This is a genomic window from Streptomyces venezuelae ATCC 10712, from assembly GCF_008639165.1.
GTDB classification, from domain to species: domain Bacteria; phylum Actinomycetota; class Actinomycetes; order Streptomycetales; family Streptomycetaceae; genus Streptomyces; species Streptomyces venezuelae.
Genome location: NZ_CP029197.1, coordinates 3,461,249 through 3,518,695, shown reverse-complemented (window position 1 = coordinate 3,518,695; position 57,447 = coordinate 3,461,249). Strand labels below are relative to the sequence as shown.

The following is a 57,447-nucleotide window of genomic DNA, read 5'->3' as shown; positions in this document are numbered from 1 at the left end:
GTCCAGCCCGACGCTGTACCGACGTCGTGGAACTGCCACAGCTCAGGGGTGAGGCGCGCCACGTGGCTCGCGACCCGCTTCTCGTCGTCCTCGTCGGAGAAGTGCGCGCCCAGCGTGCAGCAGCCGTCGTCGGCGCGGCCCGCCTGGATGCCCTGGCAGCCGCTGCCGAAGATGCACGTCCAGCGCGAGGTCAGCCAGGTCAGGTCGCAGCGGAAGACCTGCTCCTCGTCCGCGGGGTCCGGGAACTCGACCCACGCGCGCGCGAAGTCCAGGCCCTTCTCGTCCGGCTCCACGTTCTTGCCCCGCTTCTTGGCACTCTTCACTGGACCGTCTTTGCCCGGTTTCGCCTTTTTCGTCTTTGGCACAGTTCCAAGCGTATGCGGGTGGGCGCAGTAGCGTTCCGCCCATGAGACTCGGAGTCCTCGACGTCGGTTCGAACACAGCGCACTTCCTGGTGGTGGACGCCCATCCCGGCGCCCGGCCGCTGCCCGCCCACTCCCACAAGGCGGAGCTCCGGCTCGCCGAACTGCTCGACGAGCGGGGCGCCATCGCCCCCCACGGCGTCGAGCGGCTCATCGCGACCGTCCGGGACGCGCTGCTGGCCGCCGAGGACAAGGGCTGCGAGGAGGTCCTGCCGTTCGCGACCTCCGCGGTCCGCGAGGCCAGCAACGCCGACGCCGTCCTCGCGCGCGTGAAGGACGAGACCGGCGTCGACCTCCAGGTCCTCACCGGCGAGGAGGAGGCCCGGCTGACCTTCCTCGCCGCCCGCCGCTGGTTCGGCTGGTCCGCGGGCAAGCTCCTCCTCCTCGACATCGGCGGCGGCTCCCTCGAAGTCGCGTACGGCATCGACGAGGACCCGGACACGGCGGTCTCCCTGCCGCTCGGCGCGGGCCGGCTCACCGCCGGCTGGCTGCCCGGCGACCCGGCGGACAGCGCCGACGTCAAGGCGCTCCGCCGCCATGTGCGCGCGCAGATCGCCCGCACGGTCGGCGAGTTCAGCCGCTCCGGCCGCCCCGACCACGTCGTGGCCACCTCGAAGACCTTCAAGCAGCTGGCGAGGATCGCCGGCGCCCCCGGCTCGGGGGAGGGCCTCTACGTCCAGCGCATCCTGACCCGCAGGGCCCTGGAGGAGTGGGTGCCGCGCCTGGCCGGCATGACGGTCCCCGAGCGCGCCGCCCTGCCGGGCGTCTCGGAGGGCCGCGCCGGACAGCTCCTCGCGGGCGCGATGGTCGCGGAGGGCGCGATGGACCTCCTCGGCGTGGAGGAGCTGGAGATCTGCCCCTGGGCCCTGCGCGAGGGCGTCATCCTGCGCCGCCTGGACCACCTGCCGACGAAGTAGTACGCGCGGGAGGCCTGCCCCACGCACGCGTACGGCGGCCGCCGACCCCGGCCACGCGCGCGTACGACAGCCGCCGACCCCGCCCCCGCGCGCGTACGGCAGCCGAGCCCGCCCACGCACGCGTACGGCAGCCGCCCCCCAGCCCACCCCCCAGCGTGACCGGAACCACCCCCCGGCCCCCCGGCCCGCCCCGTACCCTGTCTCCGTGGCAGAACCAGTGGTGCGCATCCCGGATGCGAAGGTCGCCCTGTCGACGGCCTCGGTCTATCCGGAGTCGACGGCGACGGCCTTCGAGATCGCCGCGCGCCTCGGGTACGACGGCGTCGAGGTCATGGTGTGGACCGACCCGGTCAGCCAGGACATCGAGGCGTTGCGCCGGCTCTCCGACTACCACCAGGTCCCGATCCTGGCCGTACACGCCCCCTGCCTCCTCATCACCCAGCGCGTCTGGTCCACCGACCCGTGGGTCAAGCTCCAGCGCGCCCAGGCCGCCGCCGAGCGGCTGGGCGCCTCGACCGTCGTCGTGCACCCGCCGTTCCGCTGGCAGCGCCAGTACGCCAAGGACTTCGTCACCGGCATCTGGCGGATGGCGGACGAGACCGACGTCCGCTTCGCCGTCGAGAACATGTACCCGTGGCGGTACAAGGACCGCGAGATGCTCGCGTACGCCCCCGAGTGGGACGTCACCAAGGACGACTACCGGCACTTCACCGTCGACCTCTCGCACACCGCGACCGCCCGTACCGACGCCCTCGCGATGATCGACCGCATGGGCGACCGCCTCGGCCACGTCCACCTCGCCGACGGCAAGGGTTCCGCCAAGGACGAGCACCTGGTCCCGGGACGCGGCACCCAGCCCTGCGCCGAGCTCCTGGAGCGGCTCGCGCGCACCGGCTTCGACGGCCACGTCGTCATCGAGGTCAACACCCGCCGCGCGATGTCAGCGGCCGAACGCGAGGCCGACCTCGCGGAGGCCCTGGCCTTCACCCGGCTCCACCTCGCCTCGGCGGCCGGCCGGCCGTCCCGGGTGCCGCGACCGTGACCGGACCGGCCCCGCGCCGGCGCGGCCGCCCGTCCCGTACCGAGGAGGAGACCGGACCGGGCGCGCGCGAACGCATCCTGGAGGCGGCCCGCGCCCAGTTCGCCGAGCGGGGCTACGACAAGACCTCGGTGCGCGGCATCGGCAAGGCCGCGGGGGTCGACCCGGCCCTCGTGCACCACTACTTCGGCACCAAGGACGAGGTCTTCGCGGCCGCGATCGAGGTCTCCTTCGAGCCCGCGGCGGTCGTCCCGGCGATCGTCGGCGGCCCGCGCGACAGCATCGGGGAGCGCCTCGCGCGGTTCTTCATCGGCGTCTGGGAGAACCCGGCCAGCCGCGCCCCGCTGCTCGCGATCGTCCGCTCGGCGCTCACCCACGAGGCCGCGGCCAAGGTGCTGCGGACCTTCGTGCTGCGGCGGCTCCTGGAGCGGATCGCGGCCGAGCTCGACGTACCGGACCCGAAGTTCCGGGCGGAGCTGGCGGCCTCGCACATGATCGGGATCGCGATCCTGCGGTATGTGATCCAGGTCGAGCCGATGGCCTCGGCCGACCCGGAGAGGATCGTGGAGATGGTGGCCCCCACCCTCCAGCGGTACCTCACGGAGGCCTGAGGCCCGCCGGGCGACCGCTGACCGAAAGCTGAACAGACCGTCCGCCATCCGGACGAGCTGTCCAGATCTTGGAGCACCGGCGTACGCTCGAAGACAAGCACACCCATCACGAGGAGCGAGCGACGATGCCCGAGCTGAGGTCCCGCACAGTCACCCACGGCCGCAACATGGCGGGCGCACGCGCCCTTATGCGCGCCTCCGGTGTACCCGGCGCGGACATCGGCCGGAAGCCGATCATCGCCGTCGCCAACTCCTTCACGGAGTTCGTCCCGGGCCACACCCACCTCCAGCCCGTCGGCCGGATCGTCTCCGAGGCCATCACGGCCGCCGGGGCCATCCCCCGCGAGTTCAACACGATCGCCGTCGACGACGGCATCGCGATGGGCCACGGCGGCATGCTCTACTCGCTGCCCTCCCGCGACCTGATCGCCGACAGCGTGGAGTACATGGTCGAGGCGCACTGCGCCGACGCCCTCATCTGCATCTCCAACTGCGACAAGATCACCCCCGGCATGCTGATGGCGGCCCTGCGCCTCAACATCCCGACGGTCTTCGTCTCCGGCGGCCCCATGGAGTCCGGCCGAGCCACCCTCGTCGACGGCACCGTCCGCACGCTCGACCTGGTCGACGCGATCTCCGACGCCGTGAACCCGAACATCTCGGACGAGGACATCGCCCGGATCGAGGAGAACGCCTGCCCGACCTGCGGCTCCTGTTCCGGCATGTTCACCGCCAACTCGATGAACTGTCTGACCGAGGCCATCGGCCTCTCCCTCCCCGGCAACGGCTCGCTGCTCGCCACCCACACCGCCCGCAAGGGCCTGTACGAGGCCGCCGCGCGCACCGTCGTCGACATCACCCGGCGCTACTACGACGAGGACGACGACTCCGTCCTGCCGCGCTCGATCGCGACCCGCGCCGCCTTCGAGAACGCCATGGCCCTCGACATCGCCATGGGCGGCTCGACCAACACGATCCTGCACCTGCTCGCCGCCGCCCAGGAGGCCGAGCTCGACTACGGCCTGTCCGACATGGACGAGGTCTCGCGCCGGGTGCCCTGCCTGGCCAAGGTCGCCCCGAACGTCGCCAAGGACCGCACGTACTACATGGAGGACGTGCACCGGGCGGGCGGCATCCCCGCCATCCTCGGCGAGCTCTACCGCGCAGGCCTCCTCAACGAGGACGTCCACGCCGTCCACTCCCGCTCCATCAAGGAGTGGCTGGGCACCTGGGACGTCCGCGGCGGCTCCCCGTCCGAGGAGTCCGTCGAGCTGTGGCACGCGGCCCCCGGCTGCGTCCGCTCGGCGACCGCCTTCTCGCAGTCCGAGCGCTGGGCGGCGCTCGACGTGGACGCGGCCGGCGGCTGCATCCGCGACGCGGCCCACGCCTACTCGAAGGACGGCGGCCTCGCGGTCCTGCGCGGCAACCTGGCGGTCGACGGCTGCGTCGTGAAGACGGCCGGCGTCGACGAGTCGATCTGGACCTTCGAGGGCCCGGCCGTCGTCTGCGAGTCGCAGGACGAGGCCGTCGAGAAGATCCTCAACAAGCAGATCACGGACGGCGACGTGGTCGTCATCCGGTACGAGGGCCCGCGCGGCGGCCCCGGCATGCAGGAGATGCTCTACCCGACCTCGTTCCTCAAGGGCCGGGGCCTGGGCAAGACCTGCGCCCTGGTCACCGACGGACGCTTCTCGGGCGGCACGTCGGGCCTGTCCATCGGTCACGCCTCGCCTGAGGCGGCCTCGGGCGGCACGATCGCGCTCGTCGAGGACGGCGACCGGATCCGCATCGACATCCCGAGCCGCTCGATCGAGCTCCTCGTCGACGAGGCGACCCTGGCGGCCCGCCGCGAGGCGCTGGGCGGCGTGTACCAGCCGAAGAACCGTCAGCGGAAGGTGTCGGCCGCCCTGCGCGCGTACGCGGCGATGGCGACCAGCGCCGACAAGGGCGCGGTCCGCGACGTGACGAAGCTGGGCTGAGCCCGGCGCCGCGGGCGCCGGGTACGACGAGGGGAGCGGGCGCCGAGCCCGCTCCCCTCGTCGTTTCTCAGGCGTGGTTCACCAGGACGCCGGGTCGCGCGCGTCCACCGCGAAGACCGACCCGTCGGGCGCCGTCCCGAACACCCGGTCCCCGGCGACCAGCGGCGGGGGCACCAGCGGCGCGTAGTCGAGCCGGCCGTTGAGCAGCCGCGGCCGGGTCTGGCCGACCAGCGCCCCGCGTACGGTGTCGACGGCGAGCAGCCGCCCGTCCTGGACGGAGAAGTACAGCCGGTCGCCGGGTCCGACGACCGGTGTCGACACGTTCCCTGCGCCCGTCTCCAGCTCCCACAGCACCCGCCCCTTCGGCGCCGCCGTGTCGAAGGCGGTGAGGTGCCCGTCCGCGTCGAGGACGTGGGCGACCGAGCCGTGCACGGCGACGCCCCGGACGTCGATCCGGTGGGGGAGGGGGAGCCGTCGTACGGACCCGCCGGCCGGGTCCAGCAGGACCAGTGCGTCGTACAGCGAGGCCTGGTAGAGGGAGCCGAGGACCAGGGCCCCGTCGCTCGTGCGGCCCAGCGGTTCGAGCGCGCCCCGCAGGTTCCGCTGCCGTACCACCTCGCCGGTCCGCGCGCGGAACTCGCCCACGCGCGTGTGCGTCCCGTCGGCCGAGGTCTCGGAGACCGCGAGCAGACCCGACACGGAGTCGTACGGCCCCGGGCGCGGGACGTCGAAACCGCTCAGGCCGTGCCGCCACAGCTCCTTGCCGCTCTGTCCGTCGACGGCCCGGACGCCGCCCTGTCCGTCGGTCAGGACGACCGCCGAACCGGCCGGGCGGAACGACTCGGGCAGCTTCGACGAGGTGCTCCAGGCGGGGGCGCCCCGCTCGGCCGTGTACGCCCGCAGCGGGCCGGTGGGGGCGGCCGCGCCGACCAGACCGCCGGTGCCGCGTGCTCCGCCCGTCAGGACGAAGGGCGCGAGCGGGGACTCGGCCTTCACGGGCGCGTCGAGCGACCAGAGGACCTTCCCCGTCACGGGGTCGAGCCGCGCGAGGCCGACGCCCCGGGCCGCGCAGTACAGCGCGCCCTCGCCGTGGGCGCACGCGGGCGCGGCCGTGGGGCCGTGCTTCTGCAGCGTGGTCTCCCAGCCGGCGAAGGCGGTGGCCACCTCGCCGGGGCGGGCCGGCGGCTCGGTTCCGCCGCGGGCCGGCGGGCTCATCGCCGCGTAGATCCCGGCTCCGGCCAGCGCGACCGCGGCGGCGACCGCGATCGTCAGACGCGGCCGGAGACGCCCGCCGCGCAGCGGCCGCGCCCGGCGCGGCGGTACGGGGGCGGTGGCCCGTACGGGGGTGTCCGCGTCCCACGCGGGGGAGGGACCCGGCTCACCCCGGCCGCCGCGCGAGCCGGTCTCGCCGTACGCGCCGTCCTCGCCGTCCGGCAGGGAGGGCCGGCGCCGCTGCGCCGGTATGAACGCCTCCGCCGCGTACGAGGGAGGCAGCAGCGCCGCCATGATCTGGGCGGGACTCGGCCGCTCGGCCGGGTCCTTGGCGAGGCAGCGCGCGACGAGCGGCGCCAGCTCCGCCGGCACCCCGGTCAGGTCCGGCTCGTCGTGCACGACCTGGTACGCCACGATGTACGGGCTGTCGGAGTCGAACGGCCCGTGCCCGGTCGCCGCGTGCACGAGCACGGACCCCAGCGCGAACACGTCCGCCGCGGGCCCGACCTCCCGCGGCCGCTGGAACTGCTCGGGCGCCATGAACGGCGGCGAGCCGATCAGCTTGCCGGTCTCCGTGTGCAGGTCGCTGTCGACGGGCCGGGAGATGCCGAAGTCGATGACCTTGGGGCCGGTGTCGGTGAGCAGGACGTTGCTGGGCTTGAGGTCGCGGTGCACGACCCCGGCGCGGTGGATGTCCCGCAGCGCCTCGGCGAGCCCGGCGGTGAGCCTGCGCAGTTCGGCCGGGGCGAGCGGCCCGTTCCGCTTCACCTGGTCGGCGAGGGTGGGGCCGGGGACGTAGAGCGTGGCCATCCAGGGGCGTACGGCATCGGGGTCGGCGTCCACGACCGGCGCGGTGAAGGCCCCGCTGACCCGCCGCGCGGCCGCGACCTCCTGGCGGAAACGCGCCCTGAACTCGGGGTCCTCCGCATACCGTGCGTGTACGACCTTGACCGCGAGCCGAAGCCCCGAGGCGGAGGCCGCGAGGTGCACGACTCCCATGCCGCCGGCGCCCAGGCATGCCTGGAGACGGTAGTCGCCCGCGTACTCGGGCCCCTCCGCTTCCCGGTCGGCACCGGTACCGCGCAACGGTGGCATCGCCCACCCCCGTGTGTGTCCCCGTCACCCCGCGCGCACCTGCGCGGCCCGACGGAGCCTAGTCCATGGCCCCCTCGAAGTCGGCGGAGCTTGCTAGCCTGCGCGTCGCGGAGAGTGAAACTCGGCGGAGCGCTTTTGCGCCAAGGGGGAGGACACCATGAGCACGGACGAGAACACGACGACGGCCACGGCCACGACGGCGGGGGAGACGGTGGCGGCGATGGCGAGCACGGCCACCCGCTACGCGGTCGCGCCCGGCTACCGGGTGAACGTGCGCTCGGGACCGAGCACCCAGTACCCGGTCGTCCGGTCGCTGCCGCTCGGCGCCACGGTGGCGATCTCCTGCCAGAAGTACGGCGAGTGGATCACCGGCCCGTACGGCACCACCAAGATCTGGGACAACATCGCGCCGGGCGAGTACGTCTCCGACGCGTACGTGCGCACGGGCAGCGACGGCCTCGTCGCACCGCGCTGCGCCTGAGGCCGGCCTCCGCCGCCCCGGGGATAATCGACCTCGTGAGCGACGAAGAGCAGACCCCCAGCCCGACCGGCGGCCCGACCGGCGGGACTCCCGCGGGGCCCCAGCCCGAGGAGGTCCGCTTCTTCGGCACCACCTGGGTCGACCACAGCGGCAACTACACCCTGCGCCGCGTCGGCCTGGCCGCCGGCTCGCTCGCCGCCGCCGTCGCGGCCTGCTTCGTGCTGCGCTTCGCCTACGAGGGCCTGCAGATCGCGGCCGTCGGCGGCATCGTCAACATGCTGGTCGTCATCATGTTCGCGGTCTGCAGCGCCATCGCCTTCCGCAAGACCTGGGAGGGCTACCTCCGCAGGCCGGCCGACCCGGCCCGCGAGGAGTCCCTGCGCAGCCTCAAGATGATCGGCTTCATCGGGGCGCTCCTCGCCTACTGCGCCCGCTGCTTCGTCGAGGCGCCCGGCGAGAAGCTCCGCCGCGCCGAGTACGAGACGGCCCGCGCCCAGTTCGAGAAGCGCCGCGGCGCCCGCACGGGCAACCCGGCGGCCCGCAAGAAGCCCAAGCGCAAGTAGCCCAAGCGCAAGTAGCCCGGCGCCACCGCCAAGCCCCCTCGACGACTCGTCGAGGGGGCTTTCGCGTTCCCTCTCCACCTCCACGCAGCCGACCGGATGCTTGACGGCCGGTACCGCCGGGAGCACTATTCATCGCATGATGAATTACCCGCCGGGTGAGGCCACCGCCAAGGCGGCCCCCCACCCCCGCACGACGACCGACGCGGCCATCACCGCCCGCGACCTCACCGTCGTCCGCGGCGACCGCACCGTCCTGCACGGCCTCGACTTCACCGTCACGGCCGGCCGCATCACCGGACTCCTCGGCCCCTCCGGCTGCGGCAAGTCCACCCTCATGCGCGCGATCGTCGGCACCCAGGCCAAGGTCGACGGCACCCTCCACGTCCTCGGCCGCCCCGCCGGCGACCCCACCCTCCGCTCCCGCATCGGATACGTCACCCAGGCGCCCTCCGTCTACGACGACCTCACCGTCCGCCAGAACCTCGACTACTTCGCCGCCGTCCTCCTCCCCGGCCGCGCCCACCGCGAAGAACGCCGCACCGCCGTCGACCGCGCCATCGACGACGTCGACCTCGCCTCACACGCCGACCACCTCGCCGGCCGGCTCTCCGGCGGCCAGCGCAGCCGCGTCTCCCTCGCCGTCGCCCTCCTCGGCACCCCCGAACTCCTCGTCCTCGACGAACCCACCGTCGGACTCGACCCCGTCCTCCGCCGCGACCTGTGGAACCTCTTCCACCAGATCGCCGCCGACCGCGGCACCACCCTCCTCGTCTCCTCCCACGTGATGGACGAGGCCGAACGCTGCCACCGGCTCCTCCTCATGCGCGAGGGCGAGATCCTCGCCGACGACACCCCCGAGGCCCTGCGCCGACGCAACGACACCGCCACCGTCGAAGAGGCCTTCCTCCACCTCGTCGACGCCGCAGCCGCCCGAACCGCCCAAGCCGCCCAAGCCACCCAAGCCGCCCGAGCCGCCCACGAGGAGCCCCGGCCATGAGCCCCGCCCGCACCCTCGCCACCGCCGCCCGCGTCCTGCGCCAACTGCGCCACGACCCGCGCTCGATCGCCCTGATGCTCCTCGTGCCCTGCGTCATGCTCTTCCTGCTGCGCTACGTCTTCGACGGCAGCCCGGGCACCTTCGACAACATCGGAGCCTCCCTGCTCGGCATCTTCCCGCTCATCACGATGTTCCTGGTCACCTCCATCGCCACCCTGCGCGAACGCACCTCCGGCACCCTGGAACGCCTCCTCGCCATGCCCCTGGGCAAGTCCGACCTCATCGCCGGCTACGCCCTCGCCTTCGGGCTCCTCGCCGTCGTCCAGTCCACCCTGGCCACCGGCCTCGCCGTCTGGTTCCTCGGCCTCGACGTCATCGGCTCCCCCTGGCTCCTCCTCCTGGTCGCCCTCCTCGACGCCCTCCTCGGCACCGCCCTCGGCCTCTTCGTCTCCGCCTTCGCCGCCTCCGAGTTCCAGGCCGTCCAGTTCATGCCGGCCGTGATCTTCCCCCAACTGCTGCTCTGCGGCCTCTTCACCCCACGCGACCACATGGCCCCCGCCCTCGAAGCGATCTCCGACGTCCTGCCCATGTCGTACGCCGTCGACGGCATGAACCAGGTCCTCCGCCACCCCGACATCCCCGGCGACTTCGTCCGCGACGCCCTCGTCGTCGCAGGCTGCGCCCTCCTCGTCCTCGGCCTCGGCGCCGCCACCCTCCGCCGCCGCACCGCGTGACCGCCCCTCGGACACCCGCACACCGCCCACCCCGCCGGTGCGAGGATGACGACACGTACCCCCCTCCGGCGAGGTGAACAGAGCCATGACCCAGACCGTCGCAGTCCTCGGCACCGGCAAGATCGGTGAAGCGCTCCTCAGCGGCATGATCCGCGCCGGTTGGCGCCCCGCGAACCTCCTGGTCACCGCCCGCCGCGCCGAGCGCGCCGAGGAACTCCGCACCCGCTACGGCGTCGAGACCGTCACCAACGCCGAGGCCGCCAAGCGCGCCGACACCCTCATCCTGGCCGTCAAGCCCCAGGACATGGGCCGCCTCCTCGACGAACTCGCCCCGCACGTCACCGCCGACCGCCTGGTCATCAGCGCCGCCGCCGGCATCCCCACCTCCTTCATCGAGGACCGCCTCACCACCGGCACCCCCGTCGTCCGCGTCATGCCCAACACCCCCGTCCTCGTCGACGAAGGCATGTCCGTCATCTCCGCCGGCAGCCACGCCACCCCCGCCCACCTCGCCCACACCGAGGAGATCTTCGGCGGCGTCGGCAAGACCCTCCGCGTCCCCGAGTCCCAGCAGGACGCCGCCACCGCCCTCTCCGGCTCCGGCCCCGCGTACTTCTACTTCCTCGTCGAGGCCATGACCGACGCCGGCATCCTCCTCGGCCTCCCCCGCGCCCAGGCCCACGACCTCATCGTCCAGGCCGCGATCGGCGCCGCCGTGATGCTCCGCGACAGCGGCGAACACCCGGTCAAGCTCCGCGAGGCCGTCACCTCCCCGGCCGGCACCACCATCAGCGCCATCCGCGAACTCGAGAACCACGGCGTCAGGGCCGCCCTCATCGCCGCCCTGGAAGCCGCCCGCGACCGCAGCCGCGAACTCGCCTCCGGCAACAGCTGACCCCAGGACCCCGACGCCCGACCCGCCCCGCCGGGGTCACCGGACCCCGGCGGACACCCCCGCCACCACGTCCGCCGTCGACACGACCTCGGCGAACCGCCCCCCGTGCAGGGACACGGCCGTCGCCTGCGCCAGCTCATCGGCGCTCCGCGACCACCCGAACGGCCCCTCCAGGTCGAAGGTGTGCATCGCGTCCAGCGGGAACAGCACCTCGTACCCGAGGTTCCCGGCCATCCGGGCCGTCGTCTCGTTGCACATGTTCGTCTGGATCCCGACGATCACGATCTGCGCGATGTCCTGCCCCGTCAGCCACCCGTCGAGCGACGGCTCCCCGTAGAACGCCGAGTTCACGCTCTTCGTCACCAGCAGCTCCGGCCCGGCACCCTTCCCGCGCCGCTCCTCGACGAAGTCCTTGAACGCGTTCCCCGCGTACCCCGCCCGCAGCGGCGAACGCGAGCCCGCCGGCGAGTCGTGCCGCACGAAGACGACCGGCCGCCCCGTCTCCTGCCACAGGTCGATCAGAGCCGCGATGTTCTCCTCGGCGGCCGGATTGTTCCGCTTCCCCCAGTACTCCTCCTCGAAGCCCTTCTGCACGTCGATGACAACCAGCGCTGCGTTCTGTGCGATCTCCATACTCACGATGCTGCCCCCGGGACGAGCCCTCTCCCAGAGGGACGAATGACAGCGATCGATGATTTACTGCCACACGTGCCCGCCGCGTCCCCGACCCCCGCACCCCGCCCCCAACGGATCGCCCTCCTCTCCTTCCCCGGCATCCGCGCCTTCGACATCTCCGTCATCACCGAGGTCTGGGGCAGCGACCGCACCCTCCGCGGCGTCCCGCCCTTCGACCTCCGCAGAGCGGCCGCCGATCCCCACACCCCCATCCCGCTCCGCGGCGGTCTCAGCCTCACCCCCGACCGCCCGCTCAGCTGGCTCGACGACCTCACCCCCGACGACCTGGTCCTCGTCCCCGGCATCGAGGACCCCGACGCCGACCTCCCGACCCCCGTCCTCGACGCGCTCCGCCGCGCCCACACCGCGGGCATCCCCGTCGCCTCGCTCTGCGCCGGCGCCTTCGTCCTCGCCCGCGCCGGACTCCTCGACGGCCGCCGCGCCGTCACCCACTGGCACCTCGCCGCAACCCTCGCCGCCCGCCACCCCGCGATCCAGGTCGAACCAGACGCCCTGTTCGTCGAGGACACCGGCGTCTGGACCTCCGCCGGCACCGCAGCCGGCATCGACCTTTGCCTCCACCTCGTCCGCACCGCCCACGGCGCCGAGGCCGCGGCCGCCATCGCCCGCGCGATGGTCACCGCCCCCTTCCGCACCGGCACCCAGGCCCAGTTCATCGAACACCCCACCCCCCGCGCCGACCGCGACGCCGACGCCCTGGCCGACGTCCGCGCCCACGCCCTCGCCCACCTCGACGAGCCCCACACCGTCGCGACCCTCGCCGCCCGCGCGGGCATGTCACCCCGCTCCTTCGCCCGCCACTTCCAGGCCACCACCGGAACCACCCCCCTGCACTGGCTCATCACCCAGCGCGTCGCCGCCGCCCAGAAACTCCTCGAACTCACCGACCACCCCCTCCCCGAGGTGGCCCGCCGCGCGGGCTTCGGCAGCGAGGTCACAATGCGCCAGCACTTCGCCTCGCACCTCGCCACCAGCCCGCGCGACTACCGCAACGCCTTCCGTCACCCGGCGGGCAACAGCCCGATCGCGCGATAGGCCCGGTCCACCAAAGGCCGCGCCGTCTCCCGGGCCCGCCGGGCCCCGTCCCGTAGCACCAGATCCACCTGACCGGGGTCCGCCGCGAGCTCGGCATGCCGCTCCCGCACGGGCCTCAGCAGCTCCACCACCGCGTCCGCCGTGTCCTTCTTCAACGATCCGTACGTCTCATATACACCGGCCAGCGCCTCGGGGTTCCCACCCGTCGCGGCCGCCAGCAGATCGAGCAGATTCGCGACCCCCGGCCCGGCCTCCCGGTCGTACTCCACGTCCCGCCCGCTGTCCGTCACGGCCCGCATGATCTTCCGCCGCACGGTGTCCGCGTCGTCGAGCAGATAGACGATCCCGGCCCCGTTCTCGTGCGACTTCCCCATCTTCGACGTGGGGTCCTGCAGGTCCATGACCCGCGCCGCCACCTCGGGCCGCGTCGCCCGCGGCACCGTGAAGGTGTGCCCGTACCGCTGGTTGAACCGCACCGCCAGATCCCGGGTCAACTCCACGTGCTGCGTCTGGTCCTCACCCACCGGCACCTCGTCGGCCCCGTACGCCAGGATGTCCGCCGCCATCAGCACCGGATACGTCAGCAGCGACAGCCGCACCCCCTGCCCGGCCGCCTGCGCCCGGACGCTCTTCTCCTTGTACTGGATCATCCGCCGCAGCTCGCCGTCCGTGGCCGTGCACTCCAGCAGGTACGACAGCCGCGCGTGCTCGTCCACATGACTCTGTACGAACAGGGTGCACAGCTCCGGATCGAGCCCGGCGGCCATCAGCAGCGTGGCCGCCTGCCGGCTGAGCCGCCGCACCCGCGCCGGATCGTGCTCCACGGTCAGCGCGTGCAGGTCCACGACGCTGAACAGCGCGTCCGCCCGGTGCTGATCGACCTCGACCCACCGCCGTACGGCCCCGAGGTAGTTGCCCAGCGTCAGGTGCCCGGTCGGCTTGACCCCGCTGAAGATCCTCTTCATCGCGTTCGTTCTCCCTCTTCTCCTGGGCGCCGACCCGACGGCCGCCTCCCGGAGGGGGATACGCGAACGGCCGCCGAGGCGGCGGCCGCTTGCTGCATGCGCGAGTGGTGGGCCGCCGTCAGGCGGCCCACCACTGGGTGGTGAGCGCACGCGTAGTCATGCCCAGAGACTACGCCCGAGGAGCAGGGTTGACACGGGATTGACGGATCCGTAAGGTTCTCCGAGTTGTCCGACGTGAGCACCGACCCCGGTCGGCCCCGGACAGCCATCCCGCAAGATCCACAGAAGCCGATGGTGCTTTGCCGCGCCATTCTGCTTTCCGTGCGTTTTTGCGAAATGAGGAATCCGCGTTCGAAGTTCGGACGCAGCCGCCCGATTAGCGTCGGAGGCAGGGAATCCGCTAAAGTCTCACTCGTCGGAACGGCCCAACAGCCGGAAAGACAACTCCCGCTGACTGGGAATCAGACGCCGAAAGGATCTGATAGAGTCGGAAACGCAAGACCGAAGGGAAGCCCGGAGGAAAGCCCGAGAGGGTGAGTACAAAGGAAGCGTCCGTTCCTTGAGAACTCAACAGCGTGCCAAAAATCAACGCCAGATTAGTTGATACCCCGTCCATCTTCGGATGGCGAGGTTCCTTTGAAAGTCCTGCCGGCCCTTGTGGCGGGTAGGCGACATACACAGCGAGGACGCTGTGGACAGTCGGCCTTATTCCGGCCTGACTGTCCCGCTCAACGCGAGTGTCACCCGATTACGGGTAAACATTCACGGAGAGTTTGATCCTGGCTCAGGACGAACGCTGGCGGCGTGCTTAACACATGCAAGTCGAACGATGAAGCCCTTCGGGGTGGATTAGTGGCGAACGGGTGAGTAACACGTGGGCAATCTGCCCTTCACTCTGGGACAAGCCCTGGAAACGGGGTCTAATACCGGATAACACCGGCTTCCGCATGGGAGCTGGTTGAAAGCTCCGGCGGTGAAGGATGAGCCCGCGGCCTATCAGCTTGTTGGTGGGGTAATGGCCTACCAAGGCGACGACGGGTAGCCGGCCTGAGAGGGCGACCGGCCACACTGGGACTGAGACACGGCCCAGACTCCTACGGGAGGCAGCAGTGGGGAATATTGCACAATGGGCGAAAGCCTGATGCAGCGACGCCGCGTGAGGGATGACGGCCTTCGGGTTGTAAACCTCTTTCAGCAGGGAAGAAGCGAAAGTGACGGTACCTGCAGAAGAAGCGCCGGCTAACTACGTGCCAGCAGCCGCGGTAATACGTAGGGCGCAAGCGTTGTCCGGAATTATTGGGCGTAAAGAGCTCGTAGGCGGCTTGTCACGTCGGGTGTGAAAGCCCGGGGCTTAACCCCGGGTCTGCATCCGATACGGGCAGGCTAGAGTGTGGTAGGGGAGATCGGAATTCCTGGTGTAGCGGTGAAATGCGCAGATATCAGGAGGAACACCGGTGGCGAAGGCGGATCTCTGGGCCATTACTGACGCTGAGGAGCGAAAGCGTGGGGAGCGAACAGGATTAGATACCCTGGTAGTCCACGCCGTAAACGTTGGGAACTAGGTGTTGGCGACATTCCACGTCGTCGGTGCCGCAGCTAACGCATTAAGTTCCCCGCCTGGGGAGTACGGCCGCAAGGCTAAAACTCAAAGGAATTGACGGGGGCCCGCACAAGCAGCGGAGCATGTGGCTTAATTCGACGCAACGCGAAGAACCTTACCAAGGCTTGACATATACCGGAAAGCATTAGAGATAGTGCCCCCCTTGTGGTCGGTATACAGGTGGTGCATGGCTGTCGTCAGCTCGTGTCGTGAGATGTTGGGTTAAGTCCCGCAACGAGCGCAACCCTTGTCCTGTGTTGCCAGCATGCCCTTCGGGGTGATGGGGACTCACAGGAGACCGCCGGGGTCAACTCGGAGGAAGGTGGGGACGACGTCAAGTCATCATGCCCCTTATGTCTTGGGCTGCACACGTGCTACAATGGCCGGTACAAAGAGCTGCGATGCCGTGAGGCGGAGCGAATCTCAAAAAGCCGGTCTCAGTTCGGATTGGGGTCTGCAACTCGACCCCATGAAGTCGGAGTTGCTAGTAATCGCAGATCAGCATTGCTGCGGTGAATACGTTCCCGGGCCTTGTACACACCGCCCGTCACGTCACGAAAGTCGGTAACACCCGAAGCCGGTGGCCCAACCCCTTGTGGGAGGGAGCTGTCGAAGGTGGGACTGGCGATTGGGACGAAGTCGTAACAAGGTAGCCGTACCGGAAGGTGCGGCTGGATCACCTCCTTTCTAAGGAGCACAGTACCGATTGCAGGCAAACGTTCTGCACGGTCAGCTCATGGGTGGAACGTTGATTAGTTGGCACAGTCTCTCTCCGAGAAACCGTTAGTACTGCTTCGGCGTGGAAAACGGGCTTCGAGGAACGGACTGTGCTTGGCACGTTGTTGGGTGTCTGAGGGTACGGCCGTAAGGTTTGTATCTTCGCGATGCCGGCCCCAGTGAACTTGATTCGTTTGGATCAGGGTGATGGGTGGCTGGTCGTTGCTTGAGAACTACACAGTGGACGCGAGCATCTGTGGCCAAGTTTTTAAGGGCGCACGGTGGATGCCTTGGCACCAGGAACCGATGAAGGACGTGGGAGGCCACGATAGTCCCCGGGGAGCCGTCAACCAGGCTTTGATCCGGGGGTTTCCGAATGGGGAAACCCGGCAGTCGTCATGGGCTGTCACCCATGCCTGAACACATAGGGCATGTGGAGGGAACGAGGGGAAGTGAAACATCTCAGTACCCTCAGGAAGAGAAAACAACCGTGATTCCGGGAGTAGTGGCGAGCGAAACCGGATGAGGCCAAACCGTATGCGTGTGATACCCGGCAGGGGTTGCGCATGCGGGGTTGTGGGATCTCTCTTCTGTCGTCTGCCGGCGACAGGACGAGTCAGAAACCGTTGATGTAGGCGAAGGACATGCGAAAGGTCCGGCGTAGAGGGTAAGACCCCCGTAGCTGAAACATTGACGGCTCGTTTGAGAGACACCCAAGTAGCACGGGGCCCGAGAAATCCCGTGTGAATCTGGCGGGACCACCCGCTAAGCCTAAATATTCCCTGGTGACCGATAGCGGATAGTACCGTGAGGGAATGGTGAAAAGTACCGCGGGAGCGGAGTGAAATAGTACCTGAAACCGTGTGCCTACAAGCCGTGGGAGCGTCGCTCATTGGGTTTACCCAATGGGTCGTGACTGCGTGCCTTTTGAAGAATGAGCCTGCGAGTTTGCGGTGCGTTGCGAGGTTAACCCGTGTGGGGAAGCCGTAGCGAAAGCGAGTCCGAATAGGGCGATTCAGTAGCGCGCTCAAGACCCGAAGCGGAGTGATCTAGCCATGGGCAGGTTGAAGCGGAGGTAAGACTTCGTGGAGGACCGAACCCACCAGGGTTGAAAACCTGGGGGATGACCTGTGGTTAGGGGTGAAAGGCCAATCAAACTCCGTGATAGCTGGTTCTCCCCGAAATGCATTTAGGTGCAGCGTCGTGTGTTTCTTGCCGGAGGTAGAGCACTGGATAGGCGATGGGCCCTACCGGGTTACTGACCTTAGCCAAACTCCGAATGCCGGTAAGTGAGAGCACGGCAGTGAGACTGTGGGGGATAAGCTCCATGGTCGAGAGGGAAACAGCCCAGAGCATCGACTAAGGCCCCTAAGCGTACGCTAAGTGGGAAAGGATGTGGAGTCGCAGAGACAACCAGGAGGTTGGCTTAGAAGCAGCCACCCTTGAAAGAGTGCGTAATAGCTCACTGGTCAAGTGATTCCGCGCCGACAATGTAGCGGGGCTCAAGCGTACCGCCGAAGTCGTGTCATTGCAGCAATAAGCCCCAACGGGTGCTGTGATGGGTAGGGGAGCGTCGTGTGCCGGGTGAAGCAGCCGCGGAAGCGAGTTGTGGACGGTTCACGAGTGAGAATGCAGGCATGAGTAGCGATACACACGTGAGAAACGTGTGCGCCGATTGACTAAGGGTTCCTGGGTCAAGCTGATCTGCCCAGGGTAAGTCGGGACCTAAGGCGAGGCCGACAGGCGTAGTCGATGGACAACCGGTTGATATTCCGGTACCCGCTTTGAAACGCCCAATATCGAGCCCATTAATGCTAAGGCCGTGAAGCCGTTCCGGACCCTTCGGGGAAAGGAAAGTGGTGGAGCCGCTGACCCAAGGTGGTAGTAGGTAAGCGATGGGGTGACGCAGGAAGGTAGTCCAGCCCGGGCGGTGGTTGTCCCGGGGTAAGGGTGTAGGCCGTGTGATAGGCAAATCCGTCACACGTTAAGGCTGAGACCTGATGCCGAGCCGATTGTGGTGAAGTGGATGATCCTATGCTGTCGAGAAAAGCCTCTAGCGAGTTTCATGGCGGCCCGTACCCTAAACCGACTCAGGTGGTCAGGTAGAGAATACCGAGGCGTTCGGGTGAACTATGGTTAAGGAACTCGGCAAAATGCCCCCGTAACTTCGGGAGAAGGGGGGCCACGCCTGGTGATGGAGTTTTCCTCCTGAGCTGGGGGTGGCCGCAGAGACCAGCGAGAAGCGACTGTTTACTAAAAACACAGGTCCGTGCGAAGCCGTAAGGCGATGTATACGGACTGACGCCTGCCCGGTGCTGGAACGTTAAGGGGACCGGTTAGCTCTGTTTCGACAGGGCGAAGCTGAGAACTTAAGCGCCAGTAAACGGCGGTGGTAACTATAACCATCCTAAGGTAGCGAAATTCCTTGTCGGGTAAGTTCCGACCTGCACGAATGGCGTAACGACTTCTCGACTGTCTCAACCATAGGCCCGGTGAAATTGCACTACGAGTAAAGATGCTCGTTTCGCGCAGCAGGACGGAAAGACCCCGGGACCTTTACTACAGTTTGATATTGGTGTTCGGTTCGGCTTGTGTAGGATAGGTGGGAGACTTTGAAGCCGTGACGCCAGTCATGGTGGAGTCGCCGTTGAAATACCACTCTGGTCGTGCTGGATGTCTAACCTCGGTCCGTGATCCGGATCAGGGACAGTGTCTGATGGGTAGTTTAACTGGGGCGGTTGCCTCCCAAAGGGTAACGGAGGCGCCCAAAGGTTCCCTCAGCCTGGTTGGCAATCAGGTGTTGAGTGTAAGTGCACAAGGGAGCTTGACTGTGAGACCGACGGGTCGAGCAGGGACGAAAGTCGGGACTAGTGATCCGGCGGTGGCTTGTGGAAGCGCCGTCGCTCAACGGATAAAAGGTACCCCGGGGATAACAGGCTGATCTTCCCCAAGAGTCCATATCGACGGGATGGTTTGGCACCTCGATGTCGGCTCGTCGCATCCTGGGGCTGGAGTCGGTCCCAAGGGTTGGGCTGTTCGCCCATTAAAGCGGTACGCGAGCTGGGTTTAGAACGTCGTGAGACAGTTCGGTCCCTATCCGCTGTGCGCGTAGGAATATTGAGAAGGGCTGTCCCTAGTACGAGAGGACCGGGACGGACGAACCTCTGGTGTGCCAGTTGTCCTGCCAAGGGCATGGCTGGTTGGCTACGTTCGGGAGGGATAACCGCTGAAAGCATCTAAGCGGGAAGCCTGCTTCGAGATGAGTATTCCCACCTCCTTGAGAGGGTAAGGCTCCCAGTAGACGACTGGGTTGATAGGCCGGATGTGGAAGCCCAGTAATGGGTGGAGCTGACCGGTACTAATAGGCCGAGGGCTTGTCCTCAGTTGCTCGCGTCCACTGTGTTAGTTCTGAAGTAACGAACTCCCTTTTCCGGTTGAGTTCAACTTCATAGAGTTTCGGTGGTCATAGCGTTAGGGAAACGCCCGGTTACATTCCGAACCCGGAAGCTAAGCCTTTCAGCGCCGATGGTACTGCAGGGGGGACCCTGTGGGAGAGTAGGACGCCGCCGAACAATCATTGTGGGAAAGCCCCGCACCTCATGGTGCGGGGCTTTTCTGCGTTCTGGGGCCGGGCCGGGCCTCCTGGGCGCCGGCCGAAGTGGCAATCCGACCCCCAGACATCTGATAGAGTCGGAGACGCAGGAAGGGACCAGCGCGAAAGCAACGGAACCGGAAAGCATCGAGGAAATCAGAGCGAAAAAGTCTGATAGAGTCGGAACCGCCGGAAGGGCCCGGAGCGAAAGCGAACGGGACTGGAAAGCACCGAGGAAATCGGATCGGAAAGATCTGATAGAGTCGGAAACGCAAGACCGAAGGGAAGCCCGGAGGAAAGCCCGAGAGGGTGAGTACAAAGGAAGCGTCCGTTCCTTGAGAACTCAACAGCGTGCCAAAAATCAACGCCAGATTAGTTGATACCCCGTCCATCTTCGGATGGCGAGGTTCCTTTGAAAGTCCTGCCGGCCCTTGTGGCGGGTAGGCAACATACACAGCGAGGACGCTGTGGATAGTCGGCCCTATTCCGGCCTGACTGTCCCGCTCAACGCGAGTGTCACCCGATTACGGGTAAACATTCACGGAGAGTTTGATCCTGGCTCAGGACGAACGCTGGCGGCGTGCTTAACACATGCAAGTCGAACGATGAAGCCCTTCGGGGTGGATTAGTGGCGAACGGGTGAGTAACACGTGGGCAATCTGCCCTTCACTCTGGGACAAGCCCTGGAAACGGGGTCTAATACCGGATAACACCGGCTTCCGCATGGGGGCTGGTTGAAAGCTCCGGCGGTGAAGGATGAGCCCGCGGCCTATCAGCTTGTTGGTGGGGTAATGGCCTACCAAGGCGACGACGGGTAGCCGGCCTGAGAGGGCGACCGGCCACACTGGGACTGAGACACGGCCCAGACTCCTACGGGAGGCAGCAGTGGGGAATATTGCACAATGGGCGAAAGCCTGATGCAGCGACGCCGCGTGAGGGATGACGGCCTTCGGGTTGTAAACCTCTTTCAGCAGGGAAGAAGCGAAAGTGACGGTACCTGCAGAAGAAGCGCCGGCTAACTACGTGCCAGCAGCCGCGGTAATACGTAGGGCGCAAGCGTTGTCCGGAATTATTGGGCGTAAAGAGCTCGTAGGCGGCTTGTCACGTCGGGTGTGAAAGCCCGGGGCTTAACCCCGGGTCTGCATCCGATACGGGCAGGCTAGAGTGTGGTAGGGGAGATCGGAATTCCTGGTGTAGCGGTGAAATGCGCAGATATCAGGAGGAACACCGGTGGCGAAGGCGGATCTCTGGGCCATTACTGACGCTGAGGAGCGAAAGCGTGGGGAGCGAACAGGATTAGATACCCTGGTAGTCCACGCCGTAAACGTTGGGAACTAGGTGTTGGCGACATTCCACGTCGTCGGTGCCGCAGCTAACGCATTAAGTTCCCCGCCTGGGGAGTACGGCCGCAAGGCTAAAACTCAAAGGAATTGACGGGGGCCCGCACAAGCAGCGGAGCATGTGGCTTAATTCGACGCAACGCGAAGAACCTTACCAAGGCTTGACATATACCGGAAAGCATTAGAGATAGTGCCCCCCTTGTGGTCGGTATACAGGTGGTGCATGGCTGTCGTCAGCTCGTGTCGTGAGATGTTGGGTTAAGTCCCGCAACGAGCGCAACCCTTGTCCTGTGTTGCCAGCATGCCCTTCGGGGTGATGGGGACTCACAGGAGACCGCCGGGGTCAACTCGGAGGAAGGTGGGGACGACGTCAAGTCATCATGCCCCTTATGTCTTGGGCTGCACACGTGCTACAATGGCCGGTACAAAGAGCTGCGATGCCGTGAGGCGGAGCGAATCTCAAAAAGCCGGTCTCAGTTCGGATTGGGGTCTGCAACTCGACCCCATGAAGTCGGAGTTGCTAGTAATCGCAGATCAGCATTGCTGCGGTGAATACGTTCCCGGGCCTTGTACACACCGCCCGTCACGTCACGAAAGTCGGTAACACCCGAAGCCGGTGGCCCAACCCCTTGTGGGAGGGAGCTGTCGAAGGTGGGACTGGCGATTGGGACGAAGTCGTAACAAGGTAGCCGTACCGGAAGGTGCGGCTGGATCACCTCCTTTCTAAGGAGCACAGTACCGATTGCAGGCAAACGTTCTGCACGGTCAGCTCATGGGTGGAACGTTGATTAGTTGGCACAGTCTCTCTCCGAGAAACCGTTAGTACTGCTTCGGCGTGGAAAACGGGCTTCGAGGAACGGACTGTGCTTGGCACGTTGTTGGGTGTCTGAGGGTACGGCCGTAAGGTTTGTATCTTCGCGATGCCGGCCCCAGTGCACTCATCTGCTTGTCGGATGGGGTGATGGGTGGCTGGTCGTTGCTTGAGAACTACACAGTGGACGCGAGCATCTGTGGCCAAGTTTTTAAGGGCGCACGGTGGATGCCTTGGCACCAGGAACCGATGAAGGACGTGGGAGGCCACGATAGTCCCCGGGGAGCCGTCAACCAGGCTTTGATCCGGGGGTTTCCGAATGGGGAAACCCGGCAGTCGTCATGGGCTGTCACCCATGCCTGAACACATAGGGCATGTGGAGGGAACGAGGGGAAGTGAAACATCTCAGTACCCTCAGGAAGAGAAAACAACCGTGATTCCGGGAGTAGTGGCGAGCGAAACCGGATGAGGCCAAACCGTATGCGTGTGATACCCGGCAGGGGTTGCGCATGCGGGGTTGTGGGATCTCTCTTTCACAGTCTGCCGGCTGTGAGACGAGTCAGAAACCGTTGATGTAGGCGAAGGACATGCGAAAGGTCCGGCGTAGAGGGTAAGACCCCCGTAGCTGAAACATTGACGGCTCGTTTGAGAGACACCCAAGTAGCACGGGGCCCGAGAAATCCCGTGTGAATCTGGCGGGACCACCCGCTAAGCCTAAATATTCCCTGGTGACCGATAGCGGATAGTACCGTGAGGGAATGGTGAAAAGTACCGCGGGAGCGGAGTGAAATAGTACCTGAAACCGTGTGCCTACAAGCCGTGGGAGCGTCGCTCATTGGGTTTACCCAATGGGTCGTGACTGCGTGCCTTTTGAAGAATGAGCCTGCGAGTTTGCGGTGCGTTGCGAGGTTAACCCGTGTGGGGAAGCCGTAGCGAAAGCGAGTCCGAATAGGGCGATTCAGTAGCGCGCTCAAGACCCGAAGCGGAGTGATCTAGCCATGGGCAGGTTGAAGCGGAGGTAAGACTTCGTGGAGGACCGAACCCACCAGGGTTGAAAACCTGGGGGATGACCTGTGGTTAGGGGTGAAAGGCCAATCAAACTCCGTGATAGCTGGTTCTCCCCGAAATGCATTTAGGTGCAGCGTCGTGTGTTTCTTGCCGGAGGTAGAGCACTGGATAGGCGATGGGCCCTACCGGGTTACTGACCTTAGCCAAACTCCGAATGCCGGTAAGTGAGAGCACGGCAGTGAGACTGTGGGGGATAAGCTCCATGGTCGAGAGGGAAACAGCCCAGAGCATCGACTAAGGCCCCTAAGCGTACGCTAAGTGGGAAAGGATGTGGAGTCGCAGAGACAACCAGGAGGTTGGCTTAGAAGCAGCCACCCTTGAAAGAGTGCGTAATAGCTCACTGGTCAAGTGATTCCGCGCCGACAATGTAGCGGGGCTCAAGCGTACCGCCGAAGTCGTGTCATTGCAGCAATAAGCCCCAACGGGTGCTGTGATGGGTAGGGGAGCGTCGTGTGCCGGGTGAAGCAGCCGCGGAAGCGAGTTGTGGACGGTTCACGAGTGAGAATGCAGGCATGAGTAGCGATACACACGTGAGAAACGTGTGCGCCGATTGACTAAGGGTTCCTGGGTCAAGCTGATCTGCCCAGGGTAAGTCGGGACCTAAGGCGAGGCCGACAGGCGTAGTCGATGGACAACCGGTTGATATTCCGGTACCCGCTTTGAAACGCCCAATATCGAATCAGGCGATGCTAAGTCCGTGAAGCCGTTCCGGACCCTTCGGGGAAAGGAAAGTGGTGGAGCCGACGAACCAGACTTGTAGTAGGTAAGCGATGGGGTGACGCAGGAAGGTAGTCCAGCCCGGGCGGTGGTTGTCCCGGGGTAAGGGTGTAGGCCGTGTGATAGGCAAATCCGTCACACGTTAAGGCTGAGACCTGATGCCGAGCCGATTGTGGTGAAGTGGATGATCCTATGCTGTCGAGAAAAGCCTCTAGCGAGTTTCATGGCGGCCCGTACCCTAAACCGACTCAGGTGGTCAGGTAGAGAATACCGAGGCGTTCGGGTGAACTATGGTTAAGGAACTCGGCAAAATGCCCCCGTAACTTCGGGAGAAGGGGGGCCACGCCTGGTGATGGAGTTTTCCTCCTGAGCTGGGGGTGGCCGCAGAGACCAGCGAGAAGCGACTGTTTACTAAAAACACAGGTCCGTGCGAAGCCGTAAGGCGATGTATACGGACTGACGCCTGCCCGGTGCTGGAACGTTAAGGGGACCGGTTAGCTCTGTTTCGACAGGGCGAAGCTGAGAACTTAAGCGCCAGTAAACGGCGGTGGTAACTATAACCATCCTAAGGTAGCGAAATTCCTTGTCGGGTAAGTTCCGACCTGCACGAATGGCGTAACGACTTCTCGACTGTCTCAACCATAGGCCCGGTGAAATTGCACTACGAGTAAAGATGCTCGTTTCGCGCAGCAGGACGGAAAGACCCCGGGACCTTTACTACAGTTTGATATTGGTGTTCGGTTCGGCTTGTGTAGGATAGGTGGGAGACTTTGAAGCCGTGACGCCAGTCATGGTGGAGTCGCCGTTGAAATACCACTCTGGTCGTGCTGGATGTCTAACCTCGGTCCGTGATCCGGATCAGGGACAGTGTCTGATGGGTAGTTTAACTGGGGCGGTTGCCTCCCAAAGGGTAACGGAGGCGCCCAAAGGTTCCCTCAGCCTGGTTGGCAATCAGGTGTTGAGTGTAAGTGCACAAGGGAGCTTGACTGTGAGACCGACGGGTCGAGCAGGGACGAAAGTCGGGACTAGTGATCCGGCGGTGGCTTGTGGAAGCGCCGTCGCTCAACGGATAAAAGGTACCCCGGGGATAACAGGCTGATCTTCCCCAAGAGTCCATATCGACGGGATGGTTTGGCACCTCGATGTCGGCTCGTCGCATCCTGGGGCTGGAGTCGGTCCCAAGGGTTGGGCTGTTCGCCCATTAAAGCGGTACGCGAGCTGGGTTTAGAACGTCGTGAGACAGTTCGGTCCCTATCCGCTGTGCGCGTAGGAATATTGAGAAGGGCTGTCCCTAGTACGAGAGGACCGGGACGGACGAACCTCTGGTGTGCCAGTTGTCCTGCCAAGGGCATGGCTGGTTGGCTACGTTCGGGAGGGATAACCGCTGAAAGCATCTAAGCGGGAAGCCTGCTTCGAGATGAGTATTCCCACCTCCTTGAGAGGGTAAGGCTCCCAGTAGACGACTGGGTTGATAGGCCGGATGTGGAAGCCCAGTAATGGGTGGAGCTGACCGGTACTAATAGGCCGAGGGCTTGTCCTCAGTTGCTCGCGTCCACTGTGTTAGTTCTGAAGTAACGAACTCCCATTTTCCGGTTGAGTTCAACTTCATAGAGTTTCGGTGGTCATAGCGTTAGGGAAACGCCCGGTTACATTCCGAACCCGGAAGCTAAGCCTTTCAGCGCCGATGGTACTGCAGGGGGGACCCTGTGGGAGAGTAGGACGCCGCCGAACAATTTTTAGCCTCAACCCCTGGACCTGGTCCGGGGGTTGAGGCATTTTTGCGTTCAGGGGCTCGTAGTGTGATGGGTATGCGCTATGACCTAATTGTTTTCGACAACGACGGTGTCCTCGTGGACAGCGAGCCGATTTCCAACACGTTGTTGGCCGGCTATCTGACGGAGCTCGGGCACCCCACCACGTACGAGGAGTCCGTGCGTGACTTCATGGGGTCCGCCATGCACCGGATTCATGAGCTCGTCGAGGAGCGGAGCGGGCAGCGGCTGCCGGTGGACTTCGACGAGACGTTCCACGCGCGGGTCTTCGCGGCCTTCCAGGCCGAGCTGGAGGCGGTGGCCGGGGCTCGGGACGTGCTCAAGCGGCTGGCCGAGGCCGGAGTTCCGTACTGTGTGGCCTCCTCGGGGAGCCACGAGCGGATCCGGGTGGGGCACCGCAGGACCGGGCTCGACGTGTGGTTCCCGGACGAGATCGTGTTCAGTGCCGAGGACGTCGGCCGGGGCAAGCCGGCGCCCGATCTGTTTCTGCACGCCGCCGCGCGGATGGGGGTTGCGCCCGAGCGGTGTGTGGTGGTCGAGGACAGCCGGCTCGGCGTCCAGGCGGCGCTCGCGGCCGGGATGGACGTGTACGGGTTCACGGCGATGACGCCGGAGTCGAAGCTGGCGGGCGCCAAGGGGTTCTTCGGGGCGATGGAGGACCTGCCCGCGATTTTGGGACTGTGATCCATCTACCCCCGGGTAGGTTCCGGCCGTACGCTGTGCCGCCATGACGGATGCGCGGTTGCGGCGTGGGCGGGGATCCCTGGCGGTCAGTTTCTTCGTGCAGGGGGTCACCTTCGCCCTGCTCGTGACTCGAATACCGGCCATCCAGGACCGGTACGGGATCTCGGACGGGCTGCTGCCCGCGTTCCTGGCCGCCGTGCCGATCCTGGCCGGTGTGGCCAGTGTGGTGACCGAGAAGGTCGTGGCCCGGGTGGGGCCGGCGGTGGTGCTGCGCTGGGCCCAGCCGTTCGTGCTGCTGGCGCTGCTCGCCGTGGGGATGGGGGACGCGCTGTGGCAGGCGGCGCTCGCCCTGGGGCTCTTCGGGCTCGCGGTCGGTGCGCTCGACGCCTCCATGAACATGCTGGGGGTGAGCCTCCAGCGGGCGTACGGGCGGAGCATCATGCTCGGCTTCCACGCCTCGTACAGCTTCGGGGGGATCGCGGGGGCCTCGCTGGCCTGGGTGGGGGCGCACTGGCACCTCTCGCTGTTCGTGTCCTATCTGCCGGTGGTGGCGGTGCTGCTGCCCGTCGCGTTCGTGGGGAGCCGTTGGTACGTGGCCGGCGGCGCCGGGCCCGTCGCGGAGGAGACGGGCGAGAACAAGGGGAGTGGCGTCGCCTTCAAGTTGCTGCTGCCGCTGTGTCTGGTGATGAGCTTCGCGTACATCGGTGATTCCACCGTCTCCAACTGGAGCGCCAAGTACCTCCAGGACGTGCTGGGCAGCTCGGAGGAGCTGGCGACCGTGCCGTACAACGCGTACATGGTGACGACGCTGCTCGGGCGGGCGGTCGGGGACTTCGGGGTGCGGCGGTTCGGGGCCGGGACGGTCGTGCGGGCGGGTGCCGTGCTCGCGGCGCTGGGGTTCGCGTGCGTGGCGGTGGCTCCGGGGGCCTGGGCGGGGATCGCCGGGTTCACGGTGCTGGGTCTCGGGCTGAGCGTGATCGTGCCGCAGACGTTCGCGGCGGCGGGGCGGCTGTTCCCGGGGGCGAGTGACGCCGCGGTGGCGCGGCTCAACGTCTTCAACTACGTCGGGTTCCTGGTGGGGTCTCCGCTGGTGGGGGCGCTCGGGGACGCGTGGAGCTATCGGGGGGCGATGCTCGTGCCGATGGTGCTGGTCCTGGTGACGGTGGTGTATGCCACGTCGTTCGGTTCGCGAGAGGCCCGATACGGTGGCGGGCATGAGCGGCCGCGCACTGTTGATGTGGGATGAAGCTGTCACGCAGTACGACTTCGGGTCCGAGCATCCGATGGATCCGGTACGGCTCGCGCTGACGATGTCGCTGGTGCGGGCCTACGGGCTCGACCGGGCCGTGGACGTGGTCGCGGCGAAGCCGGCCGGGGACTCGACGCTGCGCCTGGTCCACCGCGAGGACTACGTGGCCGCGGTGCGGGCGGCGTCGGCGGATCCGCGGCACGCGGACCAGGCGTACGGTCTCGGCACGGTCGACGATCCGGCGTTCGCCGGGATGCACGAGGCGTCGGCGCTGATCGCCGGGCAGTCGGTGGGCGCGGCGGAGGCCGTCTGGCGCGGGGAGGCCGAGCACGCGGTGAACTTCGCGGGCGGCCTGCACCACGCGATGCCGGGGTCCGCCTCGGGGTTCTGTGTGTACAACGACGCCTCCCTGGCGATCGCCCGGCTGTTGGAGCTGGGCGCCGAGCGGGTCGCGTACGTGGATGTGGACGTGCATCACGGGGACGGGGTGCAGGCGGCGTTCTGGGAGGACCCCCGGGTGCTGACCGTGTCGCTCCACGAGCATCCGCGGACGCTGTTCCCGCAGACGGGGTGGCCGGAGGAGACCGGGGCGGTCGGCGCGGGCGAGGGCGGGGCCGTGAACGTGGCGCTGCCGGCCGGGACGGGGGACGCGGGATGGCTGCGGGCCTTCCACGCGGTGGTGCCGGAGCTGCTCGCGGACTTCCGGCCGCAGGTGCTGGTGACCCAGCACGGGGCGGACACCCATTTCGAGGATCCGCTGGCTCATCTGGCGGTGTCGCTCGACGCACAGCGGGCGGTGCAGGAGGCCTGTCACGAGCTGGCGCACGAGTACGCCGGGGGGCGCTGGCTGGCCCTGGGCGGGGGTGGGTACGCGGTGGTGGACGTCGTACCGCGGTCGTGGACGCATCTGGTCGGGATCGCGGCGCACGCTCCGGTCGATCCGGAGTCGGTGATCCCGTCGTCGTGGCGGGACGAGGTGTACGCGCGGACCCGGCAGTTGGGGCCGGCGCGGATGACGGACGGCCGGTGGCCGGTGGACTTCCGGGACTGGTCCGCGGGGTACGACCCGGCGGACCGGCTGGACCAGGCGGTGCTCGCGACGCGGAAGGCGGCGTTCCCGCTGCGGGGGCTGCTGGCCTGACCCCCGGGGGCGTACCCGTAGAACGTTCTGGTGGGTGTTACGCCGACTGTGCGGTGTCCGGGGGGTTCGGGCTCCGCGGCGGGGGTGTTCCGGGAGCATCGGAGGGTGTTGAGTACCGGGGCGCTGCGGGCGCATCTGTTGGCGGCGGGGTTGGCGGGAACGGTGGCGACCTCGCGGGAGGAGAACCTGCGGAGCTATCGGCTCTTCGCGGCGCGTGATCCGCGGGTGCTGCTGGGGCTCGATCCCGCGTGGGGGTGGGGCGAGGCGGATCTGTTGCGGCTGATGGCCGACAAGTGCGGGGTGTCGGGGGATCCGACGCATCGGACGGGGCCCGACGTGATCGATCCCGAGCGGACGTTGAGGGGGCTCGACGCCTTCGCCGCGCGGTTGGCTGCGGCGGCCGCGCGGCGGGTTCCGGTGCTCCTCGGGACGGGTCATCCGCACCGTCTGCTCGGTTTCTACGTCGCGCTCGCAGACGCCTTGTCGGCGGCGGGATGTCTCGTTCTCACCCCGGCGCAGGGGCGATGTGTCGACATAACGACCCGGTTCGGCGTACGCACGTACCTCATCGACTACGTCAGGGGGGTCGCACTGGTGCGAGAGCCGGGGCCGTCGGGGGGAGGGCGCGAGCCGGGGGCGCACTCCCACTCCCCGCTGCCGGTTAGGGCTGCTCTGGAGAGCGCGGCGGAGGGTGGCGGGCCGCTGCCGGAGCTGGTGGTCGGCGACCACGGATGGGTCTGCGGTGCAGGTCAGCTGGGTATCGAGGCCATCGGTCTGGCCGATACGGATGACCCGGCGCTGTTCGTCGGAGAGGCGGAGGGACAGGTGTCGGTGGCCGTTCCGCTTGACGACGGCGTGCGCTCCTCCTCCTACGTTCCACTGACGCGCTATGTACTCAATCGAGCGTGTCTGTCACGGTAAACGGCCGATGGCAGCTCCTCTTCCCCACTCGTATCACCCGCCCCTAGGCTGGAGCGTGAGCGCTCGGCGACGAAGAGTCACCGGAGGGGAAGCCGGTGGGCGTCGCGGCGGAAGGTACAGGTGGGTCATGGCTGCTGGCGAACGACCTCTCAACGAGGTCAAGTTTCTGACCGTGGCGGAAGTCGCCTCGGTGATGCGCGTCTCCAAGATGACCGTGTACCGCTTGGTGCACAGCGGTCATCTGCCGGCGATCCGGGTGGGCAGGTCCTTCCGGGTGCCGGAACAGGCGGTTCACGAGTACCTGAGGGAGTCCTTCGTGGGGGTGGGGACCGCGTAGCGCGAGCGCGGCGACAACGCCGGGAAAGCTCCGTATGTCCCTCGGATTACAAGCGCGGTGCTCGGGACGGTAGGCTAGGCCGACGTAGGTCGTGTGGGCCCAGACGCCCCGCACCGATCCCCGCCGGGAGGCTGGGATGTTCCGAGAAGTGAGCGAGGGTAGTCGTGGGCTCTGTTATCAAGAAGCGGCGTAAGCGGATGGCCAAGAAGAAGCACCGCAAGCTGCTCAAGCGCACGCGCGTTCAGCGTCGCAACAAGAAGTAAGGCGACAGCTGCTTCGCAGCGTTCTGTGCGTCAGACGTGGCCCTTCACCGTTCGCGGTGGAGGGCCACGTTTGTTTGCGCGTTGTTTGCGCGGAAATCCCGAGGCGCTACGGTGGCGACCAACGGAAGACGACGGAAGGCGCTGATCTTGGGCAAGGTCGTGCTCGTCACCGGTGCCGCCCGGCATCTGGGGGGCCGCTTCGTGCGGCGGATCCAGCGGGACCCGGAAGTGGAGCGGGTGATCGCGGTGGACGCGGTCGACCCGGCGCACCAGCTCGGCGCCGCCGAATTCGTCCGGGCGGACATCCGCCGCCCGGAGATCGCCAAGATCCTCGCCGAGCACGACGTCGACACCGTGGTCCATCTGGACGTCACCGGCACCGCGATCGGGGGCGGCGGCCGTACGTCGGTCAAGGAGACCAACGTCATCGGCACCATGCAGCTCCTCGGAGCCTGCCAGAAGTCGCCGCGGATCAGCCGGCTCGTGATCAAGTCCAGTACCAGCGTCTACGGCTCAGCGCCCCGCGACCCGGCCGTCTTCACCGAGACGACGCCCGCGAAGTCGCTGCCCAGTGGAGGCTTCGCCAAGGACGCCGTCGAGGTCGAGGGGTACGTGCGGGGCTTCGCCCGGCGCCGGCCGGACGTGGCGGTGTGCGTGCTGCGGTTCGCGAACATCCTCGGGCCCCGCATCGACTCTCCGCTCACCGAGTACCTGGCGCTGCCCGTCCTGCCGACCGTCCTCGGCTACGACCCGCGGCTGCAGTTCGTCCACGAGGACGACGTCGTCGACGTGCTGCGCCTGGCGGCGCACGAACCCCGCAGGGCCACCCTGAACAGCGGCACGTTCAACGTGGCCGGGGACGGGGTGCTGCTGCTGTCCCAGTGCGCGCGGCGGCTCGGACGGCCGACCGTGCCGGTGCTGCTGCCGGCGGTCACCTGGGTGGGGACGGCGCTGCGGACCGTCGGGATCACCGACTTCGCTCCCGAGCAGATCCGGCTGCTGACCCACGGCCGGGTCGTGTCGACCGTCCAGACGCGCGAACTCCTCGGGTTCTCGCCGCGCTACACGACGGCAGAGGCGTTCGCCGACTTCGCGCGGCACCGGGGGCCGGGGCTGTTGCCGCCGGAGATGCTCGCCGGGGCCGTGGACCGGATCGCGGAGCGGCTCGGTGCGCCGACCGCGCGGCCGGCCGGTTCCGTACCGCCGGCGCATCCCGTATCCGTGCACCCCGTTCACTCTGTTCACGACGGCGCCTGAGGAGACCGGACAGCGATGGCGGACGCCAAGGTCATTCCGTTCGACGACGACCGGTCGCGCGCCCGGCGACGGCCCCCCGGCCGCGCCGACGGCGAGGCGGCGGCCGTACGGGCCCTTCCCGGGCCGCAGCAGGGCCCTCAGGGGCCTCAGGGGCCCGAGGAGGTCCCTGGGGGAGGCCGGGAGGCCGGTGCGGACGACGCGGCCGGGGAGGCTTCCGGTGGTGACGCCGGGGTCGAGGCCGGGGCCGGTGCGGCGGCAGGGGGCTGGGAGCGGCGGCTCGCGGGCGGGCTCGCGTTCCTGCGGCGCCGGATCACCGGCGACTACGAGGTCGACGAGTTCGGTTACGACGAGGAGCTCACCGACCAGGTCCTGATGTCGCTGCTCCGCCCGCTGTACGAGAAGTACTTCCGGGTCGAGGTGAAGGGCGTCGAGAACATCCCCGCCGAGGGCGGGGCGCTGATCGTCGCCAACCACTCCGGGACCCTGCCGCTGGACGGGCTGATGATGCAGGTCGCCGTCCACGACCACCACCCGGCCGGGCGGCATCTGCGGCTGCTCGCCGCCGACCTGGTCTTCGTGCTGCCGGTCGTGAACGAGCTGGCGCGCAAGGCCGGGCACACGCTGGCGTGCGCCGAGGACGCGGAGCGGCTGCTGCGCGCCGGGGAGATCGTCGGGGTGATGCCGGAGGGGTTCAAGGGGATCGGGAAGCCGTTCGGCGAGCGGTACAAGCTGCAGCGGTTCGGGCGGGGCGGCTTCGTCTCGACGGCGCTGCGCGCCGGGGTGCCGATCGTGCCCTGCTCGATCGTCGGGGCCGAGGAGATATACCCGATGGTCGGCAACGCCAAGACGCTTGCGCGGCTGCTCGGCATCCCGTACTTCCCGCTCACGCCGACCTTCCCCTGGCTGGGGCCGTTGGGCGCGCTGCCGCTGCCGACGAAGTGGACGATCCAGTTCGGTGAACCGATCCCGACGGACTCGTTCGCGCCGGAGGCGGCGGAGGACCCGATGCTGATGTTCAACCTGACGGACCAGGTACGGGAGCAGATCCAGCACACGCTGTACAAGTTGCTGGTGCAGCGGCGGTCGGTGTTCTTCTGACGGGCCGCTCACGGCAGAAGAAGGGGCGCCCCCCGTCCGTGGGGGCGCCCCTTCTTCTTGTCAGCGAGCGTCCTCGCTGTCGATGCCGAGGCCTGGAAGCAGGCCCGGCAGGAGTGGCGGAATGGTCACGTCCGGCACCTCGGGTGGCTTCGGGCCGTCCAGCGGGGCCGTCGGCGCGCCGCTCGGGGAGGGCTTGAGCAGTCCGCCGGCGCTGCCGCCGAGGAGACCGTCGTCCTCCGGAGAGTCGGTGCTGCCGTCCGAGCTCGGACCGGTGCCCGTGGCCGGGCCGGACGGGTGGGGCTGCGCGGAGTGGCTGCCGGCGGGCGGGGCCTCGTGCGGGGACGCCGGACGCTGGGTGTCCGTGCCCTGGGGGTCCCTCGACGTGCTGGGCCGGCCGCTGGGGGTCTCCGTGCTGATCGCGCCCTTCTCGGGGGTGCGGGGGAGCACCGACTGGAGCGGCTCGACCTCCTCGTCCATGGCGTCGAAGACGTGCGTCACCTCGCTGCCGACGTCCGCGAGCTGCACGGGGAGCCGGTCGCGGAGGCCGTTCCAGGTGTCCCGGTGGGCCTGGGCGAAGGAGTTGAGCCGGGCCATCGGGGCGATCTCGCCGTCCCGCTCGTACGCCTGGCGGAGCAGACGGTGTCCCTCGGTGGCGTCGTGCTTCATGCCGCCGAGGACCCGGCGGATCTCGCTGAGCGACTCGTGGTCGAGGTCGCCGGAGCGGCCGCGCTCCATGAGGCGGCGGGCCTCGCTGAGACGGGTGGACGCCTGGTCGAGGTAGATGCCGCCGCGGTCCGCGTCGTCGTCCGCCATGCCCAGCTTGATGTCCTCCATGCCTCGCTTGAGCCCGTAGAGCGAGTCACCGGGAAGCGCGTCGGAGCTGGCCGCCGCCACTCCGCCGAAGGCGCCCGCGGCCACACCGACCGTGAGGCCGCCGGCGGCGAGACCCTTGGTCCAGCGGGAGCGGGGGCGCAGCTTCCGCAGCGGGGAGGCCCGGTGGGCACCCTTGGCGCCTGCGGTCCGCTGCTCCGGGACCGTCGGCGCCGCGGCCGCGCTGCCCTCCATCAGCATCGCTTCCATGGCGGCGACGAGCTGGGCTCGCTGCACCACCTTGACCTCGGGGTCCAGCTGTGGCTTCGGCAAGTCGCCGAGACCGCTCGCCAGGGCCAACAGCTTTCCCTGCTCGGCAGGTTCGGCCGTGGTCTCGGTTTGTTCGGCCGCCGCGCCCTCGGACTCCCGGTCCTCCAGGGCCTGGGCGAAGGCGTTCGCCCGCCGGTGCGCCGATACGTTCGCGATCACTGGCGGCACCTCCTCTCGTCATGACGGTCGACTCCCCGGGGTGTCCGGAAGGTTGCACACCTTGAGCGCATCCACACGAAAGAGTGAGTGGCTGCGGACATGGCGTGTCCACAGGGAGCCTGCATCCCGCACAACGAGCGGCGCGGCACTTGGGTTACGCGCGAAAGATGATCGGAACAGTACGTCATCGAGGCGTCACCGACTGCGAGTTGGGCGGGGGTCGTGGGGATGTGGGGGGAGGTGCGGTGGTGCGGGCGGGGACCGGTCCACGGGGGCGCGTGTGGGGGGCGCGGACCGGTCAGCGGGCGTCGTCCGGAAGGAGGCGGGCCAGGGTGCGGACGGCCCGGTACTGGAGGGTCTTGATCGCTCCCTCGTTCTTCCCCATGACCCGGGCGGTCTCGGCGACCGAGAGGCCCTGGAGGAAGCGCAGGGTCACGCACTCCTGCTGCTGGGGGTTGAGGCGGCGGACCGCGTCGAGGAGCGCGGCGTTGGAGAGGGACTCCAGGACGGAGTCCTCCGGGCTGCGCTCGACCTCGTTGGCGTCGAGCATCTCGCCGGTGGTGACTTCGAGGCGGAACCGGCTGGACTTGAAGTGGTCGGCGACCAGGTTCCTGGCGATGGTGACGAGCCAGGCGCCGAAGTCGCGGCCCTGCCAGGTGAAGGTGGAGATCCGGCGCAGGGCGCGCAGGAACGTCTCACTGGTGAGGTCCTCCGCCGTCGCCTTGCCGCCGACGCGGTAGTAGATGTAGCGGTAGACGGTGTCGCTGTACTGGTCGTACAGGCGGCCGAAGGCCTCGGCCTCGCCCGCCTGGGCGCGCTCGACCAGGTCCATCATGCGGGCGCTGTCGCTGTCGGCGGTGGGGCGGCGTGCGGTGGTCGAGGTACCGGAGCGGGCACCGCGTCTGCCCACGGCGGCGCTGCCGTCGGCCAGGGCATAGCAAGGGCCGGCGGGTGCCGGGGCGGCGAAGGCGAAGGCGGGGACAGGGCCGGCGTACGCGGTGGGGACGAAGCCGCGCAAGTGGTCGAGGACCGTTGCGCGCAGCGTAGCCAGGCCCGAGGTGTCAACCCCGACGTGTGGGTACACGGGACTCCCAGAGGCAGAGCTTCCATCACGTGCAGTGCGGGACCGTTCACCCGTCGTGGCGACGTGAGGGGTCCTTTGTGCGTCTGAGGAGAATAACGCTTCGTACAGGCAGCGCTACACCCAGTTGCCTAAATCACCGGTTCCGTCGGTTCTGTTACTGCTTGCAGTCGGATCAAGGCACGTTTGGTGACCAGTTGTTGATCGCTTTGCTTCCGAGTGTGACTGCGTGCGCGTTGCGTTGTGCTCAAGTGGCGGACCGGTGAGTGATCGGGGCCGCTGCGGGGTAAGGAGCCCCGAATGCCTGGGAGTCGACCTGTGCGGTGCTGTTCGACCACGGACGGGTGAGGGCCGACGGTCCGGGGTTGTCGCAGATGATCGCAGCCGAAACGTATTTGCAGGCGGGTCCGGCACGCCGGAAAAAAGGGCGGTGCGCCCCCCGGGTCAGCGGTGCGCCCCCGGGTCAGTGGCGGCGGCGGTGCAGGGCGACCGCGGCCGCCGTGCCGCCGGCCAGGGCCCCCAGGCCCGCGGCGGCGGGGATGCCGACCTTGGCGGCCTTGCGGCCGGTCCGGTAGTCGCGCAGCCGCCAGTCCCGCGCCTTCGCGTACTTGCGGAGCTTGGTGTCCGGGTTGATCGCGTACGGGTGCCCGACGAGCGACAGCATCGGGATGTCGTTGTGCGAGTCGCTGTACGCGGCGCAGCGGCCGAGGTCGAGGCCCTCGGCGGCGGCCAGGGCCCGTACCGCCTCGGCCTTGGCCGGTCCGTGCAGGGGCTCGCCGACCAGCTTGCCCGTGTAGACGCCGTCGATGGACTCGGCGACCGTGCCGAGCGCGCCGGTCAGGCCGAGCCTGCGCGCGATGATCGTGGCCGTCTCCACCGGCGCGGCCGTGACCAGCCAGACCTTCTGCCCCGCGTCCAGGTGTGCCTGGGCGAGGTCGCGGGTGCCGGGCCAGATGCGGTCGGCCATGTACTCGTCGTAGATCTCCTCGCCGATCGACATCAGCTCGGAGACGCGGTGGCCCTTGACGATGGACAGGGCGCTGTCGCGGGCCTCCTGGATGTGCTCGGGGTCCTCGACGCCGGCGATCCGGAACCAGGCCTGGGCCCAGGCGAAGCGGGCGAGCTCGCGGCGCTGGAAGAACTTCCGCTTGTACAGGCCGCGGCCGAAGTGGAAGATCGACGCGCCCTGCATCACCGTGTTGTCGAGGTCGAAGAACGCGGCCGCGCGCACATCGCCGACGACCGGGAACTCGGGCTCGGGCGGGGTCTCGGCCTCCGCGGGTCGGGCCGCCGCCTCCTCCCGCTCCCGTTCCAGCTGGAGCGAGGTCTTGCGCGCTGCCTCGGCAGCGGCCTCGCCTGCGAGGACGCTGCGCGCGGTGGCGGAGCGCCTACGGGGGGTGAGCCATCCCAGAGCGGCCATGCCGTGAGCATAGCCAGTCTGTTCGGAACTTCCTGACTTGTGACGGTGCCGGGGCGTGAACACTGTGCGGCTCCCCTGTTTCATCGGGATCGCCCGGCCGGCGGGACAGAATGGACGCCATGTTCGGACGGACGAAGAAGAAGACGGACGCCGGGTCGCGCACCGTGACGCTGATCGGCAAGCCGGGCTGTCACCTCTGCGACGACGCCCGCACGGTGGTCGAGGCCGTGTGCGCGGAGACGGGTGCACGCTGGGAGGAGAAGGACATCACCCAGGACGAGGAGTTGTACCGGGCGTACTGGGAGCAGATTCCCGTCGTCCTGGTCGACGGCGAGCAGCACACCTTCTGGCGCGTCGACGCGGGGCGGCTCCGGCGCGAACTGGGTGCGTGACCGGAAGGGCGGTTACCATCATGGACGTTTTGTTGGCTTTCGGGGGCGGTGTCGTGAGGAGTGTGTGCGGTTTTGCCCCCTTCGGGTTCTCAACGCGCTGACACGCTCCGCGGTTCCACGACGATAGGAACCAGCCGCGTGACCCCGGTCACTTTGGCCAGACAAAACGGACACCATCTTTGTGCACGCGTTCACAAAGACATAGCCTGCATTCGACGGGGCGGTCTTGGGACATGTGGCCGCCTGCAGCCCCGCTCATCCCGCAGGAGCACCGTGGCAACTGGCCGAACTCACCGACCGGCGACCCGTAGCCGAGGAATTCCCGAGGCCACCGTCGCCCGGCTTCCGCTGTATCTGCGCGCACTCACCGCGCTCTCGGAGCGCTCCGTACCCACGGTCTCCTCCGAAGAGCTCGCGGCCGCGGCGGGCGTCAACTCCGCGAAGCTGCGCAAGGACTTCAGCTACCTCGGCTCCTACGGCACCCGCGGGGTCGGCTACGACGTCGAGTACCTCGTCTACCAGATCTCCCGCGAACTGGGCCTCACCCAGGACTGGCCGGTCGTCATCGTCGGTATCGGTAACCTCGGCGCCGCCCTCGCCGGCTACGGCGGCTTCGCCTCCCGTGGCTTCCGCGTGGCCGCGCTGATCGACGCCGACCCCGCCATGACCGGCAAGCCGGTCGCCGGGATCCCCGTCCAGCACAGCGACGACCTCGAGAAGATCATCGAGGAGGACGGCGTCTCCATCGGCGTCATCGCGACCCCGGCCGGCGTCGCCCAGCAGGTCTGCGACCGGCTCGTGGCCGCCGGAGTCACCTCCATCCTGAACTTCGCCCCGACCGTGCTCTCCGTGCCCGACGGCGTGGACGTACGCAAGGTCGACCTCTCCATCGAGCTGCAGATCCTCGCCTTCCACGAGCAGCGCAAGGCGGGCGAGGAGTCCGGCGCCGACACCGGTGCGGACACCGGCTCCGAGGCGGGCTCCGCCGCGGCCGCCGTGCCGCCGGCCCCCCGTGGCGCGACGGGCGGCAGCCGCAAGGGACCCGACGGGGACGTCCCCGCCGTGATGCCGGCATGAGCCTCCTCGTCGTCGGCCTCAGCCACCGCAGCGCCCCCGTCTCCATCCTGGAGCGCGCGGCCCTCGCGGCGGACACCCAGGCCAAGCTCCTCCAGGACACCCTCGCCGCCGAACCGGCCGCCGAGGGCACCGTCCTGGCCACCTGCAACCGCATCGAGCTCTACGCCGACGTGGACAAGTTCCACGCCGGTGTCGCCGAGCTGTCCACGCTGCTCGCGCAGCACAGCGGCGTCGGCCTGGACGAGCTCACCCCCTATCTCTACGTGCACTACGAGGACCGGGCCGTCCACCACCTCTTCTCGGTGGCCTGCGGGCTCGACTCGATGGTCGTCGGCGAGGGCCAGATCCTCGGCCAGATCAAGGACGCCCTCGCCCTCGGGCAGGAACTGCACACCGCGGGACGCCTCCTCAACGACCTCTTCCAGCAGGCCCTGCGGGTCGGCAAGCGCGCCCACAGCGAGACCGGGATCGACCGGGCCGGGCAGTCGCTCGTGACCTTCGGCCTGGAGCAGCTGGCCGACGACACCGACGTCGACACCTGGGCCAAGGGCAAGAAGGCGCTCGTCATCGGCGCCGGCTCGATGTCCTCGCTCGCCGCGGCCACGCTCGCTCGCTCCGGCGTCTCCGAGATCGTCGTCGCCAACCGGACCCTCGCCCGCGCCGAGCGGCTCGCGCAGATCCTGAACGAGCCCGGGGGTACGGGGGTGGCCGCACACGCGGTCGAGATGGTTGCCGTCGGCGACGAACTGACACGTGCCGACGTCGTCGTCTCCTGCACCGGCGCCACCGGCCTCGTCCTCACCGGCGAGGACATCGAGACCGCCGTCCAGGGCCGCCGCGCCCCGCTCGCGCTGCTCGACCTCGCCATGCCCCGCGACATCGACGCCGCCGCCCACCGCATCCCCGGTGTCCGGCTCGTCGACATCGAGTCCCTCGCCGAGGCCTCCGCCGACGCGCCCATGGCCGCCGACGTCGACCAGGTGCGCGGCATCGTCTCCGACGAGGTGGCCGCCTTCGGCGCCGCCCAGCGCGCCGCGCACATCACCCCCACCGTCGTCGCCCTGCGCACCATGGCCGCCGACGTGGTGGCAAGCGAGGTCGCCCGGCTCGAGGGCCGGCTGCCCGGCCTCGACGACAAGCAGCGCGCCGAGATCACCCAGACCGTGCGACGCGTGGTCGACAAGCTCCTGCACGCGCCGACCGTGCGGGTCAAGCAGCTGGCCAGCGAGCCCGGCGGCGCCGGGTACGCGGACGCGCTGCGGACACTCTTCGACCTCGACCCGGAGACGGTGGCTGCTGTCAGCCGGGCCGACCTGAATGACGCCGACGTCAAGAACCGAGGGCGAGTATGACCGAGAGGGCACTGAGGCTCGGGACCAGGCGCAGCAAGCTCGCCATGGCCCAGTCCGGGCACGTGGCCGACGCCGTCCGGCGGCTGACCGGCCGGCCCGTCGAGCTCGTGGAGATCACGACGTACGGGGACACCTCCCGGGAGCACCTCGCGCAGATCGGCGGCACCGGCGTCTTCGTCGCCGCCCTGCGTGACGCGCTGCTCGCCGACGAGGTGGACTTCGCCGTCCACTCCCTGAAGGACCTGCCGACCGCGCAGCACCCCGACCTGGTGCTGGCCGCGATCCCGGAGCGCGAGGACCCGCGGGACGTGCTGATCGCCCGCGACGGACTGACGCTGGACCGGCTGCCCGAGGGCGCCCGGGTCGGCACCGGCTCGCCGCGGCGCATGGCCCAGCTCCACGCGTACGCGCGCAACCACGGTCTGGACATCACCTGCGTCCCCATCCGTGGCAACGTCGACACCCGTGTCGGCTACGTCCGCAAGGGCGAGCTGGACGCGGTCGTGCTGGCCGCGGCCGGACTCAACCGCATCGGCGGGACCGACGAGCTCCTCGGCGGCCTGTCCGCCGAGCCGCTGCCCGTCGACACCGTCCTGCCCGCTCCCGGCCAGGGGGCCCTGGCCGTCGAATGCCTGGCGTCGAACACCGAACTCGTCGCCGCGCTCGCGCCGCTCGACGACCCGCTCACGCGGGCCGCCGTGACCGCCGAGCGATCCCTGCTCGCCGCCCTGGAGGCCGGCTGCTCCGCACCTGTGGGTGCGCTGGCCGACCTGCTGGCCGACGACCCCGGTCACGGGCAGGTTGTCACCGAAATGCGCCTGCGAGGCGTCGTCGGCACCACCGACGGCTCGACGCTGGTGCAGCTGTCCACCACCGGACCCGTACCCACCTCGCACGACGAGGCCATGGCGCTCGGACGCGAACTCGCGGACGAGATGCTCGCCAAGGGTGCGGCCGGTCTTATGGGGGAGCGAGCACTTTGAACCCCACCAGCCCGACCACCAGCCCGCTGTCCCCGGCCTTCGCGGGTCATGGACACGTCACATTCCTCGGCGCAGGCCCCGGTGACCCCGGACTCCTGACCCTCAGGGCCGTCGAGGCCCTCGCCGGAGCGGATGTCCTGATCGCCGAGCCGGAGGTGCTCGAGGTCGTTCGCTGCCACGCGCGCGCGGGGGTGAGCACGCCGGAGCTGACGGTCGTTGACGAGGCGTCAACAACCGCCGGTGTCCCCGTGTTGAGGGACGCGGCCAATCTTGTCATGGAGGCCGCGAGGGGCGGCAGGCGGGTCGTCCGTGCGGTGACCGGCGACCCCGGCCTCGACGGGAACGCGGGGGCCGAGATGCTCGCCTGCGCCGCCGAGGGCATCCCCTTCGAGGTCGTCCCGGGCGTGGCCACGGCCGTCGGCGTACCCGCGTACGCCGGTGTCCCGCTCCGCGACGCCCAGGGCACCGACGTGCGCTTCGTCGACGCCCGCACCGCCGACGAGCGGTGCTGGACCGAGGTCGGTGCCTCCGACGGCACCGTCGTCGTGTCGACGTCGCTCGACTCGGTGGCCGCGGCCGCCGGTGAACTGGTGGCGGCAGGCCGTAAGCCGGACACCCCGCTCACCGTCACCATCGCCGGTACGACGACGCGCCAGCGGACCTGGAACGCGACGCTCGGCACCATCGCCCAGGTCTTCAAGCAGGGCAAGGTGCTCCCCTCGCCCGAGGGCCACCGGCCGGTGATAGCCGTGGTCGGCGAGCGCAGCGCCCCGGCGCAGCGGGACCAGCTGTCGTGGTTCGAGTCCAAGCCGCTGTTCGGCTGGCGGGTGCTCGTGCCGCGGACCAAGGAGCAGGCCGCGTCGCTCTCCGACCAGCTTCGTTCGTACGGCGCGGTGCCGCACGAGGTGCCGACCATCGCCGTCGAGCCGCCGCGCACCCCGCAGCAGATGGAGCGGGCGGTCAAGGGGCTCGTCACCGGACGGTACGAGTGGATCGCCTTCACCTCGGTCAACGCGGTCAAGGCCGTGCGGGAGAAGTTCGAGGAGTACGGGCTCGACGCGCGTGCCTTCGCCGGGATCAAGGTCGCGGCGGTGGGCGAGCAGACGGCCGCCGCGCTCGTCGACTTCGGTGTGAAGCCGGACCTCGTGCCGAGCGGTGAGCAGTCGGCCGCCGGTCTCCTCGAGGACTGGCCGCCGTACGACCCGGTCTTCGACCCGATCGACCGCGTCTTCCTGCCGCGGGCCGACATCGCGACCGAGACGCTGGTCGCGGGGCTGATCGAGCTCGGGTGGGAGGTCGACGACGTCACCGCCTACCGGACCGTACGGGCTTCGCCGCCGCCGGCGGACACCCGGGAGGCGATCAAGGGCGGCGGCTTCGACGCCGTGCTCTTCACCTCGTCGTCGACCGTGCGGAACCTGGTCGGCATCGCCGGGAAGCCGCACAACGTGACCGTGATCGCGTGCATCGGGCCCGCCACGGCCAAGACCGCCGAGGAGCACGGGCTGCGGGTGGACGTGCTGTCGCCCGAGCCGTCGGTGCACAAGCTCGCGGAGGCGCTGGCGGACTTCGGTCTGCGGCGGCGGGCGGCCGCGCTGGAGGCGGGCGATCCCGTGACGCGGCCTTCCGAGCGGCGGCCGGGGGCGCGGAGGCGTCGCACGACGTAGGTGCCGCCTGGTGCTTGTGGGGCGCGGGTCCGATGTTCGGGCCCGCGCCCCGCTGCCGTTGCGGGGAACGCCCCCCCGGCCGGGGCGGGGGCGTATGCCCACACCTCGTCGGCAAGGGCATCGGTTGCGCGGGCGTAGCCTCGGATTCATGAACTCGTACGGATCCTTTCCCGGGGCGCGGCCGCGGCGGCTGCGGACGACGCCCGCCATGCGGCGGATGGTGGCCGAGACGCGGCTGCATCCCGCCGATCTGATCCTCCCCGCGTTCGTGCGCGAGGGGATCACCGAGCCCGTGCCGATCCAGGCCATGCCCGGGGTCGTCCAGCACACCCGTGACACCCTGCGGAAGGCCGCCGCCGAGGCGCTGGAGGCGGGGGTCTCCGGGATCATGCTCTTCGGCGTGCCCGAGGACGAGAAGAAGGACGCGGCGGGGACGGCCGGGACCGACCCCGACGGGATCCTCCAGGTCGCCATCCGGGACGTCCGCGCCGAGGTCGGCGACGAGCTGGTCATCATGTCGGACCTCTGCCTCGACGAGTACACCGACCACGGTCACTGCGGTGTCCTCGACGCCGAAGGACGCGTCGACAACGACGCCACGCTGGAGCGGTACGCCGAGATGGCCCAGGTCCAGGCCGACGCCGGCGTCCACGTCGTGGGCCCCTCCGGGATGATGGACGGCCAGGTCGGGGTCGTCCGGGACGCCCTGGACACCATCGGCAAGGAGGACGTGTCGATCCTCGCGTACACCGCGAAGTACTCCTCCGCCTTCTACGGCCCCTTCCGCGAGGCCGTCGGCTCCTCCCTGCGCGGTGACCGCAAGACCTACCAGCAGGACCCCGCCAACCTCCGCGAGTCGATGCGCGAGCTCGCCCTCGACCTGGAGGAGGGCGCCGACATGGTGATGGTGAAGCCGGCGGGGCCGTACCTCGACGTGCTCGCGAAGGTCGCCGAGTCCGTGGACGTGCCCGTCGCCGCGTACCAGATCAGTGGCGAGTACGCGATGGTCGAGGCGGCCGCGGAGAAGGGCTGGATCGACCGCGACAAGGCGATCCTGGAGACCCTGACCGGCATCCGCCGCGCCGGGGCGCAGATGATCCTCACCTACTGGGCCACCGAGGTCGCCCAGAAGCTGTCCGCCTCGCGCGGCTAGCCGGACTCGGTCCCCCACGGGGCGAGTGGTGGGGCGGCAGTGGGCGGGGCACCCTGGAGGGGTAGCCGGCAGGTCCTCGGTGGAGGTGGTCCTCATGATGCACACGCTGGTCGGATGGCATGTGGAGATGGAGTTCCAGGAGGAGGGTGACCGGACGCGGGCCGCGGCCATGGTCCGGCTCACCGACGGCACCGAGTTCCGGGCGCACGGGACCGCGAACCGTCACCCCTCCGATCCGGACCAGCTGAGGGTGGGCGAGGAGATCGCCGGCGCACGCGCGCTGATGGACCTCGCCTCCCAGCTGCTCCAGAAGGCCCACACGGAGATCGACGAGGTCTCCGGACGGACCTCGCACGCCATTCGTTGACGACGAAGCCCCCGGCACGGTGGTCCGTGCCGGGGGCTTCGCCTCGGAGCGTCAGAGGCGCTCGGGCGTCCTGATGCCGAGGAGCGCCATGCCCTGGTGCAGGGTGCGGGCGGTCAGGTCGCAGAGGAACAGCCGGTTCTCCGCGACCTCCTGCGCCGGCTCCGGCTTGATGACCGGGCACTGGTCGTAGAACGTCGTGTACAGCGAGGCCAGCTGGTAGAGGTACGCGGTGAGCTTGTGCGGCGCGTACTCGGTGGCGGCGTCGGAGACCGTCTCGGCGAACTGGTCCAGGTGCAGGCCGAGCGCGCGCTCCGCCGGGGCGAGCTCCAGCTCCGGGTGGGCGACGGGGGTGCGGTCGCCCGCCTTGCCGAAGATCGACTTGATCCGCGCGTACGCGTACTGGAGGTACACCGACGTGTCGCCGTTCAGCGACACCATCTGGTCCAGGTCGAACTTGTAGTCGCGGGCGGCCGAGGTCGACAGATCGGCGTACTTCACCGCGCCGATGCCCACGTACTGGCCGTTCTCGACGATCTCCGACTCGGTCAGGCCCACCTTCTCGGCCTTCTCGCGCACCACCGACGTGGCCCGGTCCACCGCCTCGTCGAGCAGGTCCACCAGCCGGACCGTCTCGCCCTCACGGGTCTTGAACGGCTTGCCGTCCTTGCCCAGGACCGTGCCGAAGGCCAGCTGGACGGCCTTCACGTCCTCGTTCAGCCAGCCGGCCCGGCGGGCCGTCTCGAAGACCATCTTGAAGTGCAGCGACTGCCGGGCGTCGACCACGTACAGCAGGGACGTCGCCTTGAGGTTCTGCACGCGGTCGCGGATCGCGGACAGGTCCGTCGCCGCGTATCCGAAGCCGCCGTCGGACTTCTGGACGATCAGCGGCGTCGGGTTGCCGTCCGGGCCCTTCACGTCGTCGAAGAAGACGCACAGGGCGCCCTCGGAGCGGACGGCGACGCCCGACTCCTCCAGGATCCGGCAGGTCTCCGTCAGCATGTCGTTGTAGCCGGACTCGCCGACGACGTCGCCGTCCCGGATGTCCATGTCGAGCTTGTCGAAGACCGAGTAGAAGTAGATCTTCGACTCGTCGACGAACCGCTGCCACAGGGCGAGCGTCCGCTCGTCGCCGGCCTGGAGGTCGACGACGCGCGCGCGGGCCCTCGTCTTGAACTCCTCGTCGGAGTCGAAGAGCGCGCGCGAGGCCTTGTAGAGCCGGTTCAGGTTCGACATGGCCTCCTCACCGGAGACCTCGGCGCCGTCCTCGTCCTTGTGGTCCAGCTCGTGCGGGTGCTCGATCAGGTACTGGATGAGCATGCCGAACTGGGTGCCCCAGTCGCCGATGTGGTGGCGCCGGACCACGGTCTCGCCCGTGAACTCCAGGATCTCGACCATCGCGGCGCCGATCACGGCGGACCGCAGGTGGCCGACGTGCATCTCCTTCGCCACGTTCGGCTGGGCGTAGTCGATGACCGTCGTGCCCGCCGACTCGTTGAACGGCACGCCGAGCCGCGCGTCGGCCGCGCGGGCCGCGAGGGTCCGCACGATCGCCGCGTCGGTGACCGTGATGTTCAGGAAGCCGGGGCCCGAGACCTCGATGTCCTTCAGGACGTCGTTCTCCGGGATCGCGGCGACGACCTGGGTCGCCAGCTCGCGCGGATTGCCCTTGAGCTGCTTGGCGAGCGCCAGGATGCCGTTGGCCTGGAAGTCGGCCCGGTCGCTTCGTCGCAGCAGCGGGTCGGCGGACGCGGCGTCCGGCAGGGCTGCCGAGAGGCCGTCCGCGAGGCGCTGCTGCACGGTCGAAGCGAGGGAAGGGACCGAGGCCATGAGCTTCCGTTCCTGTTGAGTTCGTCAGGTCTAATTCGCTTGTCAAGTGTCCCATGGGAGCGCAACGTGATTTCCCCGCCTGTGGACAACCCCGGAGAGTCCTCTTTCGTCTGGGAGAATGGCTCACGCAGGGCCCTCAGGCAGAACCCCACCAGGAAGAAGGACGTACCGACCGTGGCTCAGAGCAGCACCGAGACCGACTGGGTCTCCCGTTTCGCGGACGAGGTCATCGCCGAGTCGGAGCGACGTGCGCCTGGCAAACCGGTCGTCGTCGCCTCCGGCCTCTCCCCGTCCGGCCCGATCCACCTGGGCAACCTCCGCGAGGTCATGACCCCGCACCTGGTCGCCGACGAGATCCGCCGTCGCGGGCACGAGGTCAGGCACCTCATCTCGTGGGACGACTACGACCGCTACCGCAAGGTGCCGAACGGCATCGAGGGCATCGACGAGAGCTGGGCCGAGCACATCGGCAAGCCGCTGACCTCGGTCCCGGCCCCGGCCGGCTCGCCCCACCCCAACTGGGCCGAGCACTTCAAGGCCGCCATGGTCGAGTCGCTGGCCGAGCTGGGCGTCGAGTACGACCCGATCAGCCAGACCGAGCAGTACACCGCGGGCACCTACCGCGAGCAGATCCTGCACGCCATGAAGCACCGCGGCGCCATCGACGCCATCCTCGACCAGTACCGGACGAAGAAGGCGCCGAAGAAGCAGTCGCAGAAGCCCCTCGACGAGGCCGAGCTGGAGGCCGAGGAGGGCTCCGGCGCGGCGAGCGAGGACGACGGCTCCGGCGGCTCCTCGGGCTACTTCCCGTACAAGCCGTACTGCGGGCAGTGCGAGAAGGACCTGACCACGGTCACCTCGTACGACGACGAGACCACCGAGCTCGCCTACACCTGCACCAACTGCGGCTTCGCCGAGACCGTGAAGCTCAGCGAGTTCAACCGCGGCAAGCTGGTCTGGAAGGTCGACTGGCCGATGCGCTGGGCGTACGAGGGCGTCATCTTCGAACCCTCCGGCGTCGACCACTCCTCGCCCGGCTCGTCGTTCGTCGTCGGCGGCCAGATCGTCCGCGAGATCTTCGACGGCGTCCAGCCGATCGGCCCGATGTACGCCTTCGTCGGCATCAGCGGCATGGCCAAGATGTCCTCCTCGCGCGGTGGCGTCCCGACCGCCGCCGACGCGCTGAAGATCATGGAAGCCCCGCTGCTGCGCTGGCTGTACGCCCGCCGGAAGCCCAACCAGTCCTTCAAGATCGCCTTCGACCAGGAGATCCAGCGGCTGTACGACGAGTGGGACAAGCTGGAGGCCAAGGTCGCCGACGGCTCCGTGCTGCCCGCCGACGCCGCCGCCCACTCCCGCGCCGCCCGCACGGCCGCCGGCGAGCTTCCGCGCACCCCGCGCCCGCTGCCGTACCGCACGCTCGCCTCGGTCATGGACATCACGGCCGGCCACGACGAGCAGACCCTGCGGATCCTCACCGAGCTCGACCCGGAGAACCCGGTCGCCTCCCTCGACGAGGTCCGGCCGCGGCTCGACCGCGCCGAGAACTGGATCACCAGCCAGGTCCCGGCCGACCAGCGCACCATCGTCCGCGACACCCCGGACACCGAGCTCCTCGGCTCCCTGGACGCCGAGGGCCGCGAGTCGCTCCGGCTGCTCCTGGAGGGCCTCGACACCCACTGGTCGCTCGACGGGCTCACCACGCTCGTCTACGGCGTCCCGAAGGTCATGGCCGGACTCGACCCGGAGGCCAAGCCGACGCCCGAGCTGAAGCTGGCGCAGCGCGCCTTCTTCGCCCTGCTCTACAAGCTGCTGGTCAGCCGGGAGACCGGGCCGCGGCTGCCCACCCTGCTGCTCGCCGTGGGCGCGGACCGGGTGCGGAAGCTGCTCGGCGCGTGAGCGCGCGAGTGAGCTGAGCACGACGAAAGGGCCGCCACCCGGTGCCGGGTGGCGGCCCTTTCACGTCTCCCCGTCCCGCCGTGGGCGTCAGGGGGTGCGGTACTCCTGCATGTCCTGCTGGATCTGCTGCTGGATCCCGGGGATCACCTGCTGGAGCAGGGCCGGGTTGCGCAGCTGCTGGACGCCGTAGTGGTCGGCGACCATGGCCGCCAGCTGCCCGTCCTCCGGGAACCGGTCGTGCTCCACGGCGTACGCCCAGGTCAGCTTGTAGACGACCTCGCGGAACTCCTCGACCTCCAGGGGCTCCGGCTGCTCCTCCACGTACTCGGGGTACTCGACGAACTCCTCAGGCCCCGGCGGCGGGACGTCCTCCGGCCCCTGCGGGACCGGCACCGGGGTGGGCTCCAGGCCCTCCACGATCTGGGGGTTGTACGTGCCCTCGTACGTCTCCGAGGAGATCTGCTGCGTGTCGAACCACGGGCTCTCGTGGTTCACCGGCCCGCCGGGCACCTGGCCCTGGACCTGTCCCTGCTCCTGTCCGGGTGCCTGGCCCTGTCCGGGCGCCTGGCCCTGACCCTGCGGCAGCTGCTGCGGCAGAGCCCCCTGGGGCGCCGGTTGCAGCGGGGACTGCGCGGGCAGCAGGGGCACGGCCCCCTGAGGCTGCGGGGGCAGCAGGGCCGGCTCGATGCCCGCCGCCGCCAGGCCCGCCGGGGCCGTCTCCGCCAGCGGGACGCCGTACCGCGCCAGACGCAGCGGCATCAGCGCCTCCACCGGCGCCTTCCGGCGCCAGCTACGGCCGAAACGGGCCTGCAGACGCGCCTGATAGATCAGCCGCTCCTGCTCCAGCTTGATCACCTGCTCGTACGAGCGCAGCTCCCAGAGCTTCATCCGGCGCCACAGCCGGAACGTCGGCACCGGGGAGAGCAGCCAGCGGGTCAGCCGGACGCCCTCCATGTGCTTGTCGGCCGTGATGTCCGCGATCCGGCCCACGGCGTGCCGCGCGGCCTCGACGGCCACGACGAACAGCACCGGGATCACCGCGTGCATCCCGACGCCCAGCGGGTCGGGCCAGGCGGCCGCGCCGTTGAAGGCGATCGTCGCCGCCGTCAGCACCCAGGCGGTCTGCCGCAGCAGCGGGAACGGGATGCGCAGCCAGGTGAGGAGCAGATCGAGGGCGAGCAGCACACAGATGCCCGCGTCGATACCGATCGGGAAGAAGTACGAGAAGGTGCCGAAGCCCTTGTTCATCGCGAGCTCGCGCACGGCGGCGTACGAACCCGCGAATCCGATCCCCGCGATGATCAGCGCACCGGCGATGACGAGGCCGATGAGTATTCGGTGTGTGCGTGTCAGCTGCATCGCGGCCACCCGCGATCCCCTCCCGTCAAACGACATCCCGCGCGCACAGAGTGGCACATGTGTGCGGAGCCCGGCCCTCGGGGGAGGGACGGGCTCCGTGCGGACGGGCCGCTGTGCGCGGGTTTGTGACTACTTGTTGGCTGCGGCGACCGCGGCGACGGCCTCCTTGGCCGCCGTGAGGGCGCCGTCCATGACGTTCTTGGCGCTCGGGGTCTCCGCACCCGCGTACCCGGCGCCGTTGTACGAGAGCAGCACCAGGACGTTGCCGGTGCGCGCCACGACCGAGCCGTAGACGAAGTCCTCGTCGGTCTTGCGCAGCTGGTACGCGACGGTCTTCGCCTCGTCTCCGACACCGCTGACCGACTTGGTGACCGGCTGCTTGGCGCCCGGCGTCTGCTCGATCTTGGCGAGCTCCTTGGCGAAGTTCTCCTGCGCGCGTTCCTGGCCGCTGCCGAGGGCCGCGTCCGAGTCGTAGCGGTAGAAGGACACGTCGAGCCAGCGGTACTGAGAGCCCTTCACGCCCTTGTCGTCGAGGCCGTTCCACGAGCAGCCGCCACGGCTCGCCGGGTCGGTGGACGGGGCCGGCGTGCCGTTCTTGTTCTTCGCCTTGGGCACGAGCGCGCCCGTCTCCTTGGCGGTGATCGCCTTGCAGGCCTCGGGCAGCTTCGCGAACTTCGCGGGCTCGACCTTCTTCGTCGTCGCGGAGGGCGACGGGGTGGCCGACGCGGAAGCGGAGGCCTTGTCCTTCGATCCCGTGGCGCCGGAGCCGCTGTCGCCGGAGTCCGAGGAGCAGCCGGCGACGACGAGCATCACCGGGACGGCGGCGCAGGCGAGTATGCGGGTGAGTCGCGGGGCTGTTCGCTGCATGGTTCCTTCAGTCGCTTGTCGTACGGTCCGGCCGGTGGTCCGGCGGCCACGTGTACGGCCACGGCGTGGGGCCACGGGTACGCCGACACGTTACGTGGTCGCCGTCCGCTCACGGAGCGGATGCGGGCGGCTACTCCTCCAGGCGCTCGGCGAGCAGACGGGCCAGATTCCGGGCCTTTTCCTGCAGTTCCGCGCTGTCGGGAGCCTCGGCGGAGCCGGTGGTCTGCTCCTGGTAGGAGACGGTCACGATGACGTTGGATGTGCGGAACACCACCCTCACGGCGCGCTGTTTGCCGCTCCCGCCGACCTTGCTCAGGACGTCGTCGAGGTAGGCGATGTCCCCGAGTCCGTCGAGGACGCGGGGTTCCAGGCCGGTGGCGCCGGGGGTGCCGGGGGTGCCGGGCGCGGCGGGGGAGGTGCCGGTGGGGGCGCCGGAGCCGGCCGCCGCACCGGCCGCGGGGGTGGTGCCGGGGGGCGTCGTGGCCTCCGGGTCCTTGGGCGTCGGGGCGGTGCCAGGCGGGGTCTTGCCCGGGGTCTGCCCGGACGCCGGCGGGGTGCTCGGCGTCGGGGCCGTCGTGGGCGGGGCGGTCGGCGGCACCGGGATGCCCGCGGCGAGCTGCTTGCGGACGTACACCTCCTGGGCGCGGTCGGCGTCGCTGACGGTGGTGTCGTACGAGACCACCCGCTCGATGTCCAGCGTGAGCCGGTGCGAGGTGTCCGGGGAGTCGGCCTTCCAGCTGCAGCCGACGCGCCGGTCGGTGTCGTACGTCACGGCGGCGGCGCCGCGGTAGGCCCGGTCGCGCTCGGCGTCGGGGAGTGCGGCGGCGCCCGGGAGCAGGTCCTTGAGGGTGGCCTGGGGGACGGCGCCGCAGGGCTCGAAGAGGGTGCGGTAGCGGCCCGGGGGTGCGACGGGCGCGGCGGGGCCGGCCTTGGCGTCGACCGCGATGTCGTCGGCGGGGGTGCCGGCGGAGCATCCGGTCAGGCCGGTCCCGAGGCCGAGGCCGAGTGCGAGGACGACGGCGGTACGAGCTGCGGACCCGGTGCGGCCGGGGGCGTACCTCTTTCGCTGCACGGTCCCAGGCTCCCTTCTCCCGAAGTCTTTCCCGAAAACTGTTTGCCGCGCGAACCCGGCCGGTGGACACAATGTCTATCGCACACGCAGCTGTTGATGCCGGTCCGCTGTCACCTGTACGGGCTTTGGCTCCGGTTTTTGCGTTATCAGACTTTTCGGGGGAATCGAGGAAGTATGTCGTACGTAGAGGTACCTGGGGCGAAAGTTCCCATCAGGATGTGGACCGACCCCTCCACGGTGGAGGGCGGTGCCATGCAGCAGCTGCAGAACGTGGCGACGCTGCCGTGGATCAAGGGCCTCGCCGTGATGCCGGACGTGCACTACGGCAAGGGTGCGACGGTCGGTTCGGTGATCGCGATGCGCGGGGCGGTCTGTCCGGCGGCGGTCGGTGTGGACATCGGCTGCGGGATGTCGGCGGTCAAGTCCTCGCTGACGGCGAACGACCTGCCGGGCGATCTGTCCCGGCTCCGGTCGAAGATCGAGCAGGCGATCCCGGTGGGCCGCGGCCTGCACCGTACGGAGGTGGACCCGGCCCGGCTCTACCAGTTCCCCACCTCGGGCTGGGGCGACTTCTGGTCGCGCTTCGACGGGGTCGCGGACGCGGTCAAGTTCCGTCGGGAGCGGGCGGCCCAGCAGATGGGCACGCTCGGGGGCGGCAACCACTTCATCGAGTTCTGCCTCGACGAGTCGGGCTCGGTCTGGCTGATGCTGCACTCCGGTTCCCGGAACATCGGCAAGGAGCTCGCCGAGCACCACATCGGCGAGGCGCAGAAGCTGCCGCACAACCAGGGGCTCGTCGACCGTGACCTGGCGGTGTTCGTCGCGGACACCCCGCAGATGGCGGCCTACCGGAACGACCTGTTCTGGGCGCAGGAGTACGCGAAGTACAACCGCGCGATCATGATGGCGCTCTTCCAGGAGGTCGTCCGCCGGGAGTTCCGCAAGGCCCGGGTGACCTTCGACCAGGTGATCTCCTGCCACCACAACTACGTGGCGGAGGAGCGGTACGAGGGCATGGACCTGCTGGTCACCCGGAAGGGGGCGATCCGGGCCGGCTCCGGGGAGTTCGGGATCATCCCGGGCTCGATGGGCACCGGCTCGTACATCGTGAAGGGCCTGGGGAACGAGGCCTCCTTCAACTCGGCCTCGCACGGCGCGGGCCGGAAGATGAGCCGGAGCGCGGCGAAGCGGCGCTTCTCGACGCGCGACCTGGAGGAGCAGACGCGGGGCGTGGAGTGCCGCAAGGACTCCGGTGTCGTGGACGAGATCCCGGGGGCCTACAAGCCGATCGAGAAGGTCATCGACCAGCAGCGGGACCTGGTGGAGGTCGTCGCCAAGCTGAAGCAGGTCATCTGCGTGAAGGGCTGAGGACCGCGCCCGCACGCGCACCGAACAGCACGCCCGTCGAACGGCCCCGGCAGATCCTGCCGGGGCCGTTCGGGCTTGGTTCAGGGCTCCGGGCGGGGTCAGGGGGAAGTGAGGGTGTCGAGCCGGGCGGCGAGGTCGGGGTGGGCGGCGGACAGGTGGGGGCGGGTGGCGGTCAGGGGGGCGATGAGGTCGGCGGGGTCGTCGTGGGCGAGGGCCGCGTGGAGCTCATGGAGCGGGCGGCGGGCGGCGGGGGGAAGGTCGGTGAGGGCGGTGATCTGGCCGGCGAGGCGGCGCAGGTCGGCCGCGTTGCGGCGGGCCCAGGTGGCGGTGTTGCGGTCGGCGGCCCGGGCCTGACGGGTGGCCGTCACGCGCTGTTCGCCGGTGGACCCGGCCGGGCCGGGGCGGCCGCGCAGATAGCGGCGCTCGGCGGCCTGGCGGCTGGCGACACCCAGGGGAGAGGCGAGGTCGGCCCAGCTGGCGCCCGCGTCCCGGGCCGTCTCGATCAGGCCGGTCTCCCATCCGGCGAGCCGCTCGCGCACCTGCCGCAGCAGCATCAGCGAGGCGAGGGCCTGCTCCGGGGCCGGCCCGGCGCCGAGGGCGTCGGGGGTCTCGTGCTGGGCGTCGCGCAGGGCGTGGTCGATGGCTTTCAGGGCCGCCGCGGCGGCGAGGAACGACGCCGGGCTGTGGGCGTCGGCGTCGGTGGAGACCGGCTGGTCGGGTGCCGTCACGGCGCCTCCCTCGGGTGTCATCGTCCGGACGACATCGTGTTTGTCATCCATTGGATGACATGTTACAACGGTGTCAGTGAGGCGCATTGGCAGTAACTGCCTGAACCTGCTGGAGGTGTTTTCACGATGTTGATGCGCACTGACCCCTTCCGTGAGCTGGACCGGCTGGCGCAGCAGCTGATGGGCCCGGGCACCTGGTCGAAGCCGTCGGCGATGCCGATGGACGCCTACCGCGAGGGCGACGAGTACGTGGTGGCCTTCGACCTCCCCGGCGTCAGCGCCGACGCGATCGACATCGACGTCGAGCGGAACATGCTGACGGTCAAGGCCGAGCGCCGGCCGGTGACGAAGGCCGACGACGTGCAGATGGAGCTGTCCGAGCGGCCGCTGGGCGTCTTCTCCCGCCAGATCGTGCTCGCCGACAGCCTCGACACCGAGCACATCAAGGCCGATTACGACGCGGGCGTGCTGACCCTGCGGATCCCGATCGCCGAGCGTGCCAAGCCCCGCAAGATCTCCATCGGCGTCGGGACCGGCCCCAAGCAGATCTCCGGCTGACACCGGCCGGACAGGTGCGGAGGACGGGCGCCTGATCTCCCCCTCACCCGTCCTCCGCACCCCCTGGGCAGGCCGAAGAACAGAAGGGGTGGCTGCGAGATGACTCTGCGACGCGAAGCGTTCCTCGACCAGGTGAAGGAGCGCGGCGAGTACGGCACCGTGAAGGAAGCCGAGCGAGCGGCCCGTGTGGTGCTCGCCCTGCTCGGCGCGCATCTGGTCGGCGAGGTTCGTGCCCAGCTCGCGGCACGTCTCCCGGACGAATTCGCCCTGATCCTGCTCAACCCGCTGCAGAGCGCCGAACCGCTGCCCCCGGAGCGGTTCGTGCGGGCGACCGCGGCATGGATCGAGGGCGCCACCGCGCAGACCGCGACCTGGGACGTCAGCGCCGTGCTGTCCACGGTCGCCGACACGGCCGACGAGGACCTGCTGGGGCAGATCCTGCTCCAGCTCCCCGCCGGCTACGACCTCCTCTTCGGCCGGCCCCAGCCCACCTGACCCTCCCCCGGTGCCCCACACCCGCACCGCTCTACGAAAGGCATGCACTGCAGTGATCACCGACGTGCGCGTACCGGCTCAGCACCAGCAGGCGTACTCGACGGCGTATGAGCAGATGCTGGAGAAGGTCCGCTACGAAGGCGCCTACCCCACCCTCGAGAGAGCCGAGGAAGCCGTCCGCCTGGTCCTCGGGGGGCTGGGACGCCAGCTGACCGGCGACGAACGCGTCGACCTCGCCGCCTGCCTGCCGCTGGAAGCCGCACGTGTCCTGACCGCACAGATCCCCGACCCCCAGCCGCTGACCGGGTGGGCCTTCGTCAAGGACCTCGCCGCCCGCTCCGGCGCCTCCCTGGCCACCACCCGCTGGGACACCGGCTCCGTCTTCGCGGCCGTCGCCGCCTACGCCGGCCCCGACCTCATCACCCGCATCCTCCACCAGCTCCCCACCGGCCACGCGCTGCTGTTCGGCCGCGCCGAACTCACCTCCGCCGCGTAAACGGTCGCTGTCCGAGCGAGCGAGTCAGCGCGAGCTTCGGAGCTGACCGGACGCGTATCGGTCAGCGGTGCCCGCACCTCGACCCGGGCCGATGACGGCCCGGGTCTCCTGCTCGAGGATCTCCCACAGCGGCGCGCCGTCGCGGTTGGTGAGGATGACGCCGACCCAGCCGGTGTCGGGATAGATGGTCCAGCCGGCTCCGACGCCGGGGTTGGCGCCGGCGCGGCCCCACACCCACTGGCCGCCGACGAGGCCGACCGGCATCTGGTAGGCCCCGAACGACGCGTCGGCGGGGGCTGCCCGGCGGGCCAGGCCGCCCCCCTCGGGGGCCAGGGGGATCTTGGGCCCGGTGAACAGTTCGGCGTAGTGCCGGTCAAGGAGTGTGCCGTCGCCCAGCGCACGCGCGAACCGGACCAGATCCGGCGCGGTGGCGAAGCCGCCGTCCCCCGGGGCGTCGATGAAGGCGCGGCCCGGGTTCTTGCCCAGGACATACGGGTCTGAGCTGCCCTGGTCCAGGTGGCGGACCGCGTCCACGTGACCGCCGTCGGTCAGCGCCATGTACGGGTGCGCGATGCGCCGGTCGGTGAGCCACTGCGGCCTGGTGTAGAACCCCGAACCGTCCATGCCGCAGCGTTCGAAGATGTTCTCCTGGACGTAGTCCCAGTAGCTCTGGCCGGTCACGGCCTCGATGATCTGCGCGGGAATGGCGACCTCGGCGCCGGAGTGGCTGCTGGGCGTGCCGGGAGGGGCCTCCGGCGTCGCCTGCCGGGCCCACCGCTCGTAGAACTCGTGCACCTCCTTCCGGCTCTGGAAGACGCGCTGCACGTCCTCGTCCGGGGTTCTCATCCCGGAGGTGCCGGTGAGCAGGTGGTGGATGGTGACCTGCTCGGCGATCTCCCTGGCGTACCCCGTCAGGTGCGTGCCCACCGTGTCCGACAGCCGCAGCAGGCCACGCTGCGCCAGCTGCAGGATGGCCACCGCGTGGAACGGCTTGCCCGCCGAGTTGAGACTGAACGCGGTGTGCTCACCGTTGGGGACGCCCCTCTCCTCGTCGGCCATGCCGTAGCAGCGGGACAGCACCGTCCGGCCCCGGTGCGACAGCAGCACCACGCCGGAGAACCTGCCCTCGGCGGCCAGCTTCGCCATGTACCGGTCGTAGGCCCCGCCGGGCCGGGTGTCCGCCGGGACGCCGGAACCGGTCGGGGCCGCGTCGGCGCGGGCGGGCCGGGCGCCCAGCAGCGGCGCGCCCGCCGACACCATCCCGGCGGCCGACAGGCCGCCCCACCCCAGCAGCCGCCGCCGGTCGACACCACCTACGGAATCCGAGTCCATGATCACGGGCCCCCTCTGGTCGACGAACCGGCAGTGCTACCCAAGCCGGACGGCTGTTGCGGTGGCGTATGTGTTTTTCGATACGCCCCGATCAGCCCTGATCAGCCCCGATACACCCGTGATGCCCCCGTTGGCCCGAACCTGCCGCCGTGGCGTCAGAGCTCGCGGTGGACCTTGGTGTTGGAGGCCTGGGCCCGGGGGCGGACGACCAGGAGGTCGATGTTGACGTGCGGGGGGCGGGTGCAGGCCCAGGTGATGGTGTCGGCGACATCGTCGGCCGTGAGCGGCTCGGCCACGCCCGCGTAGACCTTGGCGGCCTTGTCGGTGTCGCCGCGGAAGCGGGTGGTGGCGAACTCCTCCGTCTTGACCATGCCGGGGGCGATCTCGATCACGCGGACCGGGGTGCCGACGATCTCCAGGCGGAGGGTCTCGGCGAGGACGCGGGCGCCGTTCTTGGCGGCGACGTAGCCGGCGCCGCCCTCGTAGGTCGCGTGGCCGGCGGTCGAGGAGAGGACGACGACCGTGCCGTCGCCGCTCGCGGTGAGGGCCGGCAGCAGGGCCTGGGTCACGTTCAGCGTGCCGATGACGTTGACCTCGTACATCTGGCGCCAGTCGGCAGGGTCGCCGGTGGCGACGGGGTCGGCGCCGAGGGCTCCGCCGGCGTTGTTGACGAGGACGGCGAGGCTGCGGAAGGCGGTGGCGAACTCGTCGACGGCGGCGCGGTCGGTGACGTCGAGCGCGTACGCGGTGGCCTGGTGGCCGGCCGCGTTGATCTCGGCGGCCAGTTCCTCGATGCGGTCCTTGCGCCGGGCGGTGAGAACCACGCGGTACCCGGCGGCGGCCAGCTGCCTGGCCGTGGCGGCGCCGATGCCGCTGCTCGCTCCGGTGATGACGGCGATGGGGGTACCGGGGGCAGTCATGACGTGGTGCTCCTCGCGCAGGTGGTCGATTACGTCGATCGCCCGGCCAGGATAGGCGGCGCGGGTCAGCGGCCTCGTGGGGCGTACATGATCACGGCCATGCCGGCGAGGCAGACCAGCGCCCCGATGACGTCCCAGCGGTCGGGGCGGTAGCCGTCGGCCGCCATGCCCCAGGCGATGGATCCGGCGACGAACACTCCGCCGTACGCGGCGAGGACCCGGCCGAACTCGGCGTCGGGCTGGAGGGTGGCCACGAAGCCGTAGACGCCGAGGGCGAGGACGCCGGTGCCGATCCAGATCCAGCCGCGGTGCTCGCGGACGCCTTGCCAGACGAGCCAGGCGCCGCCGATCTCGAAGAGGGCGGCGAGGACGAAGAGGGCGATGGAGCGGGCGGTGAGCATGAGGGAACCCTGCCATGGGACACGCTGGCTGACGGGATGTCAGAAGATAGGCTGATCTGTGAGTATTTTGGGCTTATGCGTGGATTGCGGAAGGGTGTGCTCGGGGTCGCTCTCGCGGCCACGGTGGTGATGGGTGCGGGCGGGGTTGCCGGGGCCGTGGGGCCGGTGGTCGGACCCGCGCGAGCCCTGGAGTCCCTGGAGCCCTCGGCCGGGGTCGGGGTCGGGGCCGAGGGTGGCGTGGGGCCTGAGGTCGGGGTCGGCGGTGGCGTGGGGTCCGAGGTCGGGGGCGAGGCGGATCTTGCTCATCATGGGCAAGTCTCGCTCTGGGACGGACGGGTCGGCGTCTGGCTGGTCAGCGAGAACCTCGGTCCCACCGATGTCGCCGAGGCGACGGTCCGGCTCGCCTTCTCCGTGCCGATGGCGGGCGGCTTCGACCTCCCGCCGGCCTGCCTGTGGAGCAGCGACCGGGTGGTGTCCTGCCGGACGGGCGAACTGAAGGCCACGGGGGGCGTCGGTGAGCTGGCGCTCGACCTCCGGACGGCCGGCCACCCGGACGAGCTGACCGTGGACATCACCACGGCCTGGCGGGACGGCGTGGCCGACCGGAACCCGAGGAACGACCGGCATCGCGTCCTCGTGCTCGCCACGGGGGATCCGTACGTCTTCTGAGGCGCCGGCGCCGGGCCGCCCGGTGCGTCAGTTGCTCGTCCAGTGGACATAGCCGTCGGGGCGCACCAGGACCGAGGTCCGGCGGGCCGGGTCCCTCCAGGTGGCCCGCACGAGGCGGTCGGGAGAGACCGGCGCCGAGCCGGGAAGGGCCGGGGGCCTGCCCTCCGGGGCGATCAGGACGAACTCGCCCGCGCGCAGCAGCTCGTAGAGCCGGCCCTCGCGCAGCCGTGCGTCCGGGGCGCGGCGGCCCGCCGGGCGGGCCGAACCCGCCGGCGGCGCGTACGCGATGCCGATCCCGCTGATCATGCCCATGGCCCGGGTGGCGGCCGGCCGCGCCGCGCTCAGGAAGCGGGCGGCGAGAGAGCGCAGGGTGCGGGTGAGCGGGGTGTGGGCCATCGCGAGGCGCACCAGGGCGCCGCTGGTGCGCAGCACCATGGCGCCGACCGGGTGGCGCTCG

47 protein-coding genes and 6 rRNA genes (2 of these 53 only partly in view) are annotated in these 57,447 nt (G+C 69.1%); 37 read left to right on the top strand and 16 right to left on the bottom strand.

The annotated features are described in order from the left end of the window. On the bottom strand, positions 1-365 hold the 5' end (the start) of the coding sequence (locus DEJ43_RS15995) for a DUF3109 family protein (RefSeq protein ID WP_071891356.1). 463 nt of this gene lie to the left of the window's left edge; 365 of the gene's 828 nt are visible here — the first part of the coding sequence; the start codon lies at positions 363-365; its stop codon lies off the left edge, out of view. Positions 366-406: 41 nt separating this feature from the next. On the opposite strand from DEJ43_RS15995, the gene DEJ43_RS15990 reads away from it, so the two are divergent. From DEJ43_RS15990 to ilvD, 4 genes are all read left to right on the top strand, one after another. Then, positions 407-1,339, top strand: coding sequence for a Ppx/GppA family phosphatase (locus DEJ43_RS15990; RefSeq protein WP_015034408.1), 933 nt, complete (start codon positions 407-409; stop codon positions 1,337-1,339). Between the two features lie 205 nt (positions 1,340-1,544). Next, on the top strand, positions 1,545-2,381 hold the full coding sequence (locus DEJ43_RS15985; RefSeq protein WP_015034407.1) for a sugar phosphate isomerase/epimerase family protein: 837 nt from the start codon (positions 1,545-1,547) through the stop codon (positions 2,379-2,381). After that, entirely contained in the window at positions 2,378-2,989 is a 612-nt protein-coding gene (locus DEJ43_RS15980; protein WP_015034406.1) for a TetR/AcrR family transcriptional regulator, read from the top strand. Before DEJ43_RS15985 ends, DEJ43_RS15980 begins: the two co-directional genes overlap by 4 nt. 125 nt (positions 2,990-3,114) lie before the next feature. Beyond that, on the top strand, positions 3,115-4,968 hold the full coding sequence (gene ilvD, locus DEJ43_RS15975) for a dihydroxy-acid dehydratase (RefSeq protein WP_015034405.1): 1,854 nt from the start codon (positions 3,115-3,117) through the stop codon (positions 4,966-4,968). Positions 4,969-5,046: 78 nt separating this feature from the next. On the opposite strand, the gene DEJ43_RS15970 is transcribed toward ilvD, so the two are convergent. Further along, entirely contained in the window at positions 5,047-7,275 is a 2,229-nt protein-coding gene (locus tag DEJ43_RS15970; RefSeq protein ID WP_015034404.1) for a protein kinase domain-containing protein, read from the bottom strand. A gap of 157 nt (positions 7,276-7,432) precedes the next feature. On the opposite strand from DEJ43_RS15970, the gene DEJ43_RS15965 reads away from it, so the two are divergent. The 5 genes from DEJ43_RS15965 (at position 7,433) to proC (ending at position 10,945) form a co-directional block, all read left to right on the top strand. Next, positions 7,433-7,756, top strand: coding sequence for an SH3 domain-containing protein (locus DEJ43_RS15965; RefSeq protein ID WP_015034403.1), 324 nt, complete (start codon positions 7,433-7,435; stop codon positions 7,754-7,756). A gap of 35 nt (positions 7,757-7,791) precedes the next feature. Next, positions 7,792-8,319, top strand: a complete 528-nt coding sequence (locus DEJ43_RS15960; RefSeq protein WP_015034402.1) for a hypothetical protein — start codon at positions 7,792-7,794, stop codon at positions 8,317-8,319. A 136-nt stretch (positions 8,320-8,455) separates the two neighbouring features. Beyond that, complete coding sequence (locus DEJ43_RS15955) at positions 8,456-9,316, top strand: ABC transporter ATP-binding protein (protein WP_015034401.1); 861 nt, start codon at positions 8,456-8,458, stop codon at positions 9,314-9,316. Continuing rightward, positions 9,313-10,050, top strand: a complete 738-nt coding sequence (locus tag DEJ43_RS15950) for an ABC transporter permease (RefSeq protein ID WP_015034400.1) — start codon at positions 9,313-9,315, stop codon at positions 10,048-10,050. The genes DEJ43_RS15955 and DEJ43_RS15950 overlap by 4 nt, the downstream gene beginning before the upstream one ends. An 85-nt stretch (positions 10,051-10,135) precedes the next feature. Further along, positions 10,136-10,945: a pyrroline-5-carboxylate reductase gene (gene proC, locus DEJ43_RS15945; RefSeq protein WP_015034399.1), complete on the top strand. Its 810-nt coding sequence runs from the start codon at positions 10,136-10,138 to the stop codon at positions 10,943-10,945. Positions 10,946-10,981: 36 nt separating this feature from the next. Here the strand turns inward: proC and DEJ43_RS15940 are convergent, their stop codons facing one another. Next, positions 10,982-11,578: a cysteine hydrolase family protein gene (locus tag DEJ43_RS15940; RefSeq protein WP_041662532.1), complete on the bottom strand. Its 597-nt coding sequence runs from the start codon at positions 11,576-11,578 to the stop codon at positions 10,982-10,984. A gap of 45 nt (positions 11,579-11,623) precedes the next feature. Here DEJ43_RS15940 and DEJ43_RS15935 point away from each other — a divergent pair, with 45 nt between their 5' ends. Further along, the gene (locus DEJ43_RS15935; protein ID WP_015034397.1) at positions 11,624-12,676 is read left to right on the top strand and encodes a GlxA family transcriptional regulator; all 1,053 of its coding nucleotides are present in this window, start codon (positions 11,624-11,626) and stop codon (positions 12,674-12,676) included. Here the strand turns inward: DEJ43_RS15935 and trpS are convergent. Then, positions 12,643-13,641, bottom strand: coding sequence for a tryptophan--tRNA ligase (gene trpS, locus DEJ43_RS15930; RefSeq protein WP_015034396.1), 999 nt, complete (start codon positions 13,639-13,641; stop codon positions 12,643-12,645). The genes DEJ43_RS15935 and trpS overlap by 34 nt on opposite strands. A 761-nt stretch (positions 13,642-14,402) precedes the next feature. On the opposite strand from trpS, the gene DEJ43_RS15920 reads away from it, so the two are divergent. The 14 genes from DEJ43_RS15920 (at position 14,403) to DEJ43_RS15850 (ending at position 32,208) form a co-directional block, all read left to right on the top strand. Further along, positions 14,403-15,928: ribosomal RNA gene (locus DEJ43_RS15920) — 16S ribosomal RNA — on the top strand. Between the two features lie 288 nt (positions 15,929-16,216). Beyond that, a 23S ribosomal RNA gene (locus DEJ43_RS15915) occupies positions 16,217-19,340 on the top strand. Positions 19,341-19,413: 73 nt separating this feature from the next. Further along, positions 19,414-19,530 (top strand): 5S ribosomal RNA (gene rrf / locus DEJ43_RS15910). Positions 19,531-20,087: 557 nt separating this feature from the next. Further along, positions 20,088-21,613: ribosomal RNA gene (locus DEJ43_RS15900) — 16S ribosomal RNA — on the top strand. A 289-nt stretch (positions 21,614-21,902) separates the two neighbouring features. Continuing rightward, a 23S ribosomal RNA gene (locus DEJ43_RS15895) occupies positions 21,903-25,026 on the top strand. Positions 25,027-25,100: 74 nt separating this feature from the next. After that, a 5S ribosomal RNA gene (gene rrf, locus DEJ43_RS15890) occupies positions 25,101-25,217 on the top strand. The 16S, 23S and 5S rRNA genes sit together here, the layout of an rRNA operon. Positions 25,218-25,294: 77 nt before the next feature. Then, entirely contained in the window at positions 25,295-25,942 is a 648-nt protein-coding gene (locus DEJ43_RS15885; protein WP_041663979.1) for an HAD family hydrolase, read from the top strand. Between the two features lie 43 nt (positions 25,943-25,985). Beyond that, positions 25,986-27,188 carry an MFS transporter gene (locus DEJ43_RS15880; protein WP_015034394.1) on the top strand — a complete coding sequence of 401 codons (1,203 nt, stop codon included), beginning with the start codon at positions 25,986-25,988 and terminating at the stop codon, positions 27,186-27,188. After that, complete coding sequence (locus DEJ43_RS15875) at positions 27,157-28,332, top strand: acetoin utilization protein AcuC (RefSeq protein ID WP_051025887.1); 1,176 nt, start codon at positions 27,157-27,159, stop codon at positions 28,330-28,332. Before DEJ43_RS15880 ends, DEJ43_RS15875 begins: the two co-directional genes overlap by 32 nt. Before the next feature lie 105 nt (positions 28,333-28,437). Then, a complete protein-coding gene (locus DEJ43_RS15870) occupies positions 28,438-29,253 on the top strand; it encodes a phosphatase (RefSeq protein WP_041662530.1) in 816 nt (271 codons plus the stop codon). Positions 29,254-29,380: 127 nt separating this feature from the next. Beyond that, entirely contained in the window at positions 29,381-29,590 is a 210-nt protein-coding gene (locus DEJ43_RS15865) for a helix-turn-helix domain-containing protein (protein ID WP_015034391.1), read from the top strand. A 164-nt stretch (positions 29,591-29,754) separates the two neighbouring features. Next, positions 29,755-29,853 carry a 30S ribosomal protein bS22 gene (locus DEJ43_RS15860; protein WP_003948845.1) on the top strand — a complete coding sequence of 33 codons (99 nt, stop codon included), beginning with the start codon at positions 29,755-29,757 and terminating at the stop codon, positions 29,851-29,853. A gap of 147 nt (positions 29,854-30,000) precedes the next feature. Next, a complete protein-coding gene (locus DEJ43_RS15855; protein WP_051025886.1) occupies positions 30,001-31,110 on the top strand; it encodes an NAD-dependent epimerase/dehydratase family protein in 1,110 nt (369 codons plus the stop codon). Positions 31,111-31,125: 15 nt separating this feature from the next. Continuing rightward, positions 31,126-32,208: a lysophospholipid acyltransferase family protein gene (locus DEJ43_RS15850; RefSeq protein ID WP_015034389.1), complete on the top strand. Its 1,083-nt coding sequence runs from the start codon at positions 31,126-31,128 to the stop codon at positions 32,206-32,208. Between the two features lie 60 nt (positions 32,209-32,268). On the opposite strand, the gene DEJ43_RS15845 is transcribed toward DEJ43_RS15850, so the two are convergent. From DEJ43_RS15845 to DEJ43_RS15835, 3 genes are all read right to left on the bottom strand, one after another. Continuing rightward, a complete protein-coding gene (locus DEJ43_RS15845) occupies positions 32,269-33,507 on the bottom strand; it encodes a DUF5667 domain-containing protein (RefSeq protein WP_015034388.1) in 1,239 nt (412 codons plus the stop codon). Positions 33,508-33,805: 298 nt separating this feature from the next. After that, on the bottom strand, positions 33,806-34,591 hold the full coding sequence (locus DEJ43_RS15840; RefSeq protein ID WP_015034387.1) for an ECF subfamily RNA polymerase sigma factor, BldN family: 786 nt from the start codon (positions 34,589-34,591) through the stop codon (positions 33,806-33,808). A 460-nt stretch (positions 34,592-35,051) separates the two neighbouring features. Beyond that, complete coding sequence (locus DEJ43_RS15835) at positions 35,052-36,008, bottom strand: HAD family hydrolase (protein WP_015034386.1); 957 nt, start codon at positions 36,006-36,008, stop codon at positions 35,052-35,054. Between the two features lie 110 nt (positions 36,009-36,118). Here DEJ43_RS15835 and DEJ43_RS15830 point away from each other — a divergent pair, with 110 nt between their 5' ends. The 7 genes from DEJ43_RS15830 to DEJ43_RS15800 all read left to right on the top strand — a co-directional run bounded on the left by DEJ43_RS15830 (position 36,119) and on the right by DEJ43_RS15800 (position 42,999). Beyond that, complete coding sequence (locus DEJ43_RS15830) at positions 36,119-36,400, top strand: glutaredoxin family protein (RefSeq protein WP_015034385.1); 282 nt, start codon at positions 36,119-36,121, stop codon at positions 36,398-36,400. A 273-nt stretch (positions 36,401-36,673) separates the two neighbouring features. Further along, complete coding sequence (locus DEJ43_RS15825) at positions 36,674-37,477, top strand: redox-sensing transcriptional repressor Rex (RefSeq protein WP_015034384.1); 804 nt, start codon at positions 36,674-36,676, stop codon at positions 37,475-37,477. Further along, positions 37,474-38,829: a glutamyl-tRNA reductase gene (locus DEJ43_RS15820; protein WP_015034383.1), complete on the top strand. Its 1,356-nt coding sequence runs from the start codon at positions 37,474-37,476 to the stop codon at positions 38,827-38,829. The genes DEJ43_RS15825 and DEJ43_RS15820 overlap by 4 nt, the downstream gene beginning before the upstream one ends. Next, a complete protein-coding gene (gene hemC, locus DEJ43_RS15815) occupies positions 38,826-39,812 on the top strand; it encodes a hydroxymethylbilane synthase (RefSeq protein WP_015034382.1) in 987 nt (328 codons plus the stop codon). The genes DEJ43_RS15820 and hemC overlap by 4 nt, the downstream gene beginning before the upstream one ends. Next, positions 39,809-41,479, top strand: coding sequence for a bifunctional uroporphyrinogen-III C-methyltransferase/uroporphyrinogen-III synthase (locus tag DEJ43_RS15810; protein WP_015034381.1), 1,671 nt, complete (start codon positions 39,809-39,811; stop codon positions 41,477-41,479). Before hemC ends, DEJ43_RS15810 begins: the two co-directional genes overlap by 4 nt. 148 nt (positions 41,480-41,627) lie before the next feature. Continuing rightward, positions 41,628-42,632: a porphobilinogen synthase gene (gene hemB / locus DEJ43_RS15805; protein ID WP_015034380.1), complete on the top strand. Its 1,005-nt coding sequence runs from the start codon at positions 41,628-41,630 to the stop codon at positions 42,630-42,632. A 97-nt stretch (positions 42,633-42,729) separates the two neighbouring features. Further along, entirely contained in the window at positions 42,730-42,999 is a 270-nt protein-coding gene (locus tag DEJ43_RS15800; protein WP_041663977.1) for a DUF1876 domain-containing protein, read from the top strand. A 51-nt stretch (positions 43,000-43,050) separates the two neighbouring features. Here the strand turns inward: DEJ43_RS15800 and argS are convergent, their stop codons facing one another. Next, positions 43,051-44,826, bottom strand: a complete 1,776-nt coding sequence (gene argS / locus DEJ43_RS15795) for an arginine--tRNA ligase (protein WP_015034378.1) — start codon at positions 44,824-44,826, stop codon at positions 43,051-43,053. A 174-nt stretch (positions 44,827-45,000) separates the two neighbouring features. Here argS and lysS point away from each other — a divergent pair, with 174 nt between their 5' ends. Continuing rightward, positions 45,001-46,725 carry a lysine--tRNA ligase gene (lysS, locus tag DEJ43_RS15790; protein WP_041662529.1) on the top strand — a complete coding sequence of 575 codons (1,725 nt, stop codon included), beginning with the start codon at positions 45,001-45,003 and terminating at the stop codon, positions 46,723-46,725. Between the two features lie 87 nt (positions 46,726-46,812). On the opposite strand, the gene DEJ43_RS15785 is transcribed toward lysS, so the two are convergent. The 3 genes from DEJ43_RS15785 to DEJ43_RS37480 form a co-directional block, all read right to left on the bottom strand. After that, positions 46,813-48,093, bottom strand: coding sequence for a DUF2637 domain-containing protein (locus tag DEJ43_RS15785; protein WP_015034376.1), 1,281 nt, complete (start codon positions 48,091-48,093; stop codon positions 46,813-46,815). Positions 48,094-48,213: 120 nt separating this feature from the next. Continuing rightward, positions 48,214-48,951, bottom strand: a complete 738-nt coding sequence (locus DEJ43_RS15780) for a DUF3558 domain-containing protein (RefSeq protein ID WP_015034375.1) — start codon at positions 48,949-48,951, stop codon at positions 48,214-48,216. Between the two features lie 130 nt (positions 48,952-49,081). Continuing rightward, a complete protein-coding gene (locus DEJ43_RS37480; protein WP_015034374.1) occupies positions 49,082-50,023 on the bottom strand; it encodes a hypothetical protein in 942 nt (313 codons plus the stop codon). Between the two features lie 174 nt (positions 50,024-50,197). Between DEJ43_RS37480 and DEJ43_RS15775 the strand changes: the two genes are divergently transcribed. Then, positions 50,198-51,391 (top strand): RtcB family protein, encoded by a 1,194-nt coding sequence (locus DEJ43_RS15775; RefSeq protein WP_015034373.1) that lies wholly within the window; start codon positions 50,198-50,200, stop codon positions 51,389-51,391. 98 nt (positions 51,392-51,489) lie between these two features. Here DEJ43_RS15775 and DEJ43_RS15770 read toward each other — a convergent pair whose 3' ends face one another. After that, positions 51,490-52,119, bottom strand: coding sequence for a hypothetical protein (locus DEJ43_RS15770; RefSeq protein ID WP_041662527.1), 630 nt, complete (start codon positions 52,117-52,119; stop codon positions 51,490-51,492). Between the two features lie 126 nt (positions 52,120-52,245). Between DEJ43_RS15770 and DEJ43_RS15765 the strand changes: the two genes are divergently transcribed. The 3 genes from DEJ43_RS15765 (at position 52,246) to DEJ43_RS15755 (ending at position 53,668) form a co-directional block, all read left to right on the top strand. Beyond that, positions 52,246-52,677 (top strand): Hsp20/alpha crystallin family protein, encoded by a 432-nt coding sequence (locus DEJ43_RS15765; protein WP_015034371.1) that lies wholly within the window; start codon positions 52,246-52,248, stop codon positions 52,675-52,677. 99 nt (positions 52,678-52,776) lie between these two features. Then, positions 52,777-53,172, top strand: a complete 396-nt coding sequence (locus DEJ43_RS15760; protein WP_041662526.1) for a DUF2267 domain-containing protein — start codon at positions 52,777-52,779, stop codon at positions 53,170-53,172. Between the two features lie 52 nt (positions 53,173-53,224). Further along, a complete protein-coding gene (locus DEJ43_RS15755; RefSeq protein WP_015034368.1) occupies positions 53,225-53,668 on the top strand; it encodes a DUF2267 domain-containing protein in 444 nt (147 codons plus the stop codon). 24 nt (positions 53,669-53,692) lie between these two features. On the opposite strand, the gene DEJ43_RS15750 is transcribed toward DEJ43_RS15755, so the two are convergent. The 3 genes from DEJ43_RS15750 to DEJ43_RS15740 form a co-directional block, all read right to left on the bottom strand. After that, on the bottom strand, positions 53,693-55,000 hold the full coding sequence (locus tag DEJ43_RS15750) for a serine hydrolase domain-containing protein (RefSeq protein ID WP_015034367.1): 1,308 nt from the start codon (positions 54,998-55,000) through the stop codon (positions 53,693-53,695). A 155-nt stretch (positions 55,001-55,155) separates the two neighbouring features. Next, entirely contained in the window at positions 55,156-55,920 is a 765-nt protein-coding gene (locus tag DEJ43_RS15745; protein WP_015034366.1) for an SDR family NAD(P)-dependent oxidoreductase, read from the bottom strand. A 65-nt stretch (positions 55,921-55,985) separates the two neighbouring features. Beyond that, on the bottom strand, positions 55,986-56,321 hold the full coding sequence (locus tag DEJ43_RS15740) for a YnfA family protein (protein WP_015034365.1): 336 nt from the start codon (positions 56,319-56,321) through the stop codon (positions 55,986-55,988). Positions 56,322-56,396: 75 nt separating this feature from the next. On the opposite strand from DEJ43_RS15740, the gene DEJ43_RS15735 reads away from it, so the two are divergent. After that, entirely contained in the window at positions 56,397-56,990 is a 594-nt protein-coding gene (locus DEJ43_RS15735; RefSeq protein WP_071892454.1) for a hypothetical protein, read from the top strand. A 27-nt stretch (positions 56,991-57,017) separates the two neighbouring features. On the opposite strand, the gene DEJ43_RS15730 is transcribed toward DEJ43_RS15735, so the two are convergent. Continuing rightward, a protein-coding gene (locus DEJ43_RS15730; protein WP_015034362.1) for an FAD-dependent monooxygenase crosses the window boundary here: on the bottom strand, positions 57,018-57,447 show its 3' end. 995 nt of this gene lie beyond the right edge of the window; the window shows 430 of its 1,425 coding nt (coding positions 996-1,425); its start codon lies beyond the right edge, outside the window; its stop codon occupies positions 57,018-57,020.

Bases quoted from the DNA above. Each gene is read 5' to 3' on its own strand.
- DEJ43_RS15940 (WP_041662532.1), bottom strand. From the start codon at position 11,578: ATGGAGATCGCACAGAACGCAGCGCTGGTTGTCATCGACGTGCAGAAG.
- DEJ43_RS15775 (WP_015034373.1), top strand. From the start codon at position 50,198: ATGTCGTACGTAGAGGTACCTGGGGCGAAAGTTCCCATCAGGATGTGG.
- DEJ43_RS15950 (WP_015034400.1), top strand. From the start codon at position 9,313: ATGAGCCCCGCCCGCACCCTCGCCACCGCCGCCCGCGTCCTGCGCCAA.
- DEJ43_RS15765 (WP_015034371.1), top strand. From the start codon at position 52,246: ATGTTGATGCGCACTGACCCCTTCCGTGAGCTGGACCGGCTGGCGCAG.
- DEJ43_RS15760 (WP_041662526.1), top strand. From the start codon at position 52,777: ATGACTCTGCGACGCGAAGCGTTCCTCGACCAGGTGAAGGAGCGCGGC.
- DEJ43_RS15740 (WP_015034365.1), bottom strand. From the start codon at position 56,321: ATGCTCACCGCCCGCTCCATCGCCCTCTTCGTCCTCGCCGCCCTCTTC.
- ilvD (WP_015034405.1), top strand. From the start codon at position 3,115: ATGCCCGAGCTGAGGTCCCGCACAGTCACCCACGGCCGCAACATGGCG.
- DEJ43_RS15865 (WP_015034391.1), top strand. From the start codon at position 29,381: ATGGCTGCTGGCGAACGACCTCTCAACGAGGTCAAGTTTCTGACCGTG.
- DEJ43_RS15965 (WP_015034403.1), top strand. From the start codon at position 7,433: ATGAGCACGGACGAGAACACGACGACGGCCACGGCCACGACGGCGGGG.
- proC (WP_015034399.1), top strand. From the start codon at position 10,136: ATGACCCAGACCGTCGCAGTCCTCGGCACCGGCAAGATCGGTGAAGCG.
- trpS (WP_015034396.1), bottom strand. From the start codon at position 13,641: ATGAAGAGGATCTTCAGCGGGGTCAAGCCGACCGGGCACCTGACGCTG.
- DEJ43_RS15850 (WP_015034389.1), top strand. From the start codon at position 31,126: ATGGCGGACGCCAAGGTCATTCCGTTCGACGACGACCGGTCGCGCGCC.
- DEJ43_RS15835 (WP_015034386.1), bottom strand. From the start codon at position 36,008: ATGGCCGCTCTGGGATGGCTCACCCCCCGTAGGCGCTCCGCCACCGCG.
- DEJ43_RS15970 (WP_015034404.1), bottom strand. From the start codon at position 7,275: ATGCCACCGTTGCGCGGTACCGGTGCCGACCGGGAAGCGGAGGGGCCC.
- DEJ43_RS15830 (WP_015034385.1), top strand. From the start codon at position 36,119: ATGGACGCCATGTTCGGACGGACGAAGAAGAAGACGGACGCCGGGTCG.
- hemC (WP_015034382.1), top strand. From the start codon at position 38,826: ATGACCGAGAGGGCACTGAGGCTCGGGACCAGGCGCAGCAAGCTCGCC.
- DEJ43_RS15750 (WP_015034367.1), bottom strand. From the start codon at position 55,000: ATGGACTCGGATTCCGTAGGTGGTGTCGACCGGCGGCGGCTGCTGGGG.
- DEJ43_RS15880 (WP_015034394.1), top strand. From the start codon at position 25,986: ATGACGGATGCGCGGTTGCGGCGTGGGCGGGGATCCCTGGCGGTCAGT.
- hemB (WP_015034380.1), top strand. From the start codon at position 41,628: ATGAACTCGTACGGATCCTTTCCCGGGGCGCGGCCGCGGCGGCTGCGG.
- DEJ43_RS15875 (WP_051025887.1), top strand. From the start codon at position 27,157: ATGAGCGGCCGCGCACTGTTGATGTGGGATGAAGCTGTCACGCAGTAC.
- argS (WP_015034378.1), bottom strand. From the start codon at position 44,826: ATGGCCTCGGTCCCTTCCCTCGCTTCGACCGTGCAGCAGCGCCTCGCG.
- DEJ43_RS15955 (WP_015034401.1), top strand. From the start codon at position 8,456: ATGATGAATTACCCGCCGGGTGAGGCCACCGCCAAGGCGGCCCCCCAC.
- DEJ43_RS15745 (WP_015034366.1), bottom strand. From the start codon at position 55,920: ATGACTGCCCCCGGTACCCCCATCGCCGTCATCACCGGAGCGAGCAGC.
- DEJ43_RS15990 (WP_015034408.1), top strand. From the start codon at position 407: ATGAGACTCGGAGTCCTCGACGTCGGTTCGAACACAGCGCACTTCCTG.
- DEJ43_RS15935 (WP_015034397.1), top strand. From the start codon at position 11,624: ATGACAGCGATCGATGATTTACTGCCACACGTGCCCGCCGCGTCCCCG.
- DEJ43_RS15820 (WP_015034383.1), top strand. From the start codon at position 37,474: ATGAGCCTCCTCGTCGTCGGCCTCAGCCACCGCAGCGCCCCCGTCTCC.
- DEJ43_RS15735 (WP_071892454.1), top strand. From the start codon at position 56,397: ATGCGTGGATTGCGGAAGGGTGTGCTCGGGGTCGCTCTCGCGGCCACG.
- DEJ43_RS15885 (WP_041663979.1), top strand. From the start codon at position 25,295: ATGCGCTATGACCTAATTGTTTTCGACAACGACGGTGTCCTCGTGGAC.
- DEJ43_RS15800 (WP_041663977.1), top strand. From the start codon at position 42,730: ATGCACACGCTGGTCGGATGGCATGTGGAGATGGAGTTCCAGGAGGAG.
- DEJ43_RS15780 (WP_015034375.1), bottom strand. From the start codon at position 48,951: ATGCAGCGAACAGCCCCGCGACTCACCCGCATACTCGCCTGCGCCGCC.